This is a genomic window from Streptomyces sp. NPDC037421 (genome assembly GCF_055602105.1).
This window is the reverse complement of sequence record NZ_JBVJWV010000006.1, coordinates 109927-165454: the sequence shown is the minus strand read 5'-3', so window position 1 is coordinate 165454 and position 55528 is coordinate 109927. Positions and strand designations below refer to the sequence as shown.

General features: G+C 72.3%; 53 protein-coding genes and 2 pseudogenes (1 of these 55 cut by a window edge). 30 read left to right on the top strand and 25 right to left on the bottom strand.

Annotated elements, in window-relative coordinates:
- Positions 1-1433, top strand: partial view of a metallophosphoesterase gene (locus ACZ7IF_RS11825; protein WP_470967522.1) — the 3' portion only. Its footprint begins 16 nt before the window's first position; only the last 1433 of its 1449 coding nucleotides appear in the window; its start codon lies beyond the left edge, outside the window; it ends in the stop codon at positions 1431-1433.
- 104 nt (positions 1434-1537) lie between these two features.
- Positions 1538-3094, top strand: a complete 1557-nt coding sequence (locus ACZ7IF_RS11820; protein WP_470967519.1) for an ABC transporter substrate-binding protein — start codon at positions 1538-1540, stop codon at positions 3092-3094.
- Here the strand turns inward: ACZ7IF_RS11820 and ACZ7IF_RS11815 are convergent.
- A complete protein-coding gene (locus tag ACZ7IF_RS11815; RefSeq protein WP_470967516.1) occupies positions 3081-3617 on the bottom strand; it encodes a MarR family winged helix-turn-helix transcriptional regulator in 537 nt (178 codons plus the stop codon). The genes ACZ7IF_RS11820 and ACZ7IF_RS11815 overlap by 14 nt on opposite strands.
- A gap of 109 nt (positions 3618-3726) precedes the next feature.
- On the opposite strand from ACZ7IF_RS11815, the gene ACZ7IF_RS11810 reads away from it, so the two are divergent.
- Positions 3727-4956 (top strand): MFS transporter, encoded by a 1230-nt coding sequence (locus tag ACZ7IF_RS11810; RefSeq protein WP_470967513.1) that lies wholly within the window; start codon positions 3727-3729, stop codon positions 4954-4956.
- A gap of 22 nt (positions 4957-4978) precedes the next feature.
- On the opposite strand, the gene ACZ7IF_RS11805 is transcribed toward ACZ7IF_RS11810, so the two are convergent.
- The 10 genes from ACZ7IF_RS11805 to ACZ7IF_RS11760 all read right to left on the bottom strand — a co-directional run bounded on the left by ACZ7IF_RS11805 (position 4979) and on the right by ACZ7IF_RS11760 (position 14221).
- Positions 4979-5713, bottom strand: a complete 735-nt coding sequence (locus ACZ7IF_RS11805; protein WP_470967509.1) for a TetR family transcriptional regulator — start codon at positions 5711-5713, stop codon at positions 4979-4981.
- A gap of 11 nt (positions 5714-5724) precedes the next feature.
- Entirely contained in the window at positions 5725-6162 is a 438-nt protein-coding gene (locus tag ACZ7IF_RS11800; RefSeq protein ID WP_470967502.1) for a thiol-disulfide oxidoreductase DCC family protein, read from the bottom strand.
- A gap of 3 nt (positions 6163-6165) precedes the next feature.
- Positions 6166-6585: a hypothetical protein gene (locus ACZ7IF_RS11795; RefSeq protein ID WP_470967495.1), complete on the bottom strand. Its 420-nt coding sequence runs from the start codon at positions 6583-6585 to the stop codon at positions 6166-6168.
- A 91-nt stretch (positions 6586-6676) separates the two neighbouring features.
- Positions 6677-8674: a bifunctional metallophosphatase/5'-nucleotidase gene (locus tag ACZ7IF_RS11790; RefSeq protein ID WP_470967489.1), complete on the bottom strand. Its 1998-nt coding sequence runs from the start codon at positions 8672-8674 to the stop codon at positions 6677-6679.
- A gap of 54 nt (positions 8675-8728) precedes the next feature.
- Positions 8729-9910, bottom strand: coding sequence for a serine hydrolase domain-containing protein (locus ACZ7IF_RS11785; RefSeq protein WP_470967482.1), 1182 nt, complete (start codon positions 9908-9910; stop codon positions 8729-8731).
- 133 nt (positions 9911-10043) lie between these two features.
- Positions 10044-10802 (bottom strand): succinate dehydrogenase iron-sulfur subunit, encoded by a 759-nt coding sequence (locus ACZ7IF_RS11780; RefSeq protein WP_007266035.1) that lies wholly within the window; start codon positions 10800-10802, stop codon positions 10044-10046.
- Positions 10802-12556, bottom strand: a complete 1755-nt coding sequence (sdhA, locus tag ACZ7IF_RS11775) for a succinate dehydrogenase flavoprotein subunit (protein WP_469111508.1) — start codon at positions 12554-12556, stop codon at positions 10802-10804. The genes ACZ7IF_RS11780 and sdhA overlap by 1 nt, the downstream gene beginning before the upstream one ends.
- Before the next feature lie 23 nt (positions 12557-12579).
- Positions 12580-13062: a succinate dehydrogenase hydrophobic membrane anchor subunit gene (locus tag ACZ7IF_RS11770; RefSeq protein ID WP_267033120.1), complete on the bottom strand. Its 483-nt coding sequence runs from the start codon at positions 13060-13062 to the stop codon at positions 12580-12582.
- Between the two features lie 5 nt (positions 13063-13067).
- Positions 13068-13448, bottom strand: coding sequence for a succinate dehydrogenase, cytochrome b556 subunit (gene sdhC / locus ACZ7IF_RS11765; protein WP_285345622.1), 381 nt, complete (start codon positions 13446-13448; stop codon positions 13068-13070).
- 152 nt (positions 13449-13600) lie between these two features.
- Positions 13601-14221 (bottom strand): 2-oxo-4-hydroxy-4-carboxy-5-ureidoimidazoline decarboxylase, encoded by a 621-nt coding sequence (locus ACZ7IF_RS11760; RefSeq protein ID WP_470967460.1) that lies wholly within the window; start codon positions 14219-14221, stop codon positions 13601-13603.
- A gap of 329 nt (positions 14222-14550) precedes the next feature.
- Between ACZ7IF_RS11760 and ACZ7IF_RS11755 the strand changes: the two genes are divergently transcribed.
- Positions 14551-15300, top strand: coding sequence for an RNA polymerase sigma factor (locus ACZ7IF_RS11755; RefSeq protein WP_470968197.1), 750 nt, complete (start codon positions 14551-14553; stop codon positions 15298-15300).
- On the top strand, positions 15300-16334 hold the full coding sequence (locus ACZ7IF_RS11750) for a hypothetical protein (protein WP_470967454.1): 1035 nt from the start codon (positions 15300-15302) through the stop codon (positions 16332-16334). The genes ACZ7IF_RS11755 and ACZ7IF_RS11750 overlap by 1 nt, the downstream gene beginning before the upstream one ends.
- 247 nt (positions 16335-16581) lie before the next feature.
- On the opposite strand, the gene ACZ7IF_RS11745 is transcribed toward ACZ7IF_RS11750, so the two are convergent.
- Positions 16582-17451, bottom strand: a complete 870-nt coding sequence (locus tag ACZ7IF_RS11745) for a L,D-transpeptidase family protein (RefSeq protein WP_470967447.1) — start codon at positions 17449-17451, stop codon at positions 16582-16584.
- 166 nt (positions 17452-17617) lie between these two features.
- On the opposite strand from ACZ7IF_RS11745, the gene ACZ7IF_RS11740 reads away from it, so the two are divergent.
- Positions 17618-19213: an acyl-CoA mutase large subunit family protein gene (locus tag ACZ7IF_RS11740; protein ID WP_470967442.1), complete on the top strand. Its 1596-nt coding sequence runs from the start codon at positions 17618-17620 to the stop codon at positions 19211-19213.
- Between the two features lie 45 nt (positions 19214-19258).
- Positions 19259-19909, top strand: a complete 651-nt coding sequence (gene leuE / locus ACZ7IF_RS11735; RefSeq protein WP_470967438.1) for a leucine efflux protein LeuE — start codon at positions 19259-19261, stop codon at positions 19907-19909.
- Here the strand turns inward: leuE and ACZ7IF_RS11730 are convergent.
- On the bottom strand, positions 19902-21266 hold the full coding sequence (locus ACZ7IF_RS11730; protein ID WP_470967435.1) for a polysialyltransferase family glycosyltransferase: 1365 nt from the start codon (positions 21264-21266) through the stop codon (positions 19902-19904). The genes leuE and ACZ7IF_RS11730 overlap by 8 nt on opposite strands.
- Positions 21263-22258 carry a glycosyltransferase family 2 protein gene (locus tag ACZ7IF_RS11725; RefSeq protein WP_470967427.1) on the bottom strand — a complete coding sequence of 332 codons (996 nt, stop codon included), beginning with the start codon at positions 22256-22258 and terminating at the stop codon, positions 21263-21265. The genes ACZ7IF_RS11730 and ACZ7IF_RS11725 overlap by 4 nt, the downstream gene beginning before the upstream one ends.
- Positions 22259-22413: 155 nt before the next feature.
- On the opposite strand from ACZ7IF_RS11725, the gene ACZ7IF_RS11720 reads away from it, so the two are divergent.
- From ACZ7IF_RS11720 to ACZ7IF_RS11665, 12 genes and pseudogenes are all read left to right on the top strand, one after another.
- Positions 22414-23769, top strand: a complete 1356-nt coding sequence (locus ACZ7IF_RS11720; RefSeq protein WP_470967423.1) for a DUF6716 putative glycosyltransferase — start codon at positions 22414-22416, stop codon at positions 23767-23769.
- Positions 23673-24134, top strand: a pseudogene (locus tag ACZ7IF_RS11715) (cytidylyltransferase domain-containing protein); the annotation flags it as partial. The gene ACZ7IF_RS11720 and the pseudogene ACZ7IF_RS11715, both read left to right, overlap by 97 nt.
- 354 nt (positions 24135-24488) lie before the next feature.
- Complete coding sequence (locus ACZ7IF_RS11710) at positions 24489-25409, top strand: N-acetylneuraminate synthase family protein (protein ID WP_470968192.1); 921 nt, start codon at positions 24489-24491, stop codon at positions 25407-25409.
- 39 nt (positions 25410-25448) lie between these two features.
- Positions 25449-26591, top strand: coding sequence for a hypothetical protein (locus tag ACZ7IF_RS11705; RefSeq protein WP_470967419.1), 1143 nt, complete (start codon positions 25449-25451; stop codon positions 26589-26591).
- Positions 26592-26728: 137 nt separating this feature from the next.
- Positions 26729-27985, top strand: a complete 1257-nt coding sequence (locus ACZ7IF_RS11700; RefSeq protein ID WP_470968187.1) for an amidohydrolase — start codon at positions 26729-26731, stop codon at positions 27983-27985.
- 218 nt (positions 27986-28203) lie between these two features.
- Entirely contained in the window at positions 28204-29268 is a 1065-nt protein-coding gene (locus tag ACZ7IF_RS11695; RefSeq protein ID WP_470967416.1) for a BMP family lipoprotein, read from the top strand.
- A gap of 243 nt (positions 29269-29511) precedes the next feature.
- Positions 29512-31170: an ABC transporter ATP-binding protein gene (locus ACZ7IF_RS11690; protein WP_470968183.1), complete on the top strand. Its 1659-nt coding sequence runs from the start codon at positions 29512-29514 to the stop codon at positions 31168-31170.
- On the top strand, positions 31167-32282 hold the full coding sequence (locus ACZ7IF_RS11685; protein WP_470967409.1) for an ABC transporter permease: 1116 nt from the start codon (positions 31167-31169) through the stop codon (positions 32280-32282). Before ACZ7IF_RS11690 ends, ACZ7IF_RS11685 begins: the two co-directional genes overlap by 4 nt.
- Positions 32279-33541: an ABC transporter permease gene (locus ACZ7IF_RS11680; protein WP_470967403.1), complete on the top strand. Its 1263-nt coding sequence runs from the start codon at positions 32279-32281 to the stop codon at positions 33539-33541. The genes ACZ7IF_RS11685 and ACZ7IF_RS11680 overlap by 4 nt, the downstream gene beginning before the upstream one ends.
- Positions 33538-33936, top strand: coding sequence for a cytidine deaminase (locus ACZ7IF_RS11675; protein WP_470967395.1), 399 nt, complete (start codon positions 33538-33540; stop codon positions 33934-33936). Before ACZ7IF_RS11680 ends, ACZ7IF_RS11675 begins: the two co-directional genes overlap by 4 nt.
- A gap of 116 nt (positions 33937-34052) precedes the next feature.
- Positions 34053-35330, top strand: a complete 1278-nt coding sequence (locus ACZ7IF_RS11670) for a thymidine phosphorylase (protein WP_470967387.1) — start codon at positions 34053-34055, stop codon at positions 35328-35330.
- Between the two features lie 297 nt (positions 35331-35627).
- Positions 35628-35963 (top strand): STAS domain-containing protein, encoded by a 336-nt coding sequence (locus ACZ7IF_RS11665; protein WP_470967382.1) that lies wholly within the window; start codon positions 35628-35630, stop codon positions 35961-35963.
- Here the strand turns inward: ACZ7IF_RS11665 and ACZ7IF_RS11660 are convergent.
- The 3 genes and pseudogenes from ACZ7IF_RS11660 to ACZ7IF_RS11650 form a co-directional block, all read right to left on the bottom strand.
- On the bottom strand, positions 35862-36860 hold the full coding sequence (locus tag ACZ7IF_RS11660) for a sigma-70 family RNA polymerase sigma factor (RefSeq protein ID WP_470967377.1): 999 nt from the start codon (positions 36858-36860) through the stop codon (positions 35862-35864). The genes ACZ7IF_RS11665 and ACZ7IF_RS11660 overlap by 102 nt on opposite strands.
- Positions 36861-36942: 82 nt before the next feature.
- Positions 36943-37650 carry a L,D-transpeptidase family protein gene (locus ACZ7IF_RS11655; RefSeq protein ID WP_470967372.1) on the bottom strand — a complete coding sequence of 236 codons (708 nt, stop codon included), beginning with the start codon at positions 37648-37650 and terminating at the stop codon, positions 36943-36945.
- A 169-nt stretch (positions 37651-37819) separates the two neighbouring features.
- Positions 37820-39091: pseudogene (locus ACZ7IF_RS11650) on the bottom strand (MFS transporter); the annotation flags it as partial.
- Between the two features lie 99 nt (positions 39092-39190).
- Between ACZ7IF_RS11650 and ACZ7IF_RS11645 the strand changes: the two are divergent.
- The gene (locus ACZ7IF_RS11645; protein WP_470967364.1) at positions 39191-40129 is read left to right on the top strand and encodes a LysR family transcriptional regulator; all 939 of its coding nucleotides are present in this window, start codon (positions 39191-39193) and stop codon (positions 40127-40129) included.
- A gap of 180 nt (positions 40130-40309) precedes the next feature.
- Here ACZ7IF_RS11645 and ACZ7IF_RS11640 read toward each other — a convergent pair whose 3' ends face one another.
- The 3 genes from ACZ7IF_RS11640 to ACZ7IF_RS11630 all read right to left on the bottom strand — a co-directional run bounded on the left by ACZ7IF_RS11640 (position 40310) and on the right by ACZ7IF_RS11630 (position 42721).
- Positions 40310-41353, bottom strand: a complete 1044-nt coding sequence (locus tag ACZ7IF_RS11640; protein WP_470967358.1) for a helix-turn-helix transcriptional regulator — start codon at positions 41351-41353, stop codon at positions 40310-40312.
- A 206-nt stretch (positions 41354-41559) separates the two neighbouring features.
- On the bottom strand, positions 41560-41925 hold the full coding sequence (locus ACZ7IF_RS11635; RefSeq protein ID WP_470967350.1) for a cupin domain-containing protein: 366 nt from the start codon (positions 41923-41925) through the stop codon (positions 41560-41562).
- A gap of 76 nt (positions 41926-42001) precedes the next feature.
- Positions 42002-42721: an alpha/beta hydrolase gene (locus ACZ7IF_RS11630; protein WP_470967344.1), complete on the bottom strand. Its 720-nt coding sequence runs from the start codon at positions 42719-42721 to the stop codon at positions 42002-42004.
- A gap of 113 nt (positions 42722-42834) precedes the next feature.
- Between ACZ7IF_RS11630 and ACZ7IF_RS11625 the strand changes: the two genes are divergently transcribed.
- The 3 genes from ACZ7IF_RS11625 to ACZ7IF_RS11615 all read left to right on the top strand — a co-directional run bounded on the left by ACZ7IF_RS11625 (position 42835) and on the right by ACZ7IF_RS11615 (position 45285).
- Positions 42835-43983, top strand: coding sequence for an adenosine deaminase (locus ACZ7IF_RS11625; protein ID WP_470967337.1), 1149 nt, complete (start codon positions 42835-42837; stop codon positions 43981-43983).
- 139 nt (positions 43984-44122) lie between these two features.
- Positions 44123-44389 (top strand): hypothetical protein, encoded by a 267-nt coding sequence (locus tag ACZ7IF_RS11620; protein WP_470967331.1) that lies wholly within the window; start codon positions 44123-44125, stop codon positions 44387-44389.
- 128 nt (positions 44390-44517) lie between these two features.
- Positions 44518-45285, top strand: a complete 768-nt coding sequence (locus ACZ7IF_RS11615; protein ID WP_470967326.1) for a hypothetical protein — start codon at positions 44518-44520, stop codon at positions 45283-45285.
- A gap of 35 nt (positions 45286-45320) precedes the next feature.
- On the opposite strand, the gene ACZ7IF_RS11610 is transcribed toward ACZ7IF_RS11615, so the two are convergent.
- The 3 genes from ACZ7IF_RS11610 to ACZ7IF_RS11600 all read right to left on the bottom strand — a co-directional run bounded on the left by ACZ7IF_RS11610 (position 45321) and on the right by ACZ7IF_RS11600 (position 46887).
- On the bottom strand, positions 45321-45533 hold the full coding sequence (locus ACZ7IF_RS11610) for a PspC domain-containing protein (RefSeq protein ID WP_362470016.1): 213 nt from the start codon (positions 45531-45533) through the stop codon (positions 45321-45323).
- 53 nt (positions 45534-45586) lie between these two features.
- Positions 45587-46162: a VanZ family protein gene (locus ACZ7IF_RS11605; protein ID WP_470967321.1), complete on the bottom strand. Its 576-nt coding sequence runs from the start codon at positions 46160-46162 to the stop codon at positions 45587-45589.
- Positions 46163-46257: 95 nt separating this feature from the next.
- Positions 46258-46887: a PH domain-containing protein gene (locus tag ACZ7IF_RS11600; protein ID WP_470967316.1), complete on the bottom strand. Its 630-nt coding sequence runs from the start codon at positions 46885-46887 to the stop codon at positions 46258-46260.
- A 137-nt stretch (positions 46888-47024) separates the two neighbouring features.
- Here ACZ7IF_RS11600 and deoC point away from each other — a divergent pair, with 137 nt between their 5' ends.
- From deoC to ACZ7IF_RS11585, 3 genes are read left to right on the top strand one after another with little or no spacing between them, the layout of a single operon-like run.
- A complete protein-coding gene (deoC, locus tag ACZ7IF_RS11595) occupies positions 47025-47987 on the top strand; it encodes a deoxyribose-phosphate aldolase (RefSeq protein ID WP_470968179.1) in 963 nt (320 codons plus the stop codon).
- A 5-nt stretch (positions 47988-47992) separates the two neighbouring features.
- The gene (locus tag ACZ7IF_RS11590) at positions 47993-49429 is read left to right on the top strand and encodes an aldehyde dehydrogenase family protein (protein WP_470967314.1); all 1437 of its coding nucleotides are present in this window, start codon (positions 47993-47995) and stop codon (positions 49427-49429) included.
- On the top strand, positions 49422-50321 hold the full coding sequence (locus ACZ7IF_RS11585) for an aldehyde dehydrogenase family protein (RefSeq protein WP_470967311.1): 900 nt from the start codon (positions 49422-49424) through the stop codon (positions 50319-50321). Before ACZ7IF_RS11590 ends, ACZ7IF_RS11585 begins: the two co-directional genes overlap by 8 nt.
- A gap of 106 nt (positions 50322-50427) precedes the next feature.
- Here ACZ7IF_RS11585 and ACZ7IF_RS11580 read toward each other — a convergent pair whose 3' ends face one another.
- A complete protein-coding gene (locus tag ACZ7IF_RS11580) occupies positions 50428-50802 on the bottom strand; it encodes a hypothetical protein (RefSeq protein WP_470967307.1) in 375 nt (124 codons plus the stop codon).
- A 143-nt stretch (positions 50803-50945) separates the two neighbouring features.
- Between ACZ7IF_RS11580 and ACZ7IF_RS11575 the strand changes: the two genes are divergently transcribed.
- Entirely contained in the window at positions 50946-51578 is a 633-nt protein-coding gene (locus ACZ7IF_RS11575; protein WP_470967304.1) for a uridine kinase family protein, read from the top strand.
- A gap of 136 nt (positions 51579-51714) precedes the next feature.
- On the opposite strand, the gene ACZ7IF_RS11570 is transcribed toward ACZ7IF_RS11575, so the two are convergent.
- Complete coding sequence (locus ACZ7IF_RS11570) at positions 51715-52419, bottom strand: SigE family RNA polymerase sigma factor (RefSeq protein WP_470967301.1); 705 nt, start codon at positions 52417-52419, stop codon at positions 51715-51717.
- A 203-nt stretch (positions 52420-52622) separates the two neighbouring features.
- On the opposite strand from ACZ7IF_RS11570, the gene afsQ1 reads away from it, so the two are divergent.
- The 3 genes from afsQ1 to ACZ7IF_RS11555 are packed head-to-tail and all read left to right on the top strand — an operon-like array spanning position 52623 to position 55397.
- Positions 52623-53300, top strand: a complete 678-nt coding sequence (gene afsQ1 / locus ACZ7IF_RS11565) for a two-component system response regulator AfsQ1 (RefSeq protein ID WP_470967296.1) — start codon at positions 52623-52625, stop codon at positions 53298-53300.
- Positions 53297-54787 carry a sensor histidine kinase gene (locus tag ACZ7IF_RS11560; RefSeq protein WP_470967291.1) on the top strand — a complete coding sequence of 497 codons (1491 nt, stop codon included), beginning with the start codon at positions 53297-53299 and terminating at the stop codon, positions 54785-54787. The genes afsQ1 and ACZ7IF_RS11560 overlap by 4 nt, the downstream gene beginning before the upstream one ends.
- Entirely contained in the window at positions 54768-55397 is a 630-nt protein-coding gene (locus ACZ7IF_RS11555) for a hypothetical protein (RefSeq protein ID WP_470967287.1), read from the top strand. Before ACZ7IF_RS11560 ends, ACZ7IF_RS11555 begins: the two co-directional genes overlap by 20 nt.
- Positions 55398-55528 lie beyond the last annotated feature (131 nt).

The following is a 55528-nucleotide window of genomic DNA, read 5'->3' as shown; positions in this document are numbered from 1 at the left end:
TGATTGTGGCGGTGGTCGCGGTACTGGCGCTTCTTGCGTTGGTCCACCGGTGGCTGTGGGTCCGGCTGGTCCGCGACACGACCCGTGCGGGCGGGGCGGCGCGGAGGGCGGGCACCGTCCTGGCCTTCGCGCTGCCGCTGCTGGCCCTGGCCGCGCTGACGGCGGGACGGGCGGGCGCGCCGTTCTGGCTGGAGCGGCTGGTGGCGTGGCCGGGGTACATGTGGCTGGCGGTGCTGCTGTACCTCACGATGGCGATGGCGGTGGCGGAACCGATCCGGCGCCTCTGGCTCCGCCGTCTGCCCCAGCCCCAGCCCCAGCCCCAGCCCCCGGCTCCCCGATCGCCGGAGGGGCTTGATCTGGCGCCCGCCGCTTCCGTGGCGTCGTCCGGGGCGCCGCCCCAGGGCCCGGCCGAGCCGGGCGGGGCGGCCGGGGCGGAGCCCCAGCCGGGGGAAGGGGCGGGTGGGGGAACCGCCCCGCAGGGCCCCGCCCCCGCCGGCCGGCCGGCCGGTGCCCCCGCCCCCGGTGCCCCCGCCCCCGGTGCGCCCGCCCAGGCCGACGCCACCGCGGGCGGGACGGCCGTCGCGGCCACCGGCACGCTCCCCGACGGGGTCGGGAGGCGGGTGTTCGTGGCGCGGGTGCTCGGCGGGGCGGCCGCGGTCGCCGCCGCGGGGGTCGTCGGCAACGGGACCTACGGAGTGCTCCGCGGGCCCCGCGTGAAGCGCGTGCAGGTGCCCCTCGCCCGGCTGCCGCGCGCTGCGCACGGGTTCCGCATCGCCGTCGTCAGCGACGTCCACCTCGGCCCGGTGCTCGGCCACGCCCACACCCGCCGGATCGTCGACACCGTCAACCGCACCCAGCCCGACCTCATCGCCATCGTCGGCGACCTCGTGGACGGCGACGTCCGCGACCTCGGCCCCGCCGCCGAGCCGCTGCGCGAACTCCGCGCCCGCCTCGGCAGCTTCTTCGTCACCGGCAACCACGAGTACTTCTCCGGCGCCCAGCAGTGGGTGGACCACGTCCGCGAACTCGGCCTCACACCGCTGGAGAACGCCCGGCGCGAGCTGCCCCACTTCGACCTCGCCGGGGTCAACGACGTCCAGGGGGAGAAGGAGGGCAAGGGCCCCGACTTCCAGGCGGCCCTCGGGGACCGGGACCGCGCCCGTGCCTCCGTACTCCTCGCCCACCAGCCGATCGTGATCGACGAAGCCGTCCGCCACGGCGTGGACCTCCAGCTCTCCGGGCACACCCACGGCGGCCAGCTGTGGCCCGGCAAGTACCTGGCCGAGCTGGCGAACCCGACCGTCGCGGGCCTGGAGCGCTACGGCGACACCCAGCTGTACGTGTCCCGGGGCGCGGGTGCCTGGGGGCCGCCGGTGCGGGTCGGGGCGCCGTCCGACATCACCGTCGTCGAACTCGCCTCATACCAGGCCTGACCTGGTCCGACCGGGCATCGTGGGCCTTCCGGTGGCCGATTTTCCGTGATTCAGTGACCGATATTCGGAGAGTCGGTTCGGATATCGATGGACGGGGTTCGGGGATGCGGTCTGTCCGCTCGAAGGTGATCGCGGCCGGGCTGGTCCTCGGAGCGGCCGGCGGGGGCGCCTGGCAGCTGCTGCCCGCCGACGAGGAGGGCCGCGGCGCGATCCGCGTCGGCACGACCGACGTCGTCTCCGCCCTCGACCCGGCCGGGGCCTACGACGCGGGCTCCTGGGCCCTGTTCGGCAACATCTACCAGTCGCTGCTGACCATCAGGCCCGGCTCCGCCACCCCCGTCCCGGACGCCGCGTCCTCCTGCAAGTTCATCGGGCAGAAGCTGACCACCTACCAGTGCGAGCTGCGCCCCGACCTGACCTTCTCCAACGGCCGCGCCGTCACCGCGGAGGACGTGAAGTTCTCCTTCGACCGCATCAAGCAGATCAACTCCGACCAGGGGCCGGCCCCGCTCTTCACCAACCTCCAGTCGGTCAAGGCCGAAGGCCGCACGGTCACCTTCAACCTCTCCTCCCGCGACGCCACCTTCCCCTTCAAGATCGCCACCGGCGCCGCCTCGATCGTCGACAAGGACCGCTACCCGGCCAAGGCGCTGCGCGAGGGCGGCGAGGCGGACGGCTCGGGCCCGTACACCCTGGCCGAGTACCGCCGGCGCACCAGCGCCGAACTGCGGCCCAACCCGGCGTACAAGGGGCAGGGCGGCCCCGCCCGGGCCCTGGTCACCGTCCGGTACTTCAAGGACTCCGCGCAGCTCGACAAGGCCTGGCGGGACCACGAGGTCGAGGTCGCGCACCGGGACATGCCCCCGGCGGTGCTCGCGGGCCTCAACCCGGGCCTGAAGGACACCCGCTACCAGGCCTCCGGCGGCACGGAGACCCGTAACCTCGTCTTCAACGTCCGCCCGGGTTCCTCGGCGGAGAAGCCGGCCGTGCGCCAGGCGGTGGCGGCCGTACTGGACCGCTCCAAGATCGCCGGGGACATCCACAAGGGCACGGTCACCCCGCTGTACTCCCTGGTCCCGGCGGGCGTCCCGGCGCACGGCACGCCCTTCTTCGACGCCTACCCCTCGCCCAACGGCGCGGCCGCCCGCAAGCTCCTGCGCGACGCCGGGATCACCGCGCCCGTCTCCGTCACCCTCGGGGTCAACACGCGCGGCGCGAACCTCGCCGAGGCCGAGGAGATCAAGCGGCAGCTGGAGTCGACGAACCTGTTCCAGGTGAAGACCAGGCCCGTCGAGGCGTGGGAGGACTTCCAGAAGGCCTACGCGGCCGGGGAGTTCGACGCCTACACGATCGGCTGGATCGCCGACTTCCCGGACGCGGACAACTTCCTCGCGCCGCTGGTCGGCCGGGACTCCAGCATGAACAACGGCTTCTCCGACAAGTACGTCGACGAGCTGATCACCCGCAACCAGGCCCACTCCGAGCGCGCCGGCGCCGCCGCCGACTTCCGCGAGCTCCAGCGGGTGGTGGCCCAGCAGGTGCCGGTGCTGCCGATCTGGCAGAAGAAGGACTACGTGCTCTCGCGCGAGGCCGTCACCGGCTCCCAGTTCCTCTCCGACGGCACGGGCGTCTGGCGGCTGTGGGAGCTCAACTGGCTGTAGGCGGCGCGAGGGTGTCCCCGTGCGCCAGCAGCAGGGTGCCCAGGGAGCCGGCCAGCGCCTCGCAGGCCGCGCGGTCCAGCGGGGTCAGCAGGCTCGCGTAGTGCCTCAGGTGCTCCTCGATGACCGTGTCGATCAGCGTGCGGCCCGCGTCGGTCAGGCGGATGCGCACCGACCGGCGGTCGGCCCCGTCGCGGACCCGCTCGACCAGGCCCTTGGCCTCCAGCCGGTCGATCCGGTTGGTGATCGCGCCCGAGGTCACCATGGCGGCCGGGATCAGCGCGCCGGCGGTCAGCGCGTACGGCGGGCCTGACCGGCGCAGGGTGGCCAGTACGTCGAACTCGCCCACCTCCAGGCCGTGTTCGGCGGTGAAGGCCTTGAGGTACTTGTCGATGAGCCGGTTCATGCGCTGGATCCGGGCCAGCACCTCGACGGGCCACAACGCCTCCGTGAGGTCGGGGCGCTCCTTCTCCCACTGGCCGACGAGCGCGGCCACCATGTCCTGGTCGTTGCCGTCCTTCTCCATGCCCCAAGAATACCTCAACGTTAAGACACTTGACGTTGAGGGAGTCTCTCTGTTTTTATCTCAACGTTGAGATTGTCAAGGTTGAGACATGAAGGGGAGTGGGTCGTCCATGACGGTCACCGCCACCACCGGCAGGAACGAGGCGCCGGCAGCCGCCGCCACCCGGGCGCCCGTCCCGGTCTTCTGGCTCGCCCTGCTGGCCACCCCCATCGCCGCCGGGGCCAACGCGCCCGTGCTGATCCTCCCGGACATGGCCCGCTCGCTCGGGGTCGGCAACGCCACGGCCGCCTGGCTGCTCACCGCCTTCGGCTGGGCCATCGCCGTCGGCACCCCCCTGCTCGCCGGACTCCTGCGCCGCCGGGGCCTGGCCGCGGTGCTCCGCCTGGCCACCGCCCTCGTCCTCGGCGGCACGCTGCTGGTCGCCGCGTCCCCCTGGCTCCCGCTCACCCTCCTCGGCCGCTGCGCCCAGGCCGCGGGCGGCGCCGGGCTGGTGGCGGCGGCGATGAGCCTCGCCGGGACCGCCCGCCGGATGGGCGTCATCAGCGCCGGCTTCGGCATGCTGGGCGCGGCCGGACCGCTGCTCGGCCGGACCCTCGCGGACGGCGCCTCCTGGCGGATCGCCCTCGCCGTCCAGGCCGTCTCCCTGCTGGCGGTGCCCGCCGTGCTGCGCCACGCCGGGAGCGGGAAGGCGCCGGCCCCCGCGGGCCGCTTCGACGGGCGCGGCGCCGCCCTGCTGACCGCTCTCGCCACCGCCCTGGTGCTGCTGCCGACCCAGCCCCTCGCCGCCCTCGCCGGCGCCCTCGCCGCCGCCGTGCTGCTGACCCTGCACGTGCGCCGCCGCCCCGACGGGTTCGTGCCCGCCGTGCTGCTGCGCCGGCCCGTGTTCGTGGTCTCGGCGCTGCTCGCGCTGGCGCTGTCGACCTCCTACTTCACCCTGCTCTTCTCGGTGCCCCGGCTGCTCGCCGACCGCGCCGGCTGGGACGCGGCCTCCGCCGGTACCGGGCAGCTGGTCGCGCTGCTGGCCGGGGCGGCCCTGTCCTGGCTGCTCGCCGCCGCCTCGGCCCGGATGGGCCGCGCGGCCGTCCGTACGGTGCTCGTCGCGGCCGGCGCCGCCGCCGCGCTCACCGGGGTCTTCGCCCCGTCCGGCCTGCTGCTGGTGGCGGCCACCGGGGTGGGCGTGTTCACCGCCAGCGCCGCGAACGCCGTCCTGTCGACCCACGCCGTGTCGGCCGCCCCCGACGAGGCCCACCGGCCCAGCGCCATCGGCCTGTTCACCCTCTGCTACCAGCTGGGCGGTGCCTTCGGCCCGGCGGTGGCCACCCTGCTCGTCCTGGGCTGAGAAGGCTCCGGTTCCCGGACCCTCACTCCTCGCCGGGGTGCGGGTCCGAGGCCCGCTTCCCGCCGCGCGCGGCCGCCGTCTGGGCCATGCCCGGCAGGAAGTCCGCGAAGAGCTCGTGCACCTCGCGCACCAGCGGGCGCAGCACCCGGAACCGGGCCAGCACGATGCCCCGCGTGGTCAGCTGCGCACCGCGTTCGGCGAGCCGCCGGGTCTTCTCGCTGCCGGGCGAGCGGTCGAAGACCCAGTACAGGACCAGGCCCATCTGCGAGAGCCACATCAGCTCCGGCAGTACGTCGGCCAGTTCGCCCGGCACCTTGGTCTTCGCCCCGGCCAGCACCTCGCGGTGGATGTCGATGGCCGCCTTGCGCGCCGCCTCCGACTCCGCCGAGAAGGGGCTGAGCGGACTCTCCGGATCCGCCGCGTTCTTGAAGAACTGCGAGGCGAACTCGTGGTAGGGCTCCGCGATGTCCATCCAGCTCGTCAGCACGCCGGCGAGCCGCTTCTGGAGATCGGTCTCCTGGTCCAGGATGGGCCGGACCGCGGCCTGGTGGGCCGCGCCGATCCGGTCGTAGAAGCCCTGGACGAGGTGCTCCTTCGACTCGAAGTAGTAGTACGCGTTGCCGACCGAGACCCCTGCCTCCTTGGCGATGCCCCGCATGGTCGTCTTGTCGAACCCGCGCTCCTGGAAGAGCCGGAGCGCGGTTTCGAGGATGAGCGTGCGGGTCTGCTCGCTCTTGGGCGCCTTCTGATCTGTCACGGTGTCCGACCTTATCGGGGCGCGGAGCAGTGATCGTCACAGGCCGGTTCCCCGGACTCCGCTTCGGAATTGGTACGTACCGCGTGCCGGACGGCGGCGGCCGTGTTCATGGCCGCCCCGGCGAAGGGACGGCCCGCCGGGGTGGCGAGCCATTCGGCCTTCGAGCGGTGCTCGGCCAGCGCCCAGAGGCAGACGACGAAGGCGTCCGTCCCCCGCCACACCTGGCCCGCGTCCCCGACGACGGTGATCTCGCGCAGCGTCTCGGCGTGCGCCAGCTTCGGGAACTTCCGCCAGGCCTCGGCGGAGGCGGCCGGCACCAGCCGCAGCGGGACCAGCTGCCGTTGCCCGATCAGCCAGTTCCGGATGCGGGTGCACACGGGGCAGTCGGCGTCGTACAGGACGGTCAGGTACCGGACGCCGGGCTGTCCGCCGCCCGCGGCCCGCGCCACGGGTCAGGCCCCGGCCGGCGCGGTCCACCCCTGGGGGGCGAGCGGCGGCACGGGGGGCAGCTGCACGGCCTGCCGCTCCATGATCCCGCGGCGGCGCATCCGGCTCAGCACCCACACGTTGCCGAGGTGCATGACGCCGAGGACCAGCAGGACGACGCCGAGCTTGACCGACAGCGCCTCGAAGAGTCCGCGGGCTTCGAGGACCGTCGAGCCCGAGCGCAGGTACAGGGTCACGAAGCCGACGTTGACGAGGTAGAAGCCGACCACCAGGAGGTGGTTGACGGCGTCCGCGAGCTTCTCGTTCCCCTGGAGGACATCGGCGATGAAGATGCGGCCGTTGCGGCTGAGCGTACGGGCGACCCAGACGGTCAGCCCGATGCTGACGAGCAGGTAGATGACGTACGCGACCACGGTGAGGTCCATTGCCCCAGCCCCCTTGAACGTGTTCAATTCCTTGGCGGGACTGACTCTAGACCTGTTTTTGAACAGGTTCAAGCCTTCTCGTCGGGCTCGGTCAGCAGGGCGGCCGGAAGCCCCCGGGAGTGGCGGGCGGACGGTCCGCCGAGACGATGGCCGCCTCCGGCCGGGGCATCGGGGAGCCGTCCGCCAGCAGGTAGGGACCCGGCTCCAGGACGGTGCCGACGTCGGCGCCGCGCCGCGTCGTGTTCGCGGCCGTCACCCGGTTCAGGGGCGCGGGGGTGAGCGTCTGCGTCTCGCGGACGTACGCGACGAAGCTCTCGTAGTCGCGCTGGTGGCGGTACGGGGCCCGGAAACCGCGCAGCGCGCCGTAGCCGTCGTACGCCAGGAACGTGTACGAGGGGGACGCGAGCCGGTAGGTCCGGGCCGGGTCGAGCGGAACGCCGTCGACGAACACGTCCGCCGGCCTGACGCGGTCGCCGGCCCTGCCCCGGGCGTCGAACGTGTAGCGGACGTTGCTGGAGACGGCCAGCGGCGCGAAGAGCAGTTCGCCGCTCGCCGCCGTCGTCCACTGCTGCTCCAGGGCGTCGTGGATCTGCTGCCCGGTCACCGTCGCGCTGACGATCGGGTCGCCGAAACCGACGGCCCTCCACACCCGGCCGAAGGTGACGGCCCCGCCCGAGGCCGCGTCGCGCACCAGATCGCCCGCGATGACGGCCTGTCCCACCCGGGGCGCGGCCGCGACCAGCGCGAGCTGGGCCGGCACGTTGGGGTGGACGTTGGCGTCGTTCTCCGGGTCGGCCGGCCTGCGGCCCGCCCACAGCGCCCAGTCGGCGGCCAGGTCGCCCATGGTGGACTCGCCCGCGGTGTTGCGCGTACGCGAGAACGAGCCGGTCTGCCGGCCGATCCGGGTGGCGTCCCGCGCGGCGGCCTGGCCGGCCCAGTAGTCGACGACCTCCTTGAGGGCCGGATCGGGGGCGCCGTCGCGGGTGTTGGGGTGGTTGACGGAGACGGTCAGCTCGCGGACCACCTTCCCGGTCGCCGGGTCGAGGCGGAGGCTGATCTCGTTGACGAGCTGGCCGTGGCAGCCCGCCTCGACGAAGGGCCGGGGGACGCCGTCGGGATCGGGGACCATCATGTTGAACCGGGTGTGCCAGTGCCCGGTGACGATGGCGTCGATGTCGGGGGAGACCCGCAGCGCCAGGTCCAGGGCGGGGCCGGAGGGGTCGGCGCCGCTGTTGAAGTCGGCTCCGGCCACCGCCCCGTCGTGGATGCTGAGCACGATGGCGCCCACGCCCTGGGCCTTGAGCAGGGCCGCGTACCGGTCGGCGGTGGCGACCTCGTCGAGGGTGGCCAGCCCCGGCTGGTAGGAGCCGGGCATCAGCTCGGTGCCGAGGGCGGTCAGGTGGATGAATCCGATCCGCAGTTCCTGGCCGGCGGCGGTGCGGACCGTCTCGATGTTGTACGCGGGCAGCACCGTGCGCCCGTCGGCGCCCCAGACGACGTTGGCGCTGTGGTAGCGGAAGCCGGCGCCGTGGAAGCGGGCGCCGGAGGAGTCGGTGAAGGTGGCGTCCCGGCCCTCGACGGGGAACGGCACGCCCTGCTCCATGTGCCGCCGCAGCATGGCGGGGGACTTGTCGAACTCGTGGTTCCCGGCGGTCGCGAAATCGAGCCCCATCCGGTTGAGGGCCTCGATGGTGGGCTCGTCGGCGAAGGCGGCGGCGTCGAACTCCCACCCGGCGAAGGCGTCCCCGGGGGTGAAGAAGAACGAGTTGGCCCGCCCGTCCCGGAGCCGGGCGAGATGGGCGGCCATGTACGCGACCCCGCCGACGGTGTAGGTCCGGCCCCCGTTGCCGCTGATGACGGCGTTGCCGCCGGGGGCGGCCTGGAGGTAGCCGTGCAGGTCGGTGATGTTGAGGAGCTGCACGTCCACGTACTCGGCGGCGGTGGCGGCGTCCCGCGCGTGCTCGGTGGCGTGGGCGGGGATCCCGGTGGCGAAGGTGGCGGCGACGGTCCCCAGGGACGTGAGGAACGTCCGCCGCCCGAGGCGGTGTGAACTCCGGTCCGGACATGCGGTCTTGGCGAGCCTCGTCACATCCGCCCATGCTCCCGCGTCCCGCCGCCCGTGTCGACGCGCCGGGCCGGGGGATCAGAAGGCCGCGCCGGCGATCTTGAAGATGTGGTCCGGCTCCGTCAGGCCGTCCTCCTTCTTCTGGGGGCGGCGGTTCGTCGGGTTGAGGGAATACACCAGGACCCGGCCGCGGTCCTCGTTGACGAAGACGCCGCTGGTGTAGCCGTTGTACGAGCCGGTCTTGCCCCAGACCCAGGTGCCCGCGCCGAGCTGCACGTGCTGGAGGCCGCCCCGGCTGAAGGTGCGGTCCCCCGCGAAGCCCGGGACCGGCTCGGTGAGCAGCTCCTGCTGGGCGGGCGGCAGCAGCCGGCCGTTCATCAGGGCGGTGAAGAACCGGTCCAGCTCGGGGGCGTTGGAGATCATCCCGCCCTCCGCCCAGGCCCAGGGGCTCTGCCGGGAGTTGTCGACGAGCTCCCCGGTGCCGTCGCCGGAGGCGTCCCACAGGGCCCGGGTGTGCGGGGCCGGGAGCGACCGGTCGTCGGCGGCGGGCACGTACGTGTGGCGCAGCCCCAGCGGCCGGGCGATCCGGCGCTGCACCTCCTCCGCGTACGTACGGCCGGTGGTCTTCTCGATCGCCATGCCGAGCAGGAGGTGGTTCAGGCCGTTGTACTGCTGAGCGGCGCCCGGCACGGGCTTCGGGGCGCCCGCCTCGGCGGCGGCCCGCACCGCGTCGGCGACCGCCGAGGCCGGTGTGGTTCCGGCGGAGGGCGCCAACGGCTTGGGCAGGCCGCTGGTGTGGCTCAGCAGCTGCCCGATGGTCATCGGCGCCCAGTCGGCCGGCAGGACCCCCGGCAGGACCTGCTGGACGGGGGTGTCCAGGCCCAGGCGGCCCTCCGCGACCAGCTGGAGCGTCACCGTCGAGGTGAACACCTTGGTGATGCTCCCGATCCGGAAGTTCGCGTCGGCCGAGGGCACCGTGGGCCCGGCCGCCCCGCTCCAGCGCCCGTCCCTGCCGCTCACCCGGGCCAGGGCACCGCTGACGGCGACGTCCGGGAGCCCGTCGAGGGAGGCCCGGAGGGCGGCGCGGTCCAGCGGGCGGTGCGCGTGCAGCGTCCCGGTGACCGGGGTGCGGGCGGGCTGCTCGGCGGCGGAGGCCACGGCGGGCAGGGTGCCGGCGCCGATGGCGGCCAGGGCCACTCCGGAGGCCAGCAGGGTCGCCCAACGGGCCTTGCGGGGAGCGGAGTTCGCGGGGTTCGTCATGCCCGTAAGCCTGCCGTGAGGAAGATCCACGGACCATGGGGAACACCCCTGACCCGACCCTGACCCACCCCCGAGCACACCCGAGGCCCGCACCCCGGAACGGGGTACGGGCCTCGGGCTCGGACGGGAGGAATCAGAAGCGGCGGGTGATGAGCGCGCGCTTGACTTCCTGGATCGCCTTCGTGACCTCGATGCCACGCGGGCACGCGTCGGTGCAGTTGAAGGTCGTGCGGCAGCGCCACACGCCGTCCTTGTCGTTCAGGATCTCCAGCCGCTGCTCGCCGGCCTCGTCGCGCGAGTCGAAGATGAAGCGGTGGGCGTTGACGATCGCCGCCGGGCCGAAGTACTGGCCGTCGTTCCAGAACACCGGGCACGAGGACGTGCACGCGGCGCACAGGATGCACTTGGTGGTGTCGTCGAAGCGCTCGCGGTCCTCGGCGGACTGCAGGCGCTCACGCGTCGGCTCGTTGCCCTTGGTGACCAGGAACGGCATGACGTCGCGGTACGCCTGGAAGAAGGGCTCCATGTCGACCACGAGGTCCTTCATCACCGTGAGGCCCTTGATGGCCTCGACGGTGATCGGCTTCTCCGGGTTGATGTCCTTGATCAGCGTCTTGCAGGCGAGCCTGTTCTTGCCGTTGATCCGCATCGCGTCGGAGCCGCAGATGCCGTGCGCGCACGAGCGGCGGAAGGTCAGCGTGCCGTCGAGGTCCCACTTGATCTTGTGGAGACCGTCGAGCACGCGCTCCTTCGGGTCGATCTCGATCTGGAAGTCCTGCCACTCCGCCTCGGCCGAGACCTCGGGGTTGTAGCGGCGGATCCGGAACGTGACCGTGATGTACGGCGAGGCGGCGGCCGCCGCCTCCATCTTGTCCAGGGTCGGGGTGGCCATCAGTACTTACGCTCCATCGGCTGGTAGCGGGTGACGACGACGGGCTTGTAGTCCAGGCGGACGGAGTCCTGGCCGTTGTCGTCGACCTCGCGGTACGCCATGGTGTGGCGCATGAAGTTGACGTCGTCGCGGTTCGGGTAGTCCTCGCGGTAGTGACCGCCGCGGGACTCCTTGCGCGCGAGCGCGGACACGGCCATGACCTCGGCCAGGTCGAGCAGGTTGCCCAGCTCGATGGCCTCCAGCAGGTCCGTGTTGAAGCGCTTGCCCTTGTCCTGGACGGACACGTTCTTGTAGCGCTCGCGCAGCTCCGCGATCTTCTCGACCGCGGTCTTGATGGTCTGCTCCGTACGGAAGACCATCACGCACGCGTCCATCGTCTCCTGGAGCTCCAGGCGCAGGTCGGCGACCCGCTCCTTGCCCGTGGAGTTGCGCAGGTGCTCGACCAGGTCGGCGACCTGCTGCGCCGGGTTCTCCGGCAGCTCGACGTAGTCGTTCTCGGCCGCGTACTTGGCCGCCGCGATGCCGGAGCGCTTGCCGAAGACGTTGATGTCCAGCAGCGAGTTGGTGCCCAGGCGGTTGGCGCCGTGCACCGACACGCACGCGACCTCGCCGGCCGCGTACAGGCCGGGGACGACGGTGGTGTTGTCCGCCAGGACCTCACCCTCGACGTTGGTCGGGATGCCGCCCATGGCGTAGTGCGCGGTGGGCTGGATCGGGATCGGGTCCGTGTAGGGCTCGATGCCGAGGTAGGTGCGCGCGAACTCGGTGATGTCCGGGAGCTTCGCGTCGAGCTGCTCCGGCGGCAGGTGCGTCAGGTCCAGGTACACGTGGTCGCCGGCGGGGCCGCAGCCGCGGCCCTCGCGGATCTCCGTGTAGATGGAGCGCGAGACGACGTCACGGGACGCGAGGTCCTTCATGACCGGCGCGTACTTCTCCATGAAGCGCTCGCCGTCCTTGTTGCGCAGGATGCCGCCCTCACCGCGGGCGCCCTCCGTCAGCAGGATGCCCATGCGCCAGATGCCCGTCGGGTGGAACTGGAAGAACTCCATGTCCTCCAGCGGCAGGCCGCGGCGGTAGCAGGCCGCCTGGCCGTCACCCGTGAGGGTGTGCGCGTTGGAGGTCACCTTGAAGAACTTGCCGGTGCCGCCGGAGGCGTAGATGACGGCCTTGGCCTGGAACACGTGGATCTCGCCGGTGGCGAGCTCGTACGCGACCACACCGGCCGACTTCTTGACGCCGTCCTCCTCCACCAGGAGCTGGTCCAGGACGTAGAACTCGTTGAAGAACTCCACGCCCTCCTTGACGCAGTTCTGGTACAGCGTCTGGAGGATCATGTGGCCCGTGCGGTCCGCGGCGTAGCAGGACCGGCGGACCGGGGCCTCGCCGTGGTTGCGGGAGTGGCCGCCGAAGCGGCGCTGGTCGATGGTGCCGTCCGGGGTGCGGTTGAACGGCAGGCCCATCTTCTCCAGGTCGAGGACCGCGTCGATGGCCTCCTTCGCCAGGATCTCGGCGGCGTCCTGGTCGACCAGGTAGTCACCGCCCTTGACCGTGTCGAAGGTGTGCCACTCCCAGTTGTCGTCCTCCACGTTGGCCAGCGCGGCGGCCATGCCGCCCTGCGCGGCACCCGTGTGGGAGCGGGTGGGGTAGAGCTTCGTCAGCACGGCGGTGCGGCTGCGCTTCGTCGACTCGATGGCGGCGCGCATGCCGGCGCCACCTGCACCGACGATGACGGTGTCGTACTTGTGGATCTTCATTTGGTTCGCCTCAGCCCCGTTGCCTAGCGGATGTTCGGGTCGAAGGTGAAGATCACCAGCGTGCCCAGAAGGATGGTGAACACCGTGGCGGTGTAGAGCAGGCCCTTCAGCCACAGCCGCGTGTTGGCGCGCTCCGCGTAGTCGTTGATGACGGTACGCAGGCCGTTGGCGCCGTGCAGCATGGCCAGCCACAGCATCAGCAGGTCCCAGACCTGCCAGAACGGGGACGCCCAGCGGCCGGCCACGAAGGCGAAGCCGATCTTGGAGACGCCGCCGTCCAGCACCAGCTGGATCAGCAGGTGGCCGATGACGAGGACGACGAGCACGATGCCCGAGAGGCGCATGAAGAGCCACGCGGCCATCTCGAAGTTGCCGCGGGTCGAGCGCGGGGTCTTGCCCGTGCGCTTGCGCGGGGCCTCGATGTAGGGCGCCGGGTTGTCGGTGTCGTAGAGGGAAACGCCCTCCACGTCGCCGATCGCCTTGGCGGAAGAAGTGTCAGAAGACATGCGTGTCACTTCCCGAACAGTTCGAGGTAGGCGTGGCCCAGTACGGGGTACAGGGCGCAGCCCATCAGGACGACCCAGATGCCCACGACCCACCAGAGCATCGTCTTCTGGTGGCGGGGGCCCTTGGACCAGAAGTCCACGGCGATGACACGGAGACCGTTGAGCGCGTGGAACAGGATTGCGGCGACGAGGCCGTACTCCAGCAGCGCGACGATCGGAGTCTTGTAGGTAGCCACGACATCGTCGTACGCCTCGGGGGAGACGCGGACGAGAGCGGTGTCGAGGACGTGTACGAACAGGAAGAAGAAAATGAGGACGCCGGTGACTCGATGAGCCACCCAGGACCACATTCCTTCCCGGCCGCGGTACAACGTTCCAGCCGGCACGGAAAACCCTCCGGAAGCGGGGCGGGGGCCAGCCGGCTTCTTTGTCGGTCGGGCCCGGCCGGGTACGGTCCACCGGCCCCGGACATCGTAGCGACGCTTTGTCGGTTCCCTCGCCCGGGGTCCGTCGGTGTGATCAAACAGGCACGGACGGGCTATCCCGCAGGGGCAAATAGCCCGAAATCGGCAGCAGGCAGGCCGTCGTCGGGGTCCCAGGGCCGTGCACCGGCGAGTCGGTCCAGCAGCCGGACGGTCCGGGACCGGGCGACCAGTCGCAGTTCCTCGGCGGAGATCGAGCGCTCCTCGTCGATCTCGTGAGCCATCCTGCGGCGGATCGCGGCCAGCAGCTGGTCCACCTGTTCCTCCGGCGGGTGTCCGTCCAGGCAGATCACGAAGGCGTGCCCGAAGGTCCGCTCGTACTCCGCCCGCGCCGCGTCGAGGGCGAGGAGCGCGGCGTACGGGGCGCCCTGGCCCAGCTCCGCCGAGGACTCCCGGGCCAGCGCCTCGGAGAGGTCGCCCTGGGAGAGGTCGTACGAGGCCTCGTCGCAGGCCGCCAGCAGGGCGGTGGTGTCCGGGTAGGGGCGGTGGGCGGCCACCCGGTGGGCCCAGCGTCCGCTGCCGCAGCAGCGCAGCAGGACCGTGCGGGCGGTCTCGGGCGGCAGGGAGTTGAACCGCGCCAGTCCGGCGCCGGGGGCGGAGGCCGGACCGCGGACCTGTGCCGGAAGATGGCTGGACAGCGGACTACTCCTCGGGGCGCGGCGCGGGTGTACCGCCACGCTAGCGATCTCTGAGCGGCCGTGCCCTGCCCGTTCGGGGATTTCACCCGGAAGTGAGCCGAAAGGATGATGCCGGGGAGGTTTGCCCCGGCTGGAGAGGGGAGGGCGACCGAGGCCGCCACCCCCCACAGGAGAGGCCCCGGTCGCCATCCGCCACGGACTCGTGCGACAAGCCCGTATTCATGTCAGCGTATGGAGTGCGTTTTCTGTCACACCCCGCTCCGCGCAGGGTTGGTTGCTGGTTGTACAACTCGTGGACGAGAGGTACGTGAAAGCCGTAACGTGCGGATTTGCGCCACACGTACAGGACGTTGAACGGGTTGGGGACTTTGCTGGGGGACGACGCGGAGCTGACCGCCGCGGTGCTCGCGGCACAGGACGGCGACGAGAGCGCGTTCCGGACTGTGTACCGCGCCGTGCACCCGCGCCTGCTCGGATACGTACGCACGCTCGTCGGGGACGGCGACGCCGAGGACGTGACCTCCGAGGCCTGGCTGCAGATCGCCCGCGACCTCGGATCCTTCACCGGCGACGCCGACCGCTTCCGCGGCTGGGCCGCCCGCATCGCCCGCAACCGGGCCCTCGACCACATCCGCATGCGCGGCCGCCGCCCCGCCATCGGCGGCGACGAGACCGAGCTGACCGGCCGGGCCGCGGACTCCGACACGTACGGCGAGGCCATGGAGGCCCTGTCCACCGGGCGGACCATGAAGCTGATAGCCCAGCTGCCGCAGGACCAGGCCGAGGCCGTCGTCCTGCGCGTGGTCGTCGGCCTGGACGCCAAGAGCGCGGCCGAGACCCTCGGCAAGCGCCCCGGCGCGGTCCGCACGGCAGCGCACCGGGGGCTGAAGAAGCTCGCGGAACTGCTGAGCGCGGAGTTCGGCCCCGCCGGTGCGGCGGGCGGGACGGGCGGGACGGGAAACGAAGCAGAACCCCGCGCCCGGGTCGGCCATAATGCCGGGGACCAGGCACGGGAGCGTGATCTCGACGCGGTGCCCGCGCAGCGCGCTCGGGCGGGGGACCTGGTGGAGCAAACCGGTGTGACGCATTCACGTTGGCGGACGCAGAAGGACATGTGATGGCCGACGAGCACAACGCGTGGCTGGACAGGGCCACGGCGGACGAGCTGCTGCGCGGAGGAACCCCCGGCCCGGTCGGATCCGGTGCCGACCCGCGCGCCCGGGCGGAGGCCGCCCGCATGCGCGCCGCCCTCGACGCCCTGGCGCCCCGCTCAGCCGGGGGTGAACTGCCCGGTGAGGAAGCCGCCCTGGCCGCCTTCCGCGCGGCACGCGCCGAGGTGCCCGCGACGGCGCCCGCGGTGACGCCCGCGGTGACGCCCGCCGCGGCCGGACCCGGCGTGCCCGGGGGAGGCGACCGCGAACCCCTGGTCGACCTGGCACCGATACCCCCCGTACGGATACCCGCGCAGCGGCGTCCCGTGACGGCCGCGCGGTTCGGGCTGGCGGCCGCGCTGGCCGGCGTCGCCGTCGGCGGGATCGCCGCCGTCGCCGGCACCGGCCTGCTGGACCGCGCCGCGCACCTGACGGCGGGCCCCGCCCCGGCGGTCTCGGTCAGCGTCGACTCGGACCCGGCGCCCGCCGGGGACGCCGCCAACCCCACCCTCGTCCCGCAGCTGCGGCCGACCCCCTCCCTGGGCGTCGACGGCTTCTCGCGAGGCCCGGACGCCTCGCTGACGCCGGGCACGGGGACGCGTCCGCTCCCCGACGTCGCGCCCAGCCTGTCGGTACCGCCCGGCACGGCCGCCTCGGGCGGTGGCGGCGGGGGCGCGGCGGGCACCGACGGCACCCGCGACAGGTTCATCGACAGCGGCGGCACCGCCACCGACAGCGGGAAGAACCAGGGCGGCGAGGCGGAGAAGCCGCGCCCCGAGGACCTGTGCCGGGACAACAAGGCGAAGAAGCTCGCCGAGGACCGGCGCGAGTACCTCTCCAAGCTCGCCGGCGGGGCCGCGAAGGTCCAGCGCTTCTGCGCGACCCTGCTGGACGGGGCCCCCCGGGGCGGTGTCCCGCAGAGCGGGGCCGACCAGGGCAGCGCCCCGCTGCCCACCCCGTCCCCCCTGACGGGCGGCGGGCTGGGCTTCCGCTCCCGCTGAGACGGCGGCCGGAACGGGCAGCTGAAACGTTTCGGCAAGCTTCCCGCGCGGGGGCAGTAACACTTTTCGAACCGCCGGCGCAGTACGTATCGAGCCGACTGGTCATCGGCCGCGCACGAGCCGGGGTTCCCCCCGTACCCCTGGGCTCGGCGCACCCGGCGCGGGCGGGGCACGTTCCCCCGGCCCTGCCCGCGCCCCCTCTTCTCCCTCTTCCGGGACCGGCCGGCGGACCGGGACCACCCCGGGATCACCAGTAGACGACGACCTTGTCGCCCACCTTCACCTGGTCGAACAGCTCCGACAGCTTCTTCTTGTCCCGGACGTTCACACAGCCGTGCGAGGCGCCGTCGTAGCCGCGGGCCGCGAAGTCGGACGAGTAGTGCACCGCCTGGCCCTGGCTGAAGAACATCGAGTAGGGCATCGACGTGTGGTAGAGCGTCGACGTCCACTCCCTCGCCTTCCACTCCACCTGGAACAGGCCCTCTCGGGTCGGCGTGTTCTCCGAGCCGAAGCGCACGTCCATCGTGGAGACGACCTTGCCGTCGATCATCCAGGCCAGGGTGCGGCTCTCCTTGCTGATGCACATCACCCGGCCCTGCATGCAGCGCGGGTCCGGAGCGTCCACCTCGTTGGTGGTCGGCGGGCGCAGCTCCTCCTCCGTCGGCTTCTTGGTGAGGCCCTGCACCTTCTGCCAGGTGGCCTCGTCCACCGACCCGGTGGCGGGCAGCCCGTGCTGCGACTGGAAGGTCTTGACCGCGGCGGTCGTCTTCGAACCGTAGAAGGCGGTGGGCGCCGTCGACACCAGCTTGAGCTGGCGCAGCCGCGCCTGGAGCTCGCGGACCTGCTCGCTCTCGTCGCCGTTGGCCATGAGCGGCTTGGCGCCGGGAGCGGCCGACCCCGAGGGAGCGGACGAGGACGGCTGCGAGGGCGGAGCGGACGGCGAGGCCGAGCCGGGCTTGTCGTCCTGCCTGGACGGGGAGGCCGAGGGGGAGCCGCCGGCCGGTGAGGAGGGGGAGACCGGGCCGGCACCGGGATTCTGCGGGCCGCACGCGGTCGCGGCGAGCGCGACGGCGGCGGCCAGGCCGAGCGTGCGGATGAAGACTCTCTGTCGGTGCATGGCGGTTCCCCCGAGTTCAACGTCGTGTATCTAGGTGATGCCTCACGGGCGTGGACAGTTGCGGACGAACGCGCGATGTTGCCCCATTGTGACCAGGCTGTCGCGGGCTCGGTCGGTTGTACCAGCCCCGGGCCCGTCGGCTCCACGGACACGGAGGCTCCACCCCATGGCCCGTCCCACGGCGCGAACCGAAAGCGGAATCCCCGTCGAACCGGTCTACGGCCCCGACGACCTGACGGGATGGGACCCGCGGGCCAGTCTCGGCAGTCCGGGGGAGTACCCCTTCACCCGGGGGATTCACCCCACCATGTACACCGGACGGCCCTGGACCATGCGCCAGTACGCCGGCTTCGGCACGGCCGCCGAGTCCAACGCCCGCTACCGGGCGCTCATCGAGGGCGGCGGGACCGGCCTGTCCGTGGCCTTCGACCTGCCCACGCAGATGGGGCACGACTCCGACGCCCCGCTCGCGCACGGGGAGGTCGGCAAGGTCGGCGTCGCCGTCGACTCGGTCGAGGACATGCGGGTGCTCCTCGCCGGGATCCCCCTCGACCGGGTGTCCACCTCGATGACCATCAACGCCCCGGCCGCCCTGCTGCTCCTGATGTACCAGCTCGTCGCCGAGGAACAGGGCATCGCGGGCGGGCAGCTGACGGGCACCGTGCAGAACGACGTTCTGAAGGAGTACATCGCGCGCGGCACGTACATCTTCCCGCCCGGCCCCTCCCTGCGGCTGACCGCCGACACCTTCCGCTACTGCCGCGAGCAGATCCCCAGGTGGAACACCATCTCCGTCTCCGGCTACCACATGGCCGAAGCCGGGGCCTCGCCCGTGCAGGAGATCGCCTTCACCCTCGCCGACGCGATCGCGTACGTCCGCACCGCGCTCGCCGCCGGGATGGCGGTCGACGAGTTCGCACCCCGGCTCTCCTTCTTCTTCGTCGCCCGGACCACGCTGCTGGAGGAGGTGGCCAAGTTCCGGGCCGCCCGGCGGATCTGGGCCCGGGTGATGCGCGAGGAGTTCGGGGCCCGGGACCCGAAGTCGCTGATGCTGCGCTTCCACACCCAGACGGCCGGGGTGCAGCTGACGGCGCAGCAGCCCGAGCTGAACCTCGTACGCGTGGGAGTGCAGGCGCTGGCCGCCGTACTGGGCGGCACCCAGTCGCTGCACACCAACTCCTTCGACGAGGCCATCGCGCTGCCGACCGAGAAGGCGGCCCGCCTCGCGCTGCGCACCCAGCAGGTGCTGGCGTACGAGACGGACGTACCGCTGACGGTCGACCCCTTCGCCGGGTCGTACGCGGTGGAGCGGATGACGGACGAGGTGGAGGCGGCCGTGCTCGCGCTGATGCGGCGGATCGAGGACATGGGCGGGGCGGTCGCCGCGATCGAGGCCGGGTTCCAGAAGGAGGAGATCGAGGCCAACGCCTACCGGATCGCCCGCGAACAGGAGAGCGGGGAGCGGATCGTGGTCGGGGTCAACCGCTTCGCGCTGGAGCGCGAGGAGCCCTACGAGCCGCTGCGGGTCGACCCGGCGATCGAGGCCCGCCAGTGCTCCGCCCTGGCACGGCTCAGGGCGGAGCGGGACGCCGGCGCCGTCTCGGCGGCGCTGGCCGGGCTGCGGGCGGCGGCGGCCGGGACGCGGGAGAACGTACTGCCCCCGATGAAGGAGGCCCTGCGGGCGCGGGCCACGGTGGGGGAGGTCTGCGGGGTGCTGCGGGAGGTCTGGGGCAGCTACGAACCGTCCCGTTCCGCCCACTGAAACCGAGTGGCGCGACAGGTGTGTCCTCATGCGACACTCCTGCTCATGCTGGGTGTGACAGATCTTCCTACCTATCTCGCCGCCGTCGTGCTGATCGTGCTGCTGCCGGGGCCCAACTCGCTGTACGTGCTCTCCGTCGCCTCACGGCGCGGGATCAAGGAGGGCTACAAGGCGGCCTGCGGGGTGTTCACCGGGGACACCGTGCTCATGGTGCTCGCGGCGGTCGGCGCGGGCGCGCTGCTCCAGGCCAGCCCGGTGCTGTTCACCGTGGTCAAGGTGCTCGGCGCCGGCTACCTGGGCTGGCTGGCCGTCGGCATGATGCGGGCCGCCTGGGGCATGTGGCGCACCCGCGGGGCCCGGCACGAGGAGCTCGTCACCGGGGAGGAGGCGGCCGGCGCGGCCGAGCACCCCTACCGGCGGGCGCTGCTGGTCAGCCTGCTCAACCCGAAGGCGATCCTCTTCCTGCTGTCGTTCTTCGTGCAGTTCGTCGACCCCGGGTACGCCTATCCGGCGCTGTCGTTCCTGCTGCTCGGCACGGTCTCGCAGCTGATCAGCTTCCTGTACCTGTCCACCCTCATATTCGCGGGCACCCGCCTGTCCGCCGCCTTCCGCCGCCGCAAGCGGCTGTCGGCCGGGGCGACGTCGGCGGCCGGCGTGATCTTCCTCGGCTTCGCGGCGAAGCTCGCCGTCAGCTGACCCGGCCCGGTCCTCGGCCGATCCGGCCCAGCCGCCCGCCCAGCCCCTTGCGCAGGCGGTGCACCGTACGCCGGACGGCCGGGCTCCGCGGCAGGAACGACAGCTGTGCCGGGATCCCGCCCGGCAGCCCCAGCGTGGTCAGCCGACGGCGGCCGAAGTAGCGCCGCGTGTGCGGGCTCAGGTGCCGGGCGAGATGGGCCTCGGCCTCCGCCCGGCGCCCGGCCAGCACCTTGGGCTGCATCGTGAAGCCCACCGCCGCGACCAGCCCGGCCAGGTCCGCCGGCGGGTCCTGCGCCGGCCCGTGCAGGTCCGGGACCAGCGCGTCCACCAGCGTCAGCGGGATCCGGTTGCTGTTCTGGTACGGGGCCAGGCGCGCCAGCAGCGCCGCCGTCCCGGTACGCGCCACCGGGATCCCGTACAGCGCCCGCGCCGTCAGCAGCCCGGTCGAGAAGCAGCCCGCCACCAGCGCCGGGCGCAGCCGCTGGTACAGGACCTCGGCCGGCACCGGCGCGTCCAGCACCGTCAGCCGCGCCCCGAGCCGCTCGGCCTCGGCCCGCGCCCGCCGCCAGTACGCCGCCGGGGCGCTCGGGTGCGGTTTGAACACCAGCTCCCGGTGGCCCCACTCGAAGGCCCCGCGCACCATGTCGGCGTGCAGCTCCTCCTCCTCGTCGGGGGACATCAGGTCCAGCGCCGACAAGTACTGGCCCAGCAGCAGCGCGGGCGGCTCCTCCTCGCGGGGCTCGCAGCCGGCGGCCGACACCTCGGGCAGGTCCGCCAGCTCCGCCAGGACCTTCAGCAGCGCGGGCGCCGGCACCACCTCCCCCCGCACCCCGAACTCCGTCAGCAGCAGCGGCTCCAGCCCCGGGACCAGGTCCGGGTGCAGCACCCGGCGCACCCGCATGCCGATCTGCGGGTCGAGCCGGAAGCGGGTGGGTCCGTACGACATCAGCCCGTCGGCGTAGACGTCGACCGCCGCCCCCGGGAACAGCCGGCACAGGCTCTGCGCGGGCGGCACCTGGAGGGACTCCACGACCAGTTCCACCCGGTCCGAGCCCAGCCCCCACAGCGCGCGCAGCTGCCGCTCCCAGATCGGCACGTCCTCCGGGCGCGGGGCCCAGGTGCTGGGGTGCTGCGGGGCGATCACCGCGTTCCAGTCGAGCACCTCGTCGAAGCGGGTGCGCAGCGCGCCGAAGCCCGGCAGGGCGTCGAGCCCGGGGGTGATCTCGGGGGTGAGGGAGTGGTTGCTGGTCAGCAGGATCCGCCGGCCGGCCGGCGGGAGGGCGCCCGAGTCGAGGGCGGCGGCGAGGGTGGCCGTCCCGTAGAGGGTGGAGGCGAGGAAGACCTGGGTGACGTTCACGAGGCCGCCCCCGCCACGTGGGCCCCCGCGGCCCGCCGCCGCCGGCGCAGTCCCCGCAGCAGGGCCGAGCGCTCGGCGTCCATCGAGCCGATGACCCGGTCCAGTACCGGCGCGGGCATGCGGCCGAGCGCGGCCGCGCTCATGGAGCGGAGTTTTTTCGCCACGGCCGGTTCGAACCTCTCGCTGGAGCCGATGTGGTGCGCGATGATTGCGCAATACGTTCGGACGGCCTTGGGGATCAGCAGTTCGTATTCCCGGTCGGTCGCCACGTCCGCGAGGACCTGGTCGAATGCGCGAATGAAATCGAGCTGGCGTTCGTCGCCGATCTGCGTCAACGAGGTGGAAATGCCCCGCCGGTAGAACACCCCCGGCAGGCCCACCGCCGCGAAGGAAGCGGCCTCGCGGTGCAGCCGCCAGATCCACGGCCGGTCCTCCGCCGTCCGCAGCCCGTCGGTGAAGTGCAGCAGCCCCCGCTCCAGCAGCCGCCGGTGGTACATCCCCGCCCAGGCGTACGGATAGTCCACCGCCGTGGCCCGCGAGACCGGCAGGATCCCGGCGCGCGGATCGCCCACCACCATCTCGGGCCCGTACGGCACCCGCTGCACGGCGCGCGTCCGGCCCGTCACCTGGACGTGGTCGGTCCGCACGAAATCGCAGCCCAGCGCCTCGATGGCGGCCAGGGTGCGGACGAGGTGGCCCGGCGCCAGCCAGTCGTCGCCGTCCAGGAAGGCGATGTACTCCCCGCGCGCCGCGTCCAGCCCCGTGTTGCGGGCGGTGGCCAGCCCGCCGTTGCGGTCCCGTCTGAGGTGCACCGCCCCCGGCAGCCCGCCGGCCGCCGCACGCTCCAGCAGCTCGGGCGTCCCGTCCGTGGAACGGTCGTCGACCAGCAGGAACTCGAAGTCCCCGCGGGCGTTCAGTTCGAGACTCTTCAGGGCGTCCGGTGCGTATGTCTGCACGTTGTAGAACGGCACGACAACAGAGAGCTTGACCACCCGCGAGACAATAGGACGCGCCCCGGCATTCACCGTGGCCCGGATGCGGATTCCATGTGAACGAAACGGGGCGGGTGCGTTAACCCGGTCGCTTTCGCATTTCGTCGACGGGTTGTTAACCCGCCGTTGTGCGCTCGTTGGGCCGAACACCGGAAATGCGGAATAGCTTCTGCCGGGTGCCAGTGCCACTCAGAAGCAGCCGGGCCGATCAACGTATCGCCGTACTCGCCGATTCCGACACACGCTGGAAATGGGGCGCCCTCACCGCCCGCCGCCTCGCCCCGGGGAACCACCGGGTCACCGGCTACCTGCTGCGCGGCCGGGCCACCCCCACCCCGCGCCAGCTCGGCGAGGCGGGCGTCGGAGCGGACGCCGCGCCGGTGGAGGTGACCTGCGCCCAGTTCCTCGCGGAGCTCGCGGGCGGCCGGGAACGGTACGACGTGGTCGTGCTGGCCCTCGTCGGCGGCGCCGTCCAGGCCGTACTGCACGGGGCCCGCGCCCTGTGGCCGGAGCCCGCCGCCCGGCCGGTGTTCGTCACCGGGTACGTCGGGGTCGTGTACGAGAAGCTCGCCGACGGGCTGCTGCTGCGGCACGGGGCCGACCTCGTCCTCGCCAACTCCCGCCACGACGCCGCCCGCTTCCGCGCCGTCTACGAGGGGGCGGGCGCCGACCCCGACGCCGTCACCGAGACGGCCCTCCCCTTCCTGGACGGAGCGCCGTACGAACCCGCCGGGAACCGCACCCACCGGGTGGTCTTCGCGGTGCAGCCCTCCGTACCGGAGAGCCGCGCCGACCGCGCGTACCTGCTGGGCCGCGCCGCCGGCCACGCGCGGCTGCACCCGGACCGCGAGGTGCTGGTCAAGCTGCGCAGCAGGCCGGGGGAGCACACCACCCACCTGGAGGAGCACCCCTACCAGCGCCTCGCCGAGCGCCTCCCGGGCGGGCTCCCGCCGAACTGCCGCCTGGTCTACGGGAACATGGGCGAGGTGCTGGACGGCACCGACCTGCTGGTCACGGTGTCCTCCACCGCGGCCCTGGAATCCCTGCACCGGGGCATCCCGACGGCCGTCCTGACCGACCTCGGCATCCGCGAGGCACTGGGCAACCAGCACTTCCTCGGCTCGGGCTGCCTCACTTCGTGGGACCAGCTGGACCGCGGCCTCCTCCCCGGGGCCGACCCCTCCTGGCCGGCGGCCCACGGCGTCCCCGGCCCGGAACCCGCCGACCCGTACGCCGCCGCGCGGCAGCGCCTCGACGGGCTGCTCGCGGCCGACCGGCTGCCGCCCGTCGACCCGTACTACACGCTCGCCACCGCCCCCGGGTACCTGCCCGGGATCCTGGCCCGCCAGCACCTCGCCCCCGACGGGACCCCGCTGCCGGGCGCCGTCCGGCCGGGCGGGTCGGCGGCCCGCCGGTGGCTGCGGGCGCACCTGCGCGAGGCCGCCCGGGGGGCCTACCGGCACGGGGTCCAGCGCGTGGCCCCGGTCATCCGCCGGCTGGGCGAGCTGTGAGGGTCCTCGCCGTGATCCCGGCGCGGGGCGGGTCCAAGGGGGTGCCGGGGAAGAACACCGCACCCGTCGGCGGGGTCCCGCTCGTCGCCCGCGCCGTGCGCGCCTGCCGGGCCGCGCCCACCGTCACCGACGTGGTGGTCTCCACCGATTCCGGGTCCGTGGCCGCCGCCGCCCGCGCCGCCGGGGCCCACGTGATCTCCCGGCCCGCCGCCCTCTCCGGGGACACCGCGAGCAGCGAGGCCGCCGTACTGCACGCCCTGGACGCCTTCGAAGAGCTGCACTCCCTCACCGTGGACGTGGTCCTCCTGGTCCAGTGCACCAGCCCCTTCCTGACCGGCCCGGACGTCGAGTCCGTCGCCTCCGCCGTGGCCTCCGGCGCCGCCGACTCCGCCCTGACCGCCGCCCCCTTCCACGGCTTCCTCTGGCGCCGCGCGCCCGACGGCTCCGGGAGCGGGGTCAACCACGAGGCCGCGTACCGCCCCCGCCGCCAGGACCGCCCCGAGGAACTGCTGGAGACCGGCGCGGCCTACGCCATGAACGCCGCCGGCTTCCGCGCCGCCCGGCACCGCTTCTTCGGACGCACCCTCCCCGTCCCCGCCGACCCGGCACGCGTCCTGGAGATCGACGACCCGCACGACCTGGCCCGTGCGCGCCTCCTCGCGCCCCTGTTCGACACCCCGCAAGACACCCCACGCACCGAGCGAAGGACACCACCCGCCATGACGGTCGCCACCACCGAACCCCGCCTCCGCACCTTCGGCCCGCGCGTCGCCGGCCCCGGCCGGCCCGTCTACGTCGTCGGCGAGATCGGCATCAACCACAACGGCGACCTCGGCACCGCCTTCGCCCTGATCGACGCCGCCGTCGAAGCCGGATGCGACGCCGTCAAGTTCCAGAAGCGCACCCCCGAGATCTGCACCCCCCGCGACCAGTGGGACGTCGAACGCGACACCCCCTGGGGCCGCATGACGTACATCGACTACCGCCACCGCGTCGAGTTCGGCGAGTCCGACTACCTCGCCATCGACGAGCACTGCGCCAAGCGCGGCATCGACTGGTTCGCCTCCCCCTGGGACACCGAGGCCGTCGCCTTCCTGGAGAAGTTCGACCCGCCCGCCCACAAGGTGGCCTCCGCCTGCCTCACCGACGACGAGCTGCTGCGCGCCCTGCGCGCCACCGGCCGCACCGTCGTCCTCTCCACCGGCATGTCCACCCCCAAGCAGATCCGGCACGCCGTCGAGGTGCTCGGCAGCGACAGCATCCTGCTCTGCCACGCCACTTCCACCTACCCGGCCAAGGCCGAGGAGCTCAACCTGCGCGTCATCAACACGCTCCAGGAGGAGTACCCCAACGTCCCGATCGGCTACTCCGGCCATGAGACCGGCCTCCAGACCACCCTGGCAGCCGTCGCCCTCGGCGCCGCCTTCGTCGAGCGGCACATCACCCTGGACCGCGCCATGTGGGGCTCCGACCAGGCCGCCTCCGTCGAGCCGGGCGGCCTCTCCCGCCTGGTCCGCGACATCCGCACCATCGAGACCGCCCTCGGCGACGGCGTCAAGCGCGTCTACGCCTCCGAACTCGGCCCCATGAAGAAGCTCCGCCGCGTCCAGGGCACCCTCCCCGCCCCGGCAGCGGTCTGAGCCGGCCGCCGCCCCCTCCTCCCCCGAGCGGAGTACGTGGTGAACCCTTCCGCCCCCACCCTGGCCCTCGTGGAGAGCCCGGTCCAGCTCCTCAACGTGCTGGAATGGGCACACACCCGGCGCGGGCGCGAGCCCCTGCTGACCGCCGTCCCGGCCCAGCCCGGCCCCCTCGCCGGGCGCCGCGGGCCCGACCCGCGCACGGTCGCCGACCGGCTGCGGATCGTCGTCCTGCCGCCCACCGACCCCATGTCCCGGGGACAGCTGCGCCGGGTCGCCGGGATCGCCCGCGACGAGGGGTACGCCGTCCACTGGCAGGAGGCCCGCGGCGGCTCCGGCGCCCCCCTGCGGGCCCTCGCCGCCCTCGGCCCGGCCGTGCGCCGCGCCGAGCGGATCGTGGTCGGCGACCCCTTCTCCCGCTTCGTCCAGCTGCTGCTGACCCCGGCCGCGGCCGCCACCGAACTCGTCGTCGTCGACGACGGCACCGCCACCATGGAGTTCGTCGCACAGCTCGGCCGCGGCGAGCGGCTGCGCCGCTGGCACCGCACCGGCAGCGGACCCCTGTCCCGGGCGCGGGAACTCGCGTACGCACCGGTGTCGGGCGCGGCCCGGCGCCGGCTGCGGCCGGGGGAGGGGCGCCGCGTCGAGCTGTTCACCTCGATGCCGGTCACCCCGCTGCCCGGGACCGAGCTGCGGGTCAACGACTTCGCCTGGACCCGCGCCCGCTTCGGCCCGCCCCGCCTGACCAAGGGCACCGACCTCGTCGGCACCTCCCTGGTGGAGACCGGCGTCGTCGACCCGGCCAGCTACCTGGAAGCCGTGTGCGCCCTGACCCGGGAGCACGGCGTGACCCGGTACTTCGCGCACCGCCGGGAGACGCCGGAGAAGCTGCGCGCGCTGAGCGAGGCGACCGGGCTGGAGATCGTACGGCCGGACCTGCCGCTGGAGCTGATCGCCCGTCGGGGACCGGTGGGACGTACGATCGTCAGCTTTCCGTCCACGGTCGTCCACACGCTGCCGTACGCCCTCACCGGCACTGGCGTGACGGTGGCCGTATGCGGTATCGACCCCGCCTGGCTCGCCCCCGGAGCCTCCCCCAGGGCCCGCGGCTTCCTCGCGGGCGTCACCGACACCGCCCGTGATGTGCGCAGACTCCCCGCACGGAGCGCCCCCGCGGCCGGATGAGCGCGCGAGTTTACCCCCGGCCGCAACCGGTCATGCGTCCAGAGGCCGCTTTTCTATCCCCTAAGGGCATGAACTTTTGGTGATCTACGGACAGTTGACCCATCCGTGCGCCTACCCTTCAACGGGTGAACCAGTTGATGTCCCGCGAGCCCCAGACCGCCCTGCCCGGCAAGCCTGTCCGGCCCGAGCTGCCCGGCAAGCTGCCGGACCGGCTCCGTGCCGAACTGATCGCCTTCCGCCGGGACTTGCACATGCACCCCGAGCTAGGACACCAGGAGTTCCGCACCACCGCGGCGATCAAGGCCCGGCTGGAGAAAGCCGGCCTGCGACCACGCGTCCTGAAGTCCGGCACCGGGCTCATCTGTGACGTCGGCACCTGGGACGGGGGACGGCCGATGCTGGCCCTGCGCGCGGACATCGACGCCCTGCCCATCCCGGACGCCAAGACGCACGTCTCGTACCGCTCCACCTACCCGGACCGCGCCCACGCCTGCGGGCACGACGTCCACACCACCGTCGTCCTCGGCGCCGGCCTGGTGCTCGCCGAGCTCGACCGCCAGGGCCTGCTGCCCCGGCCGGTGCGGCTGCTGTTCCAGCCGGCCGAGGAGGTGCTGCCCGGCGGGGCGACCGAGGCCATCGAGTCCGGGGTGCTGGACGGCATCGGCAAGATCATCGCGGTGCACTGCGACCCCCGGGTCGACGCGGGCATGATCGGCCTGCGGCCCGGCCCCATCACCTCGGCCTGCGACCGCCTGGAGGTCACCCTCGACGGCCCGGGCGGCCACACCGCCCGCCCGCACCTGACCACCGACATGGTGACGGCCGCCGCGCGGGTCGCCGTCGACGTGCCGGCCCTGCTGGCCCGCCGGATGGACGCCCGCTCGGGCATGTCCGTCACCTGGGGCCGGATCGAGTCCGGGCACGCCTGCAACGTCGTCCCGATGCACGCCGAGCTGTCCGGCACGGTCCGCTGCCTGGACCTCAACGCCTGGTACGAGGCCCCCGACATGATCCACGCGGCGATCGACGAGGTCGCCACGATGCACGGGGCGAAGTTCGAGATCAACCACGTGCGCGGCGTGCCGCCGGTGGTCAACGACCCGGTGGTCACCGAACTGCTCCGGGAGGCCATGGGCGCCCGGCGCGGCCCCGAGTCGGTGGAGGACACCGAGCAGAGCCTGGGCGGCGAGGACTTCTCCTGGTACCTGGAGCACGTCCCCGGAGCCATGGCCCGCCTCGGCGTCCGCCGCCCGGGCGACACCGCCAAGCGGGACCTGCACCGCGGCGACTTCGACGTCGACGAGTCCTCGATCGGCTACGGAGTCGAGTTCTTCACCGCGGCCGCACTCCTCGACGGCCGCCGCAACACGGCCGTCACGTCAAAGATCGGGTAAAGCTCCATACAACACCGGCGGGTCTCCTGTCGGCGACGTCCAGCCCTTGGTACACAAGGGCTGGACGCCTGTCCCGTTACCGATCGGTCACTGTCCGGTTCGCGACGATCCGATAACGACTCATGAACGGGCCTTTAACTGACATCTACGCGCGTTACGATCGCCGCGAAACCAGCGCCGGTCGTGGCGCTTCGGTCAGGTTTTGAAGGAGCCTCCCCTTGCGCCGGATCACCAGGATCGCCACCGTGGGCATCGCGTCCGCGGCGCTGGCCCTCTCGGCCACCGCCTGTGGCGGAAAGAAGTCCTCGGACAGCCCCTCCTCCGACGGCAGCGCGTCGTCCTCGGCCGCGGGCGCGGCCATCGCGTACGACATCGGCGGCCGTGGCGACCAGTCGTTCAACGACGCCGCCTACGCGGGCCTCGAGAAGGCCGAGAAGGACCTGAAGATCAAGGGCGCCGAGGCGGAGCCCACCGAGGGCGAGAGCGAGGCCGACAAGGTCCAGCGCCTCACCGAGCTGGCCCGCAAGGGCAACAACCCGGTCATCGGCGTCGGCTTCGCCTACGCGCCGGCCATCAAGAAGGTCGCGGCGAAGTTCCCGAACACCACGTTCGGCATCATCGACGACACCTCGGTGACCGACAAGAACATCGCCAACCTGGTCTTCAACGAGGAGCAGGGCTCCTACCTGGCCGGCGTCGCCGCCGCCAAGGCGTCGAAGAGCGGCACGGTCGGCTTCATCGGCGGCGTCGAGGTTCCGCTGATCAAGAAGTTCGAGGCGGGCTTCGCGCAGGGCGTGAAGGACACCAACCCCAACGCCAAGGTACTGACCAAGTACCTCTCCCAGCCGCCGGACTTCGGTGGCTTCGCCAAGCCCGACCTGGGCAAGGCCGCCGCCAAGGGTCAGATCGACGGTGGCGCCGACGTGATCTACGCCGCCGCCGGCCTCGCCGGCTCGGGCGCCATCGAGGCCGCCGCGACCTCCGGCAAGTGGGCCATCGGCGTCGACTCCGACCAGTACAACCAGGCCGGTCTGTCGAAGTACAAGGACAAGATCCTGACCTCGGTCACCAAGGACGTGTCCGACGCGGTCTACAACCTGATCAAGTCGGTCAAGGACGGCAAGCCGGAGTCCGGCGAGGTCCGCTACGGCCTGGACAAGGACGGCGTCGGCCTGGCCGACTCCAACCCCGAGTACAAGAACATGGCCGACCTGATCGCCGCGGTGGACAAGGCGAAGGCCGAGATCATCGCGAAGAAGATCACCGTCAAGACCACGCCGTAACGGCCTGTCTGACGACCAGTCGCGGTCTCCGGGGTCCGGGGAGCGGTCCCTACCGCTCCCGGACCCCGCACCGCGTCTCCCCCTGAGTCCGTGACCACTTGTGGCCAGTTGGCCGCAAGTTTTCACTTCCGACAGTGCTACGCGCGTAGAGGCATCGTGGACGCGATACCTTCTCTCCCCGCCCTGTCCTCCTGCCGAGCCAACTTGGCTTTCCAGCTCCTTCCGCGCCAAGGAGAGTGCGTCATCAACGCGTCCAGCCCCCCTCTCGCCGTAGAACTGCACGGCATCACCAAGCGTTTCCCCGGCGTCGTCGCCAACAAGGACATCGCCATCTCCGTCCGCAAGGGCACGGTCCACGCCCTCATCGGCGAGAACGGTGCCGGCAAGTCGACCCTGATGAAGATCCTCTACGGCATGCAGAAGCCGGACGAGGGCACCATCGCCATCGACGGGGAGCAGGTCTCCTTCAACAACCCCGGTGAGGCCATCGCCCGCGGCATCGGCATGGTGCACCAGCACTTCATGCTCGCCGACAACCTCACCGTCCTGGAGAACGTCGTCCTCGGCGGCGAGAAGCTCTACGGCATCGGCTCCAAGGCCCGCAAGAAGATCAAGGAGATCTCGGACGCGTACGGCCTCGGCGTGCGCCCCGACGCCCTGATCGAGGACCTCGGCGTCGCCGACCGCCAGCGCGTGGAGATCCTCAAGGTCCTCTACCGCGGCGCCAAGACCCTCATCCTCGACGAGCCGACCGCAGTGCTCGTGCCGCAGGAAGTGGACGCGCTCTTCGACAACCTGCGCGAGCTCAAGGCCGAGGGCCTCACGGTCATCTTCATCTCGCACAAGCTGGGCGAGATCCTGAAGGTCGCCGACGACATCACCGTCATCCGCCGCGGCACCACGGTCGGCACCGCCGACCCGAAGACCGCGACGACCAAGCAGCTCGCCGAGCTGATGGTCGGCAGCGAGCTGCCCTCGCCGGAGACCCGCGAGTCCACGGTCACCACGACCCCCATGCTGGAGGTCGACGGCCTGACCGTCGCCGACGCGGGTGCCGTCGTCACCCCCGAGACCTCCACGAGCGCCCTCGGCGACTCCGACACCGACATCCGCGAGCCCGCCGTCGCCGGCCGCCTGCTGCTCGACGGGATCACCTTCACGATCCACAAGGGCGAGGTCCTCGGCATCGCCGGTGTCGAGGGCAACGGCCAGACGGAGCTGATCGAGGCCCTCATGGGCATGATCAGCCCCGACGCGGGCGTCATCACCCTCGACGGCAACGACATCACCAAGATGGCGGTCCGCAAGCGCCGCGAGGGCGGCATCGGCTACATCCCCGAGGACCGCCACCGCCACGGCCTGCTGCTGGAGTCCCCGCTCTGGGAGAACCGCATCCTCGGCCACGTCACCGAGGCGCCCAACTCCAAGCGCGGCATCCTCGACCCGAAGGCCGCCCGCAAGGACACCGAGCGGATCGTGCGCGAGTACGACGTCCGCACGCCCGGCATCGACGTCACCGCGGCCTCGCTCTCCGGCGGCAACCAGCAGAAGCTGATCGTCGGCCGCGAGATGAGCCACAACCCGAAGTTCCTCATCGCCGCCCACCCCACGCGCGGTGTGGACGTCGGCGCGCAGGCGCAGATCTGGGACGCGATCCGCGAGGCCCGCCGCGAGGGCCTCGCCGTGCTGCTGATCTCCGCCGACCTGGACGAGCTGATCGGCCTGTCCGACACGCTCCGCGTCATCTACCGCGGCCGCCTGGTCGCGGACGCCGACCCGGCGACGATCACCCCCGAGGAGCTCGGCACCGCGATGACCGGTGCCGCCACCGGGCACCTGGAAGCCACTGACGACCACTCCGCCGACGCCGCCGGCGACACGACGGAGGACGAGGCCCGATGAAGAAATTCGACAAGGACCGGCTGCTTCTCGGCTTCGCCGGACCCGCGCTGGCACTGGTCAGCGCCTTCGTACTCAGCATGATCGTGCTGGCCGCGTCGGGCGTCGACCCGATCGAGCCGCTGCGCATCATGATCGAACAGTCCGGCTACGAGGACGTACAGGTCCTCATCATCAACCAGGCCGGCACGTACTACCTGGCAGCCCTGGCCGTCGCCATCGGCTTCCGGATGAACCTCTTCAACATCGGTGTGGACGGCCAGTACCGCCTCGCCGCGATGGTCAGCGCCCTGGTCGGCGCGGCGGTCACGCTGCCCGGCCCGCTGCACATCCTGGTGATCGTGCTCGTCGCCATGCTCGTCGGCGCCTTCTGGTCCGGCATCGCGGGCATCCTCAAGGCCAAGCGCGGCGTGAGCGAGGTCGTCTCGACGATCATGCTCAACGCCATCGCGACCTCGCTGATCGCCTGGCTGATCCTGCCCAAGAACCTCGGCGTGCAGCCCGTCGGCTCCAACGACCTGACCACCGGCGACATCCCGGAGTCGGGCTGGTTCCCGGGCTTCGAGCTCGGTGACGGCATGGAGATCTACGGCTTCACCTTCATCGCCTTCGCACTGGGCATCGTCTACTGGTTCGTGCTCAACCGCACCCGGTTCGGCTTCGACCTGCGCGCCACCGGCGCCAGCGAGTCCGCCGCCCAGGCCTCCGGCGTGGACGCCAAGAAGATGATCATGACCTCGATGCTCATCTCGGGCGCCGTCGCCGGTCTGGTCAGCATGCCGCTGCTGCTGGGCGAGTCCCACACGTACAACCTGTCCTTCCCGGCGGGCATCGGCTTCACCGGCATCACCATCGCGCTGCTCGGCCGCAACAACCCGGTCGGCATCTTCTTCGCCGCGCTGCTGATCGCCTTCATCGACAAGGCGTCCGCCGGCCTCGACACGGCCGGCTACGCCAAGGAAATCGGCACGATCATGAAGGGCCTCATCGTGGTCGCCGTGGTCGTCAGCTACGAGCTCGTCCGCCGCTACGGCATCCGCCGCCAGCAGCAGAAGGTCGGCGAGGAGCTGGCCGCCGGCCACGCCATCAAGACCGAGAAGGAGGTCGCGGCGTGAGCGCCAGCACCGTTTCCACGACGAAAGCCGCGCCCAAGCCGGGCGGCCGCCGCAAGCTCACCCTGCCCTGGATCCTGCTGATCATCGCGGGCGGCCTCGCGCTGGTCTCGCTGGTCCGGGTCATCTCCGGCGCGAACGACCTGACCTCCGTCGGCCAGGTCTCCGGCGCCCTCCAGCTCGCCGTGCCGATCGGCCTCGCGGGCCTCGGCGGCCTCTGGGCCGAGCGGGCCGGCGTGGTCAACATCGGCCTCGAAGGCATGATGATCCTCGGCACCTGGTTCGGTGCCTGGGCCGGCTACCAGTGGGGCCCCTGGACCGGCGTCCTGATGGGCATCGTCGGCGGCGCCCTCGGCGGCCTGCTGCACGCGATCATCACCGTCACCTTCAACGTCAACCACATCGTCTCCGGTGTGGCGGTCACCATCCTGGCGACGGGCTTCACCCAGTACCTGTCGAACTTCACCTTCGACAAGGCCGAGGGCGGCTCCTCCAAGCAGTCCCCGCGCATCGAGCCCATCACCGAGATCACCATCCCGGGACTCTCCAGCGGACTGGAAAACCTCCAGGGCAAGCACTGGTTCCTGGTCTCGGACATCGCGGGCGTCCTCGGCGGCGTGGTCACCCACCTGTCGCTGCTGACCATCGTCGCCGTGCTGCTGATCCCCGCCACCTGGTGGGTGCTCTGGCGCACCGCCTTCGGCCTGCGCCTGCGCTCCTGCGGTGAGAACCCGGTCGCGGCGGAGTCCCTCGGCGTCAACGTCTACAAGTACAAGTACATCGCCGTGATCGTCTCCGGCGGCCTGGCCGGCCTCGGCGGCGCGTTCCTCGCGATCGTCTCCACCGGCATCTACCAGGAGGGCCAGACCGGCGGCCGCGGCTACATCGGTCTCGCCGCGATGATCTTCGGCAACTGGATGCCGGGCGGCATGGCGCTGGGCGCGGGCCTCTTCGGCTTCACCGACAGCCTCAAGCTGCGCGGCGGCGCCGAGAACGTCCACGCGATGCTGCTGCTGATCGCCATCCTGCTGGTGCTCGCCGTCGGCTGGCAGCTGTACAAGAAGAAGTACGTCCAGGCCGGCATCGCCGCCGTCTGCGCCGCCGGGCTCTTCGCCTGGTACGCGGCCACCGACCAGGTGCCCAGCCAGTTCGTGGACGCCGCCCCGTACGTGACGACGCTGCTGGTGCTCGCCCTGTCGGCGCAGCGCCTGCGGATGCCGAAGGCGGACGGCATGCCGTACCGCAAGGGCCAGGGCAAGTGACCCCGGCCCCCGCGGTGGACTGGGAAGCCCTGCGGACGGCCGCCCGGGACGCGATGACCCGGGCGTACGCCCCCTACTCGGGCTTCCCGGTCGGGGTCGCGGCCCGGGTGGACGACGGCCGCGTCGTCACCGGCTGCAACGTCGAGAACGCGAGCTACGGACTCGGCCTGTGCGCCGAGTGCGGCCTGGTCTCCTCCCTCCAGGCCACCGGCGGCGGCCGGCTCACGCACTTCACGTGCGTGGACGGCAAGGGCGAGGTCCTCGTACCGTGCGGGCGCTGCCGCCAGCTGCTCTACGAGTTCGGCGGCCCGGAGCTCCTGGTGGAGACACCGGACGGGATCCTGCCGCTGAGCGCGATGCTGCCGCAGGCCTTCGGGCCCGACCACCTGAGATAGCCGCACGACGGCCCTCCGCCCTGCCGGGCGGAGGGCCGTCGCCGCTCTCGCCCCCTCCTCGAAAACTCCTTGAACCTCCCTCCCTCATCTCTATGCGCGTAGAAGGAAGTCACCTCATGGACGTCATCTCCGTCATCCGGACCAAGCGGGACCGCGGTGAGCTGAGCCCCGAGCAGATCGACTGGGTCATCGACGCCTACACCCGCGGGATCGTCGCCGACGAGCAGATGTCGGCGCTCGCGATGGCCATCCTGCTGAACGGCATGAACCGTACCGAGATCGCCCGCTGGACCGCCGCGATGATCGCCTCCGGCGAGCGGATGAACTTCGACTCCCTCTCCCGCCCCACCGCCGACAAGCACTCCACCGGCGGCGTCGGCGACAAGATCACCCTCCCGCTGGCCCCGCTCGTCGCCGCCTGCGGCGCGGCCGTGCCGCAGCTGTCCGGCCGCGGCCTCGGCCACACCGGCGGCACCCTCGACAAGCTGGAGTCCATCCCCGGCTGGCGCGCGCTGCTCTCCAACGAGGAGATGCTGAACGTCCTCGACACCACCGGCGCCGTCATCTGCGCCGCCGGCGACGGCCTGGCCCCGGCGGACAAGAAGCTCTACGCCCTGCGCGACGTCACGGGCACGGTCGAGGCCATCCCGCTGATCGCCTCCTCGATCATGTCGAAGAAGATCGCCGAGGGCACCGGCTCCCTCGTCCTCGACGTGAAGGTCGGCTCCGGCGCCTTCATGAAGAACATCGAGGACGCCCGCGAGCTCGCCTCCACCATGGTCGCCCTCGGCACCGACAGCGGCGTCAAGACGATCGCCCTGCTCACCGACATGTCCACCCCGCTCGGCCTGACCGCGGGCAACGCCCTTGAGGTCCGCGAGTCCGTCGAGGTCCTCGCCGGCGGTGGCCCGGCCGACGTGGTCGAGCTGACCATCGCCCTCGCGCAGGAGATGCTGACGGCCGCCGGCATCAAGGACGCCGACCCGGCGAAGGCCCTCGCCGACGGCTCCGCCATGGACGTGTGGCGCCGGATGATCTCCGCCCAGGGCGGCGACCCGGACGCGGCCCTGCCGGTCGCCCGCGAGCAGCACGTGGTCACCGCCTCCGCCTCGGGCGTCCTGACCCGCCTCGACGCGTACGCGGTCGGCGTCGGCGCCTGGCGCCTGGGCGCGGGCCGCGCCCGCAAGGAGGACCCGGTCCAGGCGGGCGCGGGCATCGAGCTGCACGCGAAGCCGGGCGACACGGTCACGGCCGGCCAGCCGCTGATGACCCTGCACACGGACACCCCGGAGAAGTTCGAGTACGCCCTGGCCTCCCTGGAGGGCTCGCACGACATCGCCCCGTCGGGCACGTCCTTCACCGCGAACCCGATCGTCCTGGACCGCATCGCCTGACCCCTGGCCGGGGGAGGGGCGGGCACAACGCCGCTGCGCGGGCCTGCCCCTCCCCGCCCTTCCACCGTTCCCGCCCCCAGTCGCCGGGCGCGGCTCACCACACGGCGCCACCCCGCCCGCGCCCCGAGCGCCGGCCGGCGATTCAGCCCCGCCGGCGTTCGAGGCGCGGGTCCGGGCAGCGCCCGGGGAACGGTGGAAGGGCGGGTAGGGGATCCAGCCCCGCGCAGCGGCACCGCTCCGCCCCGCAGGGCACCGCCGCCACCGATGAGTTCCGGGGCAGCGGACGGTCATCCCCCCGTGGAGATCAGAACCCTGGCCCTGGAAGGCCCCCAGCCGGACGTCCCCGCCCTCTGCGCCCGCGTCAGCGAGGCCTGCCGGGACGGCCCACCGGGGCGGGTGGTCTGCGACACCCACCGCGTCGGGACGCCCACCCTCGCCACCGTCGACGCCCTCGCCCGCATGGCCCTGGCCGCCGCCCGCCACGGCACCCCCTTCAGGGTCACCGGCGCCGACGCCCGCCTCCGGGCCCTGCTACACCTCGTCGGCCTCGCCGAGCTCCTCGGGCAGCCCGAACAGCGGGAACCACCGGGCGGTGTCCAGGAAGGCGTTCAGCCCGACGATCCGCCCCTCTGACACCTCCAGCACCTGGAGCGCCCACGGCACGTGCCCGGGCAGGCCGTCCTCCCGCGGACGGTACTGCCCGAAGGCCGGCAGCCCGTTCGCCGTGGTCGGGACCAGCCGCGAGCCCTTGCAGCCGATGCCCTGGTTCAGGTGCCACGCGGCGATGTCCGCGTGACCCCGCAGCCACAGGTCGAACGGCGGCATCGACAGCACCGCGTCCTCGTGCAGCAGCTCGGTGAGCCGCGAGATGTCGTACGCCTCGAAGGCCGACAGGTACTGCTCCAGCAGCTGCGCCTGCTCCGCGTCCAGCGGGTCCTTCGGCTCGCTCGGCCGCAGCGCCTGCCCCGAGAGGGTCGCCCGCGCCCGCTGGAGCGCGCTGTTCACCGACGCCACCGAGGTCTCCAGGAGCTGCGCGACCTCGTCCGCCTTCCAGGCCAGCACCTCCCGCAGGATCAGCACGGCCCGCTGCTTCGCCGGCAGGTGCTGGAGGGCCGCCACGAAGGCCAGCCGGACGGACTCCTTCGCCAGCGCCAGCTCCGCCGGGTCGGCGGTCTGCGGCAGCACCCGCCCGTCCGGCACCGGCTCCAGCCAGGTCACCTCGGGCCGCTCGTTGAGCACGGCGGAGGCCTGGTGCTGCGGCGCGGACAGGTCCATCGGACGGGCCCGCTTGTTCCCCGCCTTCAGCAGGTCCAGGCAGACGTTGGTGGCGATCCGGTACAGCCACGACCGCAGCGAGGAACGCCCCTCGAACTTCTCGTGGGCCCGCCAGGCACGGACGTACGTGTCCTGCACCGCGTCCTCGGCGTCGAAGGACGAGCCGAGCATCCGGTAGCAGTAGCCGGTCAGCTCGACGCGGTAGCGGTCCATCGCCGCGTCGAGTTCCGGTGACGAGGTAGCAAGGTCGCTCATGGCCGCCGTCCCCCAGGTGGTTTCCGTCCCTTCGGAAACTACCCGAGGGGTCCGACAACGGCAGCCGGAGCGGGCGGGAACGTCAGGTCCCGGGCTTGCGCCCGTACACGTAGACGTCCTCGCCGTTGCCCAGCATGTTCCAGTAGGCCTTCGCGTCGGTGGTCGTCATGTTCACGCAGCCGCCCGAACCCGGCGGGTTCCACATGCTCTTGGTGACGGAGTGGAAGGCGATGCCCCCGTCGAAGAACTGCGAGTAGGGCATGGAGACGTTGTAGATCGTCGACCAGTGGTTGATGGACCGGTAGTAGATCTTCTTCAGGCCGGTCCGCGTCGGCGTTTCCGCCTTGCCGGTGCGCACCGGCACCGGACCGTACTTCAGCGCCGCCCCGTCCTGGATCCAGCTGAGCTGGCGGGTCAGGTCGACGCACGCGATCCGCCCCAGGTTGGTGGGGCACTTCCCCTCGGCGTTCGGGTTCTTGCCCGCCGCCCGCTGCGCCAGCATCGTGCTCATCGTCTGCCAGGTCAGCGGCCCGGCGTACCCCATGGTGGGGGTGATCCCGTGGGTGGCCTGGAAGGACTGGATCGCCGTGCAGTCGGCCGCCGACTGCACCCCGTCCACCGGCCGCCCCAGGAACTGCTCGACCTGCCGCTGATAGGGCCCGGTGGTCACGTTGCAGGCGGCGGCCTGGGCCGGACCGCCCCCCACGACCACCAGGGGCGCCGCCAGCGCCAGAGCCCCGCCGAACACCACCGCAGCCCGCCGCCGCGCGCGCACGCGTATCGCCGCCATCCGGTCCTCCCCTGCCTCGCCCGCACTGTGGGGGCGTCAATGCCTCCCAAGCTAGAGCGAGTTGCGCACGCCGCACAGACCTTGAACGGAGTTGGCCGGAGCGGGTCCGCCGAGGTCCGCCGGCGGACCGGTTCCGAGCCCGTCCGCAGGGGTCAGCGGGCCGCCGCGGCCGGGCGGCCGGGGCGAGCGGCCGCCGTCGCTCGGCGCGGGCCGCGTGGGACCCGTACAGGGTGATCGAGACGACGCCCAGCACCGCGAGCAGCGCGATGCCGACCGTGGCCGCCCACCCCGAGGCGTGGTACGCCAGCGCGCCCAGGGTGCCGCCCGCGCTGGAGCCGAGGTAGTACGCGGACTGGTACAGCGCCGAGGCCTGCGCCCGGCCCGTCTTCGCCGTCCGGCTCACCGCCGCCGACGCCACCGCGTGCCCCGCGAAGAACCCGGCCGTGATCAGCACCAGCCCCGGCAGGACCAGCCACAGCGAATCTCCGAGCGACAGCAGCAGCCCCAGCGCGGTCGTGGTCACCGCCAGGTACAGCGCCCCGCGCCGGCCCGCCCGGGCCACCAGCTGACCGGCCGCCGCCGAGGAGACCGTACCCACCAGGTAGACCAGGAAGACCGACCCGACCACACCCTGCCCCAGCGAGAACGGAGCCTCCACCAGCCGGTACCCGATGACCGTGTACACGGCCCCGAACACCGTCATGAACAGCGCGCCGATCCCGTACAGCCGCAGCAGCAGCGGATCGCGCAGGTGCCCGGAGACGGTACGTCCCACCGCGCGCGGGTTCAGCGACGCCGGCCGGAAGAACCGCGCCCGGGGCAGCAGCGCCAGGAAGGCCACCGCGCAGACCAGCGCCATCACGCCGACGGCCAGCAGCCCGCCGCGCCAGCCCCACAGCTGCGCGCCCCAGCCGGTGACGATGCGGCCGCTCATGCCGCCGATGGAGTTGCCCGCGACGAACAGGCCGATCGCGCCGACCAGCGCCTTCGGCCTGACCTCCTCCGCCAGGTAGGCCATCGCGGAGGCGGGGATGCCCGCGATCGCGGCGCCCTGCACCGCGCGCAGCGCCACCAGCCACTCCAGGCTCGGCGCGAACGGCACCAGCAGGCCGATGCCGACGGCGACCACCATCGAGCAGGTCATCATCCGGGTCCGGCCGAACCGCTCGGACAGCGCGCTGAGCGGCAGGACGAACAGGGCGAGCGCGCCGGTGGCCGCGGAGACCGTCCAACTGGCCTGACCGGCGGTCACGCCGAAGCCGGCGGAGACGGCGGGCAGCAGGGCCTGGGTGGAGTAGAGGAGGGCGAAGGTCGCGAGGCCCGCGGCGAAGAGCGCGAGGCTCATCCGGCGGTAGCCGGGGCGGCCGGGGGAGTGGGGCTCGGGGGACGACGGGGTGGAGGCACCTGTGATGACAGGTGCCCCGGTATGAGCGGGAGGCATACGTCGACGCTACGCCCACCCTTTTTCATGCGTCCAATGCACAGAACACGGATAATCGATCCACCCACGCATCACCTCAGCTCAGGGCTTCGGATATCCATGAACCGTTACGAAGAAGACATGGCCGTGACACAACAGCTGGCCCCCCGGCTGGCCCAGTTCGTCGCGGTCGCCCGGCACGAGCACGTCACCCGCGCCGCCCACGAGCTGGGCGTACCGCAGTCCACCCTGTCCCGGGCGATGGTCCGCCTCGAACAGGACCTGGGCGTCTCGCTGTTCGCCCGCAAGGGCCGCACCGTCGCCCTCACCACGGCCGGCCGGACCTTCCTCGCCTCCGCCGAACAGGCCCTCGACGGGATCGCCCGCGCCGCCGGATCCGTCCAGCACGACGCCGATCCGTCTTTCGGCAAGGTCGCGTTCGGCTTCCTGCACACCCTGGGGCCCGAGACCGTACCCGGCCTGATCCGCGCCTTCCGCGCCGACCACCCCCGGGTCCGGTTCGCCCTGGTCCAGAACTACGGCGAGGCCATGCTGGAGAAGCTCCGCGCCGGGGAACTCGACCTCTGCCTGACCTCGCCCGTGCCCGACGCCCCCGACCTGGTGGCCCGCCGCCTCGACGAGCAGCGGCTGCGCCTGGTGGTCCCGGACGACCACCGCCTCGCGGGCCGCAAGCGCATCCGCCTCGCCGAGGCCGCGGAGGAAACCTTCGTCACCCTGGAGGCCGGCTACGGCCTGCGCCGGATCACCGACGACCTGTGCGCGGAGGCCGGGTTCGCGCCCCGGGTCGCCTTCGAGGGCGAGGAGGCCGAGACCCTGCGCGGCCTGGTCGCGGCGGGCCTGGGCGTTGCCCTCCTCCCGCCGCCCCCCGTCCCCCGCCCGGGGGTGGTCGAGCTGACGGTGACGGCGCCGCGCGCGGTCCGCGAGATCGGCGTGGCCTGGCTGGACGGCCACCCGGACACCCCGCCGGTGGCGGCGTTCAAACGCTTCCTGCTGTCCCGCCGGGGCCGCCTGATCCCGGAGCTGGAGCCGCCGGCCTAAGGGCTGTCCCGTAGTCCCCGGCGGGCGCACGACGCCGGCTACGGCACCTTGCTGCGTTGTCGGAACGCCCGAATACGCCCAGTACGGGGGCGCCCCTCCGCCTTGCGATGCACCGCATCCGACGCCGTGCGCCGATCCACCGGGGATTACGGGACAGCCCTTAACCCGCGGGTTCCCGGCTCACGCCGGCTCCGGGTCCTCGTCCGGGCAGTGGGACCTGGTCGCCGCCGACAGCAAGTACCCGGCCTGGAAGCGGGACTTGGCGCCGACCGCGCGCATGATCTCGGCGATGTGGCGCTGGCAGGTGCGCTCCGACATGCCGAGGCGGCGGGCGATCACCTTGTCCTCCAGGCCGTCCGACAGCAGCCGGACGATGGTCTGGCGCAGTTCGTCCGAGAGGGACTTGGCCGCCTCCGGGCTCACCGTGGCCGGGAAGGGGCGCGCGCCCAGCCAGGAGCGTTCGAAGGCCGCCGTCATGAAGTGCACGACGCTGGGTTCGCGGACCACCAGGGCGGCTCCCTGTCGGTCCGGCACCGCCATCAGCCCGGTGTGCCCGTCGAAGATCAGCATCCGCATCAGCCCGTCGCCGAGGGTCCGCACCTGGGCCCCCAGCGCCGTGACCCGCTCGACGTACGCCGCCGTCGGGCGGGAGTAGCGCGCCGTGTGCTGGTAGATCGTCCGCATCCGGACCCCGCGCGCCAGCAGCGACTCGTCCCGTCCGACCGCCTCCTCCAGCGTCTCCTGCGGCCGGCCCCCGCCCGGCTGCGAGGTCAGCAGCTCCCGTTCGCACCCCGCCACCAGCTCGGTGATCAGCCCGCGCACCGCGCCGAGGTCCGTCACCAGCTCCAGCCGTCCCGACCCGCTCAGGTCCCGGTGCGCGGCCCCCGCCTCGTACGCGGGCACCAGCGCCTCAAGCCGCCCGCGCAGCCGGTCCATCTCGTCGTGGGTCTCCCGTACGAGCAGCGCCAGCGGGGCCAGCGCCCGGGCGGCCGCCGCGCGGGGCGCGACCGCGCTCCACCGCTCGGGGCCGTCGCCGTCGGGGACCCGCTGGAGCAGGTGCGCGGCGGCCAGCTCGGTGACGGCCGCCCCCGCGCGGGCCCCGAGGGCGGTGGTGGCGTCGGCGACGGTGAAGGCGTGCCGGTCGACGGCGTACGCGTACAGGCGCCGGGCCGTGGGGCTCAGGTCCTCGGAGCCTTCGGAATCGGCTGGGGTCGGGGCTGGCATATGCACATTCGTCCCTGCATGTGCCCGTTCGTAAACCCCTCAGGTTCCCGCAAGGCGACAAGCCGACGCCTGAACAACGGCTTCCGGCATATGCCGAACAGGCACAGTGGACCCACGACGCGCGGCCGCGCCGTCCGGGGCCATCCGACCGAGAGGGGACGGAACGGCCGGCCCCGCATGCCGGCGCGGCCCGTGGCGGGATCCGCTCAGGCCGGCTTCGCGTAGTTGCCGAAGCCCGTCCAGTCCACCACCACGCACGGCTCGTCGCCGAGCACCCAGGCGTCGTGCCCCGGGGCGATCTGCATGAAGTCACCCGGGCCGTACTCGGCGCCCTCGCCGTCGTCCATCACGACCTGCATCCGGCCGCCGGCCACGTAACCCGTGTGCGCCGACTGGCAGCTGTCCGTGCCCGCCAGCGGCTTGATGTGCTCCGACCACTTCCAGCCCGGCTCGAAGACCGCGCGCCCGACCGCCCCGCCGTCCGTCTGGATCAGGTCCAGCCTGCCCTTGCCGTCGGCGAACGGCCGCGTCTCGTCCGCGCTGTCGAAGTTCCTGCGCACCATTCCGGCCATGGCCGATCGCCTCCCGGAGAGCACCCCGAGCAGACCCCGAGTCCACTCCTCACTCTACGCCCGCCGCCACGTCCGTTCAGCCCCGCAGGGACCGCCCGAAACCCGAGGCCAGCGGCATTCGCAGGCCCAGCGGCGGCGGTGCCGCCAGCGCGTCCACGACCGGCCGCGAGTACCGGCCCGAGAACATCGCGCCGAGTACGAAGTCCACCGCCAGCGCCACCACTTCCGAGCGGTGCTCCCGCAGTCCGTGGCCGTCCGAGTGCACTTCGAACCGGCAGGTAGAACGATTCGCCTTCTTCGCCCGCGCCGCCAGCTGGAAGGAGGACTCCGGGTCGCTGCGCGCGTCGTTCATGCCGTGCACGATCAGCACCTGCCGCCCCGCGAGCTGTTTCACCGGTTCAGGGGAGCCCGCGTCCGCGCCCTCCGGTAAGCAAGGGGCCATCGCCACCACCGAGTTGACGGCCGCGTGCCCCGCCGCCCGCAGTGCCGCCCGGCCGCCCGCGCCGAAGCCGGCCAGGCAGACCGGGACGTCCCCGTACAGCCGGACCGCCTCGTCCGCCGCCCACCCGGCGTCCTCCTCCCGGGGCCCGGCCCCGTGCACCACCGTGTGCGCCACCAGCCCCTGCGCCCCGCCCGCCCGGGCCAGCGCCCGCGCGAGCGGACGTACCGGACCGGGGGCGAATCTGGACGCTCCGGGAAGCAGGAGCACCACACCACTGACCGTCGAGACCGAGCCGTTCGCGCCGGCCGCCCGCCCCAGGCGGGCCCCGCGCGCCGGCGGCGCATGCTGTGCCATGGCGGAACAGTCTCAGACTGACAGGTGTACGCCACCCGTCCGTACGGTCTCTGTTACATATCGACCCCGGCTGCCGACGCGCTGCTCTACGCGCGTAGGAGTAGAGTGCCGGGATGACGAGCGAGACCCCCAACCTGCCCACTCCGGACCAGATCCGCCGCTCCCCGAAGGTGCTGCTGCACGACCACCTCGACGGTGGGCTGCGTCCCGGGACCATCATCGAGCTGGCGGCCGAGGTCGGCTACGACAAGCTGCCCGAGACCGACGCCGACAAGCTGGGTGTCTGGTTCCGTGACGCCGCGGACTCCGGCTCCCTCCCGCGCTACCTGGAGACGTTCGCGCACACCTGCGCCGTCATGCAGACGAAGGAGGCCCTCTTCCGGGTCGCCGCCGAATGCGCCGAGGACCTGGCCGAGGACGGCGTCGTGTACGCCGAGATCCGCTACGCCCCCGAGCAGCACCTCGAAGCCGGCCTGACCCTCGAAGAGGTCGTCGAGGCCGTGAACGACGGCTTCCGCGAGGGCGAGCGCCGCGCCAGGGCCAACGGCCACCGCATCCGCGTCGGCGCCCTGCTGACCGCCATGCGCCACGCGGCCCGCGCGCTGGAGATCGCCGAGCTGGCCAACCGCTACCGCGACAACGGCGTGGTCGGCTTCGACATCGCCGGCGCCGAGGCCGGGTTCCCTCCCACCCGCCACCTCGACGCCTTCGAGTACCTCAAGCGCGAGAACAACCACTTCACGATCCACGCGGGCGAGGCCTTCGGTCTCCCGTCGATCTGGCAGGCCCTGCAGTGGTGCGGCGCCGACCGGCTCGGCCACGGCGTGAAGATCATCGACGACATCGAGGTCGCCGAGGACGGCTCGGTCACCCTGGGCCGCCTGGCCTCGTACGTCCGGGACAAGCGCATCCCCCTGGAGATGTGCCCGACCTCCAACCTGCAGACCGCCGCGGCCGCCTCGTACGCCGAGCACCCGATCGGCCTGCTGCGCAAGCTGCACTTCCGGCTGACGGTCAACACCGACAACCGCCTGATGAGCGGCACCAGCATGAGCCGCGAGTTCGAGCACCTGGTCGACACCTTCGGCTACTCGCTCGACGACATGCAGTGGTTCACCGTCAATGCGATGAAGTCCGCGTTCATTCCTTTCGATGAACGACTCGCGATGATCAACGACGTGATCAAGCCGGGCTACGCGGAGCTGAAGTCCGAATGGCTGTTCCGGCAGACCGCTTCCACCAGCGGAACTGTCTCGGCCTAGGCCACGGGCTGACCCACGGAAAGCGTCCGGGAGATTCAACTCCCGGACGCTTTCTCGTATTTAAGGATGTTTGCGGGAGGCGGTTTGAAGTGGCTAGTTTGCGGAGCCGCTCAGTTCCCCGTCGCAAGGACGATTTTTCATGAAGCAGTCTGCTGCCAAGTCCCTCGGTGTCGCTGTGATTGGTGCCGCCCTCGCCGCGGGCGCCGCGGGCACCGCCTCCGCCTCGGCGCTCCCCGCCGCCAGCCTGACGGACACCCTCGGCTCCCTGACCAGCGCCACCAGCTCCCTCACCGACCAGACGCAGCAGACGGCGCAGGAGGGTGAGGCCACCGACGCCGCCGCCCCCGTCGGCCAGCTGCTCGGCGGCCTGGCTCCGGTGGCCGGCCCGCTCGGCGCCCTCGGCTGACCGGAACCCCGGAAGTCGCACGCACGTGCATGCGGCGCACGCCCCTTCGAGGAGGTGTGCGCCGCGTCGCGCGGTGTGCCACGATCACCACCAACTGCCCGCCGACGTACGGGGTATGAGGTTCGGTCATGCGCATCACGGCACGATTCACGGCGCCCGCCACGAGGTTCGCCCTGCTCCCCGCCCTGCTCCTCGGAGCAGTCGCGTGCGGCGGCGGTACGGACACCTCCGCGCCAGGGAAGACCCCCGACCCCAAGGGCTCCGCGGCCGTCCGCGCGTCGGGCGCGCCCGGCGCCCCGGCGGCCCCCACCGCGCCCAAGGCCAAGGACGCGAGCCTGGAGCGGGCCGCCCTCGTCCAGGGCGACCTCGCCGGCTACCAGGTCTCCGCACAGGGCAAGAACCCGAACGCCCCCGACGGGCAGCCGCAGGCCGACAAGAAGGCCTGCCAGCCCCTCGCCGACATCATGGGCGACAAGCCCGACCCGGCCGCCCACGAGACGGTCAACCGGGGCATCGGCTCCCAGAAGCAGGTGGGACTCGCGGTCTCCGCCTCCGTCAGCTCCTACGGGGAACCCGAGGCGAAGCGGGTCGTCGCCCGGCTGCGCGAGGCCGTCGCGGCCTGCGGTGCGGGCTTCACCGCCACCGTCGAGAAGCAGACCGGCCGCTACCGGGACGTGAAGGCCGTCCCGTACAGGACGGCGGGTGACGAGACGGTCAGCTGGACCACGACCGCCACCGCCGAGGGCGTCTCGGCGCCGGTCCACCTGGTCGTCGTACGCCAGGGCGACCGGGTCGTGCGGCTGATGGCCCTGAACGTGGCCGCCGCGGACCAGAAGGCGCTGGTCCCGCAGGAAGTCGCCGACAAGCAGCTGGAGAAGGTCAAGAAGGCCGGCTGAGTCCCGCCGGAGCGCCGCTCGGGTCCCCGGGGGGTCTACCAGGCGGTCTGCGCGGAGCCCGCGCCGGCCTTCTCGTTCGGGAGCAGCAGCCACAGCGCCAGGTAGATGAGGAACTGCGGTCCGGGCAGCAGGCACGAGGCCACGAAGATGATCCGCATCGTGCGGGTCTTGATGCCGAAACGCCGTGCGAGCCCGGCGCAGACGCCGCCGATCATCCGTCCGTCACGGGGGCGGGTAATCGCGCTCATTTTCTTCTCCTTCGGATGGGATCGCGCTCCGGGATTTTCCCTTCCGCGATGCCTCAATACTCGCGCGGTACCGCCGAAAGGACCTCGGTCCAGGGTCCGATGCCGACCCTGGTAATTCTCGGGGTGGGCCCCTGAGACGCATGGGCGCGGCGCAGCCTGGCGCGCAGCACCGGCACGACGGCCAGGTGGACGATCACCACTCCGGCCGTGTTCAGCAGCAGCGCGTCCACGTCCAGCACCCGTCCCGGGACGGCGGTCTGGAGCATCTCGATGCCGAGCGAGATCAGTACGGCCGCGGCCGCCGTCCGGACCAGCGAGGACCAGGCCGCCAGCGGCCCGGGCGTCAGGCGCCCCCCGGCCAGGGGCAGCAGCACCCCCAGCGGGGCCAGCAGCGCCACCCCCTCGCCGATCCGCCGCGCGGCCTCCAGCGGGCCGTACGCGAGGTCCGCCCTGATCCCCTCCAGCGGGGTCAGGTTCGCGGCCGCCGCCCAGGGGACGTCCAGGGGGCTCAGGGTCAGCCATCCGACGAGCAGCAGATGAGCGGCCAGCAGGGCCCCGCTCAGGAGCCGGGACCGGAGCGGGAGCTTCGTGGCGGTGGCGGCGCTGCCGCTGCCCTCATGACGGTGCACACCTGCGAGGACGCACCCCCCGGCGGCACCGGTTCCGGCACCCGCGGCCGTTACGCAGCGGTTACGGCAGCCCAGCCGATGTCCCGATCGGCGGATCAGCCCGTGGCCAGCAGCACGGCCAGCAGTACCGCGCCCACCACCGCCGGCGCGATGATCTCGTACGCCCACCGCACGCGGACCCCGCCCTGCGCGCCGGGCCGGCCGGCCCCGCGCTCGGCGAGCTCGCGCAGCTCGTCCACGGCCCGGTCGGCGGCGGCCCGCGGCGGCGCGGACGGCTCGTCCCCGGCGCCCTCGGCCTCCATGCCCTTGCCGCGCAGCGCGTTCCCGCGGCTGAACTGTCGGCCGGCCTTCTTGCGCTCGCGCAGCGACACCGGCACCGACCACAGCTGGTACTTCGACCCCTCCGCCAGCACCTCCGCCGAGTACCCGGCGCGCACCGCGTCGACGGCGGCCCAGGGCAGCTCGATGATCCGGAAGGGGTTGCGGACGCGCATCCGGTCGTCGTTGGCGAAGACGGCCGGGCGGAGGGTGAACGCCACGATCAGCGGGACGGCGAGCAGCGCGACCGCGATGCCGGTCCAGCGCGCGTTCCCCCCGCCCCGCACGACGGCGTCCCCGCACAGCCAGGCGACGAGCGCGAGGAGCAGCACCCCGGAGACGACGGCCATGGGGGAGCGGTAGACGCGGTCGGCGTAGACCGGCTCGTGGGGGGAGGGCGTAGTCATGCCGCCGATTGTGCCGCATGGTCCGCCGGGAGGTGCGGGCGCGCGGCCCCGGGAGCTCCGATGACGGATCTCACGCCCATATGTGCACCGTGGGGGGTGACAGGCGCTACGCGCGTAGATATGCTCATCTGGTGACCATGCCCACCACCCTCACCGCATTCGCTGACGTGACGACGTCCGACAGCGCGCTGCGCCGCTTCCTGCACGGGCTGCCCGGCGTAGACGCAGTCGGCCTGGAGGCCCGCGCGGCCTCACTCGGCACCCGCTCGATCAAGACGACGGCCAAGGCGTTCGCCATCGACCTGGCCATCTCGATGATCGACCTGACCACGCTTGAGGGTGCGGACACCCCGGGCAAGGTCCGGGCGCTCTCCGCCAAGGCCGTCAACCCCGACCCGACCGACCGCAGCACGCCCATGACCGCCGCGGTCTGCGTCTACCCCGACATGGTGGCCACCGCCAAGGCCGCGCTGAACGGCGCCGACGTCAAGGTCGCCTCCGTCGCCACCGCCTTCCCGGCCGGGCGCGCCGCGCTGCCGGTCAAGCTGGCCGACACCCGGGACGCCGTCGCCGCCGGCGCCGACGAGATCGACATGGTCATCGACCGTGGCGCCTTCCTCGCCGGCCGCTACCTGGAGACGTACGAGCTGATCAAGGCCGTCAAGGAGGCCTGCGTCCGCCCCGACGGCACCGCCGCCCGCCTCAAGGTCATCTTCGAGACCGGCGAGCTGTCGACGTACGACAACATCCGCCGCGCCTCCTGGATCGGCATGCTCGCGGGCGCCGACTTCATCAAGACCTCCACCGGCAAGGTCGGCGTCAACGCCACCCCCGCCAACACCCTGCTCATGCTCGAAGCCGTGCGCGACTTCAAGGCGCAGACTGGAATCCAGATCGGCGTGAAGCCGGCCGGCGGCATCCGCACCACCAAGGACGCCCTCAAGTTCCTGGTCCTGGTCAACGAGACCGTGGGCGAGGACTGGCTGACCAACGAGTGGTTCCGCTTCGGCGCCTCCAGCCTGCTGAACGACCTGCTCATGCAGCGCCAGAAGCTGAGCACCGGGCGTTACTCCGGTCCCGACTACGTGACGGTGGACTGATCACCATGGCATCCCTCTTCGAGTACGCACCGGCCCCCGAGTCCCGCTCGGTCGTCGACATCGCCCCCTCCTACGGGCTCTTCATCGACGGCGAGTTCACCGACGCCGCCGACGGCAAGGTCTTCAAGACCGTCAGCCCCTCCAGCGAGGAGGTGCTGTCCGAGGTCGCCCAGGCCGGTGCCGCCGACGTCGACCGCGCCGTCAAGGCCGCCCGCAAGGCCTTCGAGAAGTGGTCCGCGCTGCCGGGCTCCGAGCGCGCCAAGTACCTCTTCCGCATCGCCCGGATCATCCAGGAGCGCAGCCGCGAGCTGGCCGTCCTGGAGACCCTGGACAACGGCAAGCCGATCAAGGAGACCCGCGACGCGGACCTCCCCCTGGTCGCCGCGCACTTCTTCTACTACGCGGGCTGGGCCGACAAGCTCGACCACGCCGGCTACGGCGCGAACCCCCGCCCCCTCGGCGTGGCCGGCCAGGTCATCCCGTGGAACTTCCCGCTGCTGATGCTCGCGTGGAAGATCGCCCCGGCGCTCGCCACCGGCAACACCGTCGTCCTGAAGCCGGCGGAGACCACCCCCCTCTCGGCCCTGTTCTTCGCGGACATCTGCCGCCAGGCCGGCCTGCCCAAGGGCGTCGTCAACATCATCCCCGGCTACGGGGACGCGGGCGCGGCGCTCGTCGAGCACCCGGACGTCAACAAGGTCGCCTTCACCGGCTCCACCGCGGTCGGCAAGGCCATCGCCCGCCAGATCGCCGGCACCGACAAGAAGGTCACCCTGGAGCTGGGCGGCAAGGGCGCCAACATCGTCTTCGACGACGCCCCCATCGACCAGGCCGTCGAGGGCATCGTCAACGGCATCTTCTTCAACCAGGGCCAGGTCTGCTGCGCGGGCTCCCGCCTGCTGGTCCAGGAGTCGATCCACGACGAGCTGCTCGACTCCCTCAAGCGCCGCCTCTCCACGCTGCGCCTGGGCGACCCGCTCGACAAGAACACCGACATCGGCGCGATCAACTCCGCCGAACAGCTCGCCCGGATCACGGCCCTGGCCGACACCGGCGAGGCCGAGGGCGCCGAGCGCTGGTCCCCGGCGTGCGAGCTGCCGTCCGCCGGCTACTGGTTCGCCCCGACGCTCTTCACGAACGTCACCCAGGCGCACACCGTCGCCCGCGACGAGATCTTCGGCCCGGTCCTGTCCGTGCTGACGTTCCGCACCCCCGACGAGGCCGTCGCCAAGGCCAACAACAGCCAGTACGGCCTGTCCGCCGGCATCTGGACGGAGAAGGGCTCCCGCATCCTCGCGGTCGCCAACAAGCTCCGCGCCGGTGTGGTGTGGGCCAACACGTTCAACAAGTTCGACCCGACCTCGCCCTTCGGCGGCTACAAGGAGTCGGGCTTCGGCCGCGAGGGCGGCCGCCACGGTCTGGAGGCCTACCTCGATGTCTGAGTCTTCTGCGACCCGCCTGAACGTCTTCAAGACCTACAAGCTGTACGTCGGGGGCAAGTTCCCCCGCTCCGAGAGCGGCCGGGTGTACGAGGTGAGCGACTCCAAGGGCAACTGGCTGGCCAACGCCCCGCTGTCCTCCCGCAAGGACGCCCGTGACGCGGTCGTCGCGGCCCGCAAGGCCTTCGGCGGCTGGGCCGGCGCCACCGCCTACAACCGCGGCCAGATCCTCTACCGCATCGCCGAGATGCTGGAGGGCCGCCGCGAGCAGTTCGTCCGCGAGGTCGGCGAGGCCGAGGGCCTGTCCAAGTCGAAGGCCGCCGCCGTCGTCGACGCGGCCATCGACCGCTGGGTCTGGTACGCGGGCTGGACCGACAAGATCGGCCAGATCGTGGGCGGGGCCAACCCCGTCGCGGGCCCGTTCTTCAACCTCTCCACCCCGGAGCCGACCGGTGTCGTCACCGTCGTCGCCCCGCAGCAGTCGTCCTTCCTGGGCCTCGTCTCGGTGATCGCCCCGGTCATCGCGACCGGCAACACCGCGGTCGTCATCGCCAGCGAGAAGGCCCCGCTCCCCGCCCTCTCCCTGGGCGAGGTGCTGGCCACCTCCGACCTGCCCGGCGGCGTGGTCAACATCCTCTCCGGCAAGGCCGCCGAGATGGGCCCCCACCTGGCGGCCCACCAGGACGTCAACGCCATCGACCTGGCGGGCGCCGACACGGCCCTCGCCAAGGAGCTGGAGATCGCGGCGGCGGACAACCTCAAGCGCGTCCTGCGTCCACAGCCTGTGGACGACTGGACCGCCGACCCCGGCACCCACCGGATGACGGCCTTCCTGGAGACCAAGACGGTCTGGCACCCGACGGGCTCGCTGGGCTCGGGCGGATCCTCGTACTAGTACCCACCGGTACGAGCACACGAAAGCCGGCCCCGGCAGCGGAACCCTCCCCCAGCCACCGCTGGGGGAGGGTTCCGCGCTGCCAGGGCCTTCGTGCGCCCGCCCGCTACTGCTTGGGCAGCACCGGCCCCAGCAGCGAGGTGACCGCCGCCGTCGGCAGCTCCTTCACAGACGGCCCCTGCGTCAGGATCCCCGTCACCATCGTGGTGCCCACGGCCGGGAAGTCCGCGACCTTCGTCGCCACCCCGTTGTCCAGCGGGTCCACCCCGGTCTTGGCGAGCGGGTTCACCTTCAGGTCCCCGAGCGGGTTGGCGACCCCGGCCACCGCCGCCTGGAGATCGGTCTCGGCCGCCTGGAGGTGGGTCTGCGAGGCCTGGGCCCCGCCGGCCGCCATCGCCAGGGCCGCCCCGGCCATGGACAGGCTCAGGCCGGCGGCGCGGAGCCGGTGCGGAGAGGGTTCGGGGGCTGCGTGACGGGCCATGGGTTCCTGCCTGTGGTCGTAGTCGCGTGCGCACACAGAGTAGTGGAGGCGGGATCCCCGATTCCAACCCGCCGTGTGAGACCGGTCGCAGGGCCTGTCGGCAGTGTGTTGATACGCCGGGTAATGCCTCACACTGGTCTCCCGTGAGCTGTTCATCTCCCCTTCCCACGCGCGTCGTACTGCTGACCGGTCCCTCGGGTTCCGGCAAGTCCTCGCTCGCGGCCCGGTCGGGCCTCCCCGTACTGCGCCTGGACGACTTCTACAAAGAGGCGACGGACCCGACCCTCCCGCTGGTCGAAGGCAGCTCCGACATCGACTGGGACTCCCCGCTCTCCTGGGACGCGGACACCGCCGTCGCCGCCATCGCGGAACTCTGCGCCGCCGGCCGCACCGACGTCCCCGTCTACTCCATCGCCACGTCCTCCCGGACCGGCACGGAGACCCTCGACATCGACCGCACCCCGCTGTTCATCGCGGAAGGCATCTTCGCCGCCGACATCGCGGCCCGCTGCCAGGAACTGGGCCTGCTCGCCGACGCCATCTGCCTGCGCGGCCGCCCCTCGACCACCTTCCGCCGCCGCTTCCTGCGCGACCTGCGCGAAGGCCGCAAGTCCGTGCCCTTCCTGCTGCGCCGCGGCTACCGCCTGATGCGCGCCGAACGCGGCATCGTCGCCCGCCACGTCCGCCTCGGCGCCCACGCCTGCGGCCGCGACGAGGCCCTCGGCCGGCTGGCCGCCGCGGCCGCGGGCCGCCACCGCACCCCCACCGCCCTCTGACGGGACGGCCGGACACCCGGACACAGCGAAAAGGCGGGATCACGCGGACCCCCGGCCGCTTGATCCCGCCTCTTCTCCCCCTGCGGCCCCCGTCCCACCCCCGTAGGACGGGCCCCCTGGCCCCATGGTCTTGTGGTTACGCGACGAGCTCCCCGAAGGACTCCGACTCGTCACGCCCGAAGCTCAGCACCTCGTCCTCCCGCAGCCGGCGCAGCGAGCGCCAGATGCTCGACTTCACGGTGCCGACGCTGATGCCCAGGATCTCCGCGATCTCCGGGTCCGTACGGCCCTCGTAGTACCGCAGCACCAGCATCGTGCGCTGCGGCTCCGGGATCCGGGCCAGCGCCTGCCACAGCACCGCGCGCAGCTCCGTACCGCGCATCGCGTCCGTGTCCGACGCCGTCTCCGGCAGCTCCTCGGTCGGGTACTCGTTCAGCTTCCGCCGACGCCAGGCACTGATGTGCAGGTTCGTCATCGTGCGGCGCAGGTACCCGCCCACCGCGGCCTTGTCGCTGATCCGGTCCCAGGCGCGGTACGTGGAGAACAGCGCGCTCTGCAGCAGGTCCTCGGCCTCGTGGCGGTCGCCGGTGAGGTGGAAGGCCGTCGCGTACAGCGCCGCCCGCCGCTCCTGGACGTAGGCGGTGAACTCCGCCTCCGACGTGGAGGACGGCGCCGACGCGGTGCGCTGCGCGGGAACCGCCTGGTACTGCTTCGCGTCAATGGCTGTGACGTGTGCCGGCCGCTGACGGGCGACCGTCACCGTACGGACACCCGCCCGGCGGTTCACATCGTGCAGCCGCGTGACAACCGCGCTGGTCGTGGTGCTGTGCAGCGTGTTCATCTCGCGCCCCCCGTCGTGGAGTCTGCTTCGGTCCGTCGTGTCGATGAGAAAAGACTGCCCGCCGGGTATAACCAGGGTGTCCGCCGACTGTCACAGGCCTGTCACAGCCACCCGTGCGCCAGACCGTGGCGCGAATGCGTCCCTCGCGATTGCCACCGTCCGGACGGTCGAAGTGCGGACGGCCGATGGGACAGAATGAGCCCGTGCCTTTCCTGTTGCTGATCGAGGACGACGACGCCATCCGCACGGCCCTCGAACTCTCCCTGTCACGCCAGGGCCACCGAGTGGCCACCGCGGCGACGGGCGAGGACGGCCTGAAACTGCTGCGCGAGCAGCGGCCGGACCTGATCGTGCTCGACGTCATGCTGCCCGGGATCGACGGCTTCGAGGTGTGCCGGCGGATCCGCCGCACCGACCAGCTGCCGATCATCCTGCTCACCGCGCGCAGCGACGACATCGATGTCGTCGTCGGCCTGGAGTCCGGAGCCGACGACTACGTCGTCAAGCCCGTCCAGGGGCGCGTGCTCGACGCGCGCATCCGGGCCGTGCTGCGGCGCGGTGAGCGCGAGGCGAGCGACTCCGCCACCTTCGGGTCCCTCGTCATCGACCGGTCCGCGATGACCGTGACGAAGAACGGCGAGGACCTCCAGCTCACCCCGACCGAACTGCGGCTGCTGCTGGAACTCAGCCGCCGGCCCGGCCAGGCGCTCTCCCGCCAGCAGCTGCTGCGGCTGGTGTGGGAGCACGACTACCTCGGTGACTCGCGGCTCGTCGACGCCTGCGTGCAGCGGCTGCGCGCCAAGGTCGAGGAAGTGCCCTCCTCGCCCACGCTGATCCGTACCGTCCGGGGTGTCGGCTACCGGCTGGACTCCCCGCAGTGACCAAGGCCCTGTTCGCGGGCCGGCGCTGGACCAGCCTGCGGCTGCGCCTGCTCGTGGTGTTCGCGCTGGTCGCGCTGGTGGCCGCGGTCTCCGCGTCCGGCATCGCGTACTGGCTCAACCGCGAGGCCGTGCTCACCCGTACCCAGGACGCGGCCCTCGGCGACTTCCGCCAGGAGATGCAGAACCGGGCCGCGGCACTGCCCGCCGACCCGACGCCCGAGGAGATACAGCGGACCGCCGAGCTGATGGCGGGCAGCAGCCCCGGGTACAGCGTGCTGCTCGTCCACGAACGCAAGGACGGCCGCAAGGTCATCGGCGCCGCCGGCGCGATCCCCTTCGGGCTGAACGACGTACCGAAGTCCCTCCAGTACGCCGTCAACGACCGGCAGAAGACCACCGCCGCCAACGACGCCGAGTACCACATGTACTGGCAGCGGACGAAGCCGCAGGGCAACCCGTACCTGGTCGGCGGCACCCGGATCGTGGGCGGCGGGCCCACCGGCTACATGTACAAGTCCCTCGCCACCGAACGGGACGACCTCAACGCGCTCGGCTGGTCGCTGACCATCGCCACCGGTCTCGCGCTGCTCGGCTCGGCGCTCCTCGCCCAGGGCGCGGCGCGGACCGTCCTGAAGCCCGTGCAGCGCCTCGGGGACGCGGCGCGACGGCTCGGCGAGGGCGAGCTCGACCACCGGCTCGACGTGTCGGGGACCGACGAACTGGCCGACCTGTCGCGGACCTTCAACCGCACGGCGGAGGCGCTGGAGAAGAAGGTCGCCGACATGAGCGCCCGCGAGGAGGCCAGCCGGCGGTTCGTGGCGGACATGTCGCACGAACTGCGCACGCCCCTGACGGCACTGACGGCGGTCGCCGAGGTGCTGGAGGAGGAGGTCGAGGACCTCGACCCGATGATCGCCCCGGCGGTCGGCCTCGTCGTCAGCGAGACGCGGAGGCTGAACGACCTGGTCGAGAACCTGATGGAGGTCACCCGCTTCGACGCGGGAACGGCCAGGCTGGTGCTCGACGACGTCAACGTCGCCGACCAGGTCACCGCCTGCATCGACGCCCGGGCCTGGCTCGACGCGGTCGAACTCGACGCCGGGCGCGGCATCGTGGCACGGCTCGACCCGCGGCGCCTGGACGTCATCCTCGCCAACCTCATCGGCAACGCGCTCAAGCACGGCGGCTCGCCGGTGCGGGTGTCGGTGCGCGTGGAGGGGGAGTGGCTGGTCATCGCGGTCAGGGACAACGGCCCGGGCATCCCGGAGGAAGTGCTGCCGCACGTCTTCGACCGCTTCTACAAGGCGAGCGCGTCCCGGCCCAAGTCGGACGGCAGCGGGCTCGGCCTGTCGATCGCGATGGAGAACGCACATATTCACGGTGGTGACATCACGGCCGCGAACGGGCCGGAAGGCGGAGCCGTGTTCACGCTGCGGCTTCCGATGGACGTGGGGGCGGTGATCGCCGGTGACGGCGTGGAGGCGTAGGGCCGCGGCGCTGGCCGTGGGTGTGGCCGTCCTGTCCGGGTGCGGCATCCGGGCCACGACGGTGCCGGTCGACGTGGGCGCGGCCCCGTCCCGGGTGTCCTGCGAGACCGCCGGTCAGCCGGCGGGCCAGAGCGGGGTCCAGGGCTTCCGGGCCACGGTGGAGCTGGTGTGCGGATCGCAGCTGGTGGGCGTGGAACGGATCGTCCCGGTCCCCGAGAAGCGCGCCTCGCGGGAGCCCGTCGTACTGGTCGCGCAGGCGCTCCTGGAGGAACTGGAACGGAGCCCGTCGGCGGAGGAACGCGACGGCGGCTTCACCACCAGCGTCCCCGACCAGCTGTCGGCGTCCCCGGCCCGCCCCGGCGACCCGGCGGGAACGCTGCGGCTCAGCCGCAAGCCGGAGGACCTGCCGCCGGTCGCGCTGGCGCAGATCGTGTGCACCCTGTCGGCGAGCGACGCCGTCTCGGCCGGCCCGGGCCCGGTGGTCCTGGGCGGCCCGAACGCCGACCCGCCGCGCGCGTGGGAGTGCACGGACGCGGTCCGGTCGCGGCCCGAGTCGGTCCCGACCCTGGGCGACCTGGCAAGCCCGACGCCGTCGCCTTCGGCGTCGTAGGGGGCGGGGCGTACGGGGCTTGCGGCGCGGGCCAGCCATCTCCCCCTCGACCCCCCGGACCGGGGCGGTGTCTGCCCACCCGCCCCCTTGTCCGCGGGCCGGTGGGGCGGGGAGCGGCGTCCTGCCCGGGC

Coding starts and splice junctions, on each gene's coding strand:
- ACZ7IF_RS11710 (WP_470968192.1), top strand. CDS start 24,489: ATGACGGTCGCCACCACCGAACCCCGCCTCCGCACCTTCGGCCCGCGC.
- ACZ7IF_RS11570 (WP_470967301.1), bottom strand. CDS start 52,419: ATGAACACGCTGCACAGCACCACGACCAGCGCGGTTGTCACGCGGCTG.
- ACZ7IF_RS11750 (WP_470967454.1), top strand. CDS start 15,300: ATGGCCGACGAGCACAACGCGTGGCTGGACAGGGCCACGGCGGACGAG.
- ACZ7IF_RS11740 (WP_470967442.1), top strand. CDS start 17,618: ATGGCCCGTCCCACGGCGCGAACCGAAAGCGGAATCCCCGTCGAACCG.
- ACZ7IF_RS11770 (WP_267033120.1), bottom strand. CDS start 13,062: ATGTCTTCTGACACTTCTTCCGCCAAGGCGATCGGCGACGTGGAGGGC.
- ACZ7IF_RS11580 (WP_470967307.1), bottom strand. CDS start 50,802: ATGGCCCGTCACGCAGCCCCCGAACCCTCTCCGCACCGGCTCCGCGCC.
- ACZ7IF_RS11745 (WP_470967447.1), bottom strand. CDS start 17,451: ATGCACCGACAGAGAGTCTTCATCCGCACGCTCGGCCTGGCCGCCGCC.
- ACZ7IF_RS11655 (WP_470967372.1), bottom strand. CDS start 37,650: ATGGCGGCGATACGCGTGCGCGCGCGGCGGCGGGCTGCGGTGGTGTTC.
- ACZ7IF_RS11700 (WP_470968187.1), top strand. CDS start 26,729: ATGTCCCGCGAGCCCCAGACCGCCCTGCCCGGCAAGCCTGTCCGGCCC.
- ACZ7IF_RS11685 (WP_470967409.1), top strand. CDS start 31,167: ATGAAGAAATTCGACAAGGACCGGCTGCTTCTCGGCTTCGCCGGACCC.
- leuE (WP_470967438.1), top strand. CDS start 19,259: ATGCTGGGTGTGACAGATCTTCCTACCTATCTCGCCGCCGTCGTGCTG.
- ACZ7IF_RS11635 (WP_470967350.1), bottom strand. CDS start 41,925: ATGGCCGGAATGGTGCGCAGGAACTTCGACAGCGCGGACGAGACGCGG.
- ACZ7IF_RS11810 (WP_470967513.1), top strand. CDS start 3,727: ATGACGGTCACCGCCACCACCGGCAGGAACGAGGCGCCGGCAGCCGCC.
- ACZ7IF_RS11820 (WP_470967519.1), top strand. CDS start 1,538: ATGCGGTCTGTCCGCTCGAAGGTGATCGCGGCCGGGCTGGTCCTCGGA.
- ACZ7IF_RS11630 (WP_470967344.1), bottom strand. CDS start 42,721: ATGGCACAGCATGCGCCGCCGGCGCGCGGGGCCCGCCTGGGGCGGGCG.
- ACZ7IF_RS11625 (WP_470967337.1), top strand. CDS start 42,835: ATGACGAGCGAGACCCCCAACCTGCCCACTCCGGACCAGATCCGCCGC.
- ACZ7IF_RS11720 (WP_470967423.1), top strand. CDS start 22,414: ATGCGGAATAGCTTCTGCCGGGTGCCAGTGCCACTCAGAAGCAGCCGG.
- ACZ7IF_RS11610 (WP_362470016.1), bottom strand. CDS start 45,533: ATGAGCGCGATTACCCGCCCCCGTGACGGACGGATGATCGGCGGCGTC.
- deoC (WP_470968179.1), top strand. CDS start 47,025: ATGCCCACCACCCTCACCGCATTCGCTGACGTGACGACGTCCGACAGC.
- ACZ7IF_RS11600 (WP_470967316.1), bottom strand. CDS start 46,887: ATGACTACGCCCTCCCCCCACGAGCCGGTCTACGCCGACCGCGTCTAC.
- ACZ7IF_RS11795 (WP_470967495.1), bottom strand. CDS start 6,585: ATGGACCTCACCGTGGTCGCGTACGTCATCTACCTGCTCGTCAGCATC.
- ACZ7IF_RS11785 (WP_470967482.1), bottom strand. CDS start 9,910: ATGACGAACCCCGCGAACTCCGCTCCCCGCAAGGCCCGTTGGGCGACC.
- sdhA (WP_469111508.1), bottom strand. CDS start 12,556: ATGAAGATCCACAAGTACGACACCGTCATCGTCGGTGCAGGTGGCGCC.
- ACZ7IF_RS11670 (WP_470967387.1), top strand. CDS start 34,053: ATGGACGTCATCTCCGTCATCCGGACCAAGCGGGACCGCGGTGAGCTG.
- ACZ7IF_RS11660 (WP_470967377.1), bottom strand. CDS start 36,860: ATGAGCGACCTTGCTACCTCGTCACCGGAACTCGACGCGGCGATGGAC.
- ACZ7IF_RS11780 (WP_007266035.1), bottom strand. CDS start 10,802: ATGGCCACCCCGACCCTGGACAAGATGGAGGCGGCGGCCGCCGCCTCG.
- ACZ7IF_RS11815 (WP_470967516.1), bottom strand. CDS start 3,617: ATGGAGAAGGACGGCAACGACCAGGACATGGTGGCCGCGCTCGTCGGC.
- ACZ7IF_RS11645 (WP_470967364.1), top strand. CDS start 39,191: ATGAACCGTTACGAAGAAGACATGGCCGTGACACAACAGCTGGCCCCC.
- ACZ7IF_RS11640 (WP_470967358.1), bottom strand. CDS start 41,353: ATGCCAGCCCCGACCCCAGCCGATTCCGAAGGCTCCGAGGACCTGAGC.
- ACZ7IF_RS11615 (WP_470967326.1), top strand. CDS start 44,518: ATGCGCATCACGGCACGATTCACGGCGCCCGCCACGAGGTTCGCCCTG.
- ACZ7IF_RS11590 (WP_470967314.1), top strand. CDS start 47,993: ATGGCATCCCTCTTCGAGTACGCACCGGCCCCCGAGTCCCGCTCGGTC.
- ACZ7IF_RS11620 (WP_470967331.1), top strand. CDS start 44,123: ATGAAGCAGTCTGCTGCCAAGTCCCTCGGTGTCGCTGTGATTGGTGCC.
- ACZ7IF_RS11585 (WP_470967311.1), top strand. CDS start 49,422: ATGTCTGAGTCTTCTGCGACCCGCCTGAACGTCTTCAAGACCTACAAG.